A 56,963-nucleotide genomic window follows, 5' to 3' on the forward strand; every position below is an offset into this window, starting at 1 on the left:
CCCTTGCCGAACACGGCGAGCACACCCAGGGCGAAGGCGATGTCGGTCGCGGTCGGGATCGGCCATCCGTTGACGACGTCCGAACCGTTCGCGATCGCGACGTAGAAGATGATCGGGACGATCACCCCGCCCGCGGCGGCGATGGCCGGCTGCAGCGCCTTCTTGGCGGAGTTGAGCTGACCGCTGGTCAGCTCGAACTGCAGCTCGACGGCCACGACGAAGAAGAACAGCGCCAGCAGACCGTCTTTGATCCAGTGCGACACCGACAACTCGAAGAACTCCGGGATGCCGATGTAGACGTGCATGAAGTCGTCGACCGCGGTGCCCGCGGGCGAATTCGCCACCGCGAGGCCCGCCGCCGCCGCAACGAGCAGAACGATCGCGGGGAACCGCTCGGAGCGGAACAGTGACAGAGGGGACTGGGACATACGGTCCTTTCGTCGTCTGGGATGCGCTGAACCACGCCGACCAGACTTCCCGGCACACCAAGCTCCCAGTCTACCGGGCGCGTCCGTCGGCGCCGTCCGCGGGAGCACGGGAGCCGTCCGTGTCAAGAGGCCCCCCGCGGCGACGCTAGCGTGGACGTATGCGCGAACTGACCAACACCGAGGCGATCGACCTCGTCGGCCGCTACGAAGCCGGCCAGGAGATCCCCGACACGATGCGCGCCGACGTGCGGCTGCTCGGCGGACTGCTCGGACGCGTGCTCCGGGAAAGCGGATCCCCGGGCCTGTTCGAAGACGTCGAACGCCTGCGGGCGGCGACCATCCAGGCCTACACGGACGCGACCCCGGAGGCGTTCGCCCGCGCCGAGGCCATTGCCGAGTCGTTCAGCATCGACCGCGCCGAGGAAGTCGCGCGGGCCTTCACGTGCTACTTCCACCTCGTCAACCTCGCCGAGGAGCACCAGCGGGTGCGCGTGCTGCGGCAGCGCGACGGCCGACCCGATCGCGAGGACGCCACCGACTCGGTGGCCGCCGCGTTCGTGCGCCTGGCCGCCGAGATCGGCGATGACTCGGCCCTGGAACGCCTGCAGGGGCTGCGTTTCCACCCGGTCTTCACCGCGCACCCCACGGAGGCGCGACGCCGCGCGATCTCGACCGGGATCCGCCGGCTCGCCGAGCTCCTCGAGGATCGTGATGCCTCGCTGCGCAACGGTGCCGACGAAGCCCGCGCCGAACGTCAGATGCTCGAAGAGATCGACACCCTCTGGCGCACCGGTCCGCTGCGCGCCGAGAAGCCGTCGCCGACCGACGAGGTGCGCGCGGTCATGGCGGTCTTCGACGACACCCTCTTCACCTCGATCCCCGAGGTCTACCGCCGCGTGGACGACGCACTCCAGGGCCCTGCCGCGGGAAGTCGCAGCCCCGTGGTGCGCCCGTTCGTCCGGATCGGCTCGTGGGTCGGGGGCGACCGCGACGGCAACCCCTTCGTGACGGCCTCGGTCACCCGCAAGGCGGCGAAGATCGCCGGAGAGCACGTGCTGCTCGGGCTCGAACGCGCGGCGCAGCGCATCGGTCGCACGCTCACCCTCGACGCGGACACGACCCCGCCCAGCGAGGCCGCGACCGCGCTGTGGCACCGCCTCCGCGCCGCAGACGAAGACGCTGCCCGCGACATCGCCAAGCGCTCGCCCGGCGAGCTGCACCGGGGCATCGTGCTGCTGACGACGCGCAAGATCGCGGCGACGCGCACGCGCGACGCCGACCTCGCCTACGGGACGCCGGACGAGCTGCTCGCCGATCTCCGCGTCGTGCAGGACTCCCTCATCCAGGCCGGTGCGCCACGCCAGGCCTACGGCCAGCTGCAGCAGCTGATCTGGCAGGTCGAGACGTTCGGATTCCATCTCGCCGAGCTCGAGGTCCGCCAGCACTCCGCGGTCCATCGCAAGGTGCTCGACGAGCTCGACGCGGGTGGTGAGCGCTCGGAGCTGACCGAGGAGGTCCTCGAGGTCTTCCGCGTGGTGAAGTTCCTCCAAGACCGCTACGGACCCCGCGCTGCCGGTCGGTACATCGTGTCGTTCACCCAGTCCGCCGAGGATCTTGCGAACGTCCACCGATTGGCCCGCTACGCCGTCGGCGAGGGGGGAACCCCTCCGGTGCTGGATGTCATCCCGCTGTTCGAGACCTTCGCCGACCTGCAGGCTGCGCCGGCGATCCTGCGCGAGATCGTGCAGCATCCCTCGTTCGCGGCGCGACTGGCCGAAACGGGCGACAAGCTCGAGGTGATGCTCGGCTACTCCGACTCGTCGAAGGACGTCGGCCCCGTCGCTGCGACGCTCGCGTTGTACGAAGCCCAGGCGGCGATCGCCGACTGGGCGACGGAGGCGAAGATCGAACTGACCCTCTTCCATGGGCGGGGCGGTGCACTCGGTCGCGGCGGCGGGCCCGCCAACTCCGCCATCCTCGCCCAGCCGCCGCACTCGGTCGACGGTCGCTTCAAGCTGACCGAGCAGGGCGAGGTCATCTTCGCCCGCTACGGCGAGCCGGCCATCGCCAAGCGGCACATCGATCAGGTCGCCGCCGCGATGCTCCTGGCGTCTTCGCCGTCGGTCGAGCGGACCAACCGGCACGCCGCGCAGCAGTTCCGCGGTATCGGCGAGGCCATGGACACCGCCAGCCGCGACCGGTTCGCCGCGCTGGTGAACGCCCCGGGCTTCGCCCCGTGGTTCGCGCAGGTCACGCCCATGGAGGAGATCGGGCTCCTCGCCCTCGGTTCGCGCCCCGCTCGCCGCGGTCTGTCGGTCGAGTCCCTCGCCGACCTCCGCGCCATCCCGTGGGTGTTCGCCTGGTCGCAGGCGCGTATCAACCTCGCCGGCTGGTTCGGCCTCGGTACGGCCCTTCAGGCAGTCGGCGACGAGGCGCAACTTCGCCGTGCGTACGAACAGTGGCCGCTGTTCCGCACGCTGATCGACAATGTGGCGATGAGCCTGGCCAAAACCGACGACCGGATCGCGATGCGGTATCTCGACCTGGGCGACCGTGAGGAGCTCGCGGCGCTCGTGCGCGAGGAGATGGCGCTCACCCGCGAGTGGGTCATCCGGCTGACCGACGGGGACGAGCTGCTGGCCAACAAGCCGGTGCTTCAGCGCGCCGTGAAGCTGCGCAGCCCGTACGTGGACGCCCTGTCGCTCCTGCAGCTGCGTGCCCTGCGGACGCTCCGCGACGACGCCGCCAACGGCCGGGACCTCGACCCCGACCAGCAGCGTCTGCTGCTGCTGTCGGTCAACGGCGTTTCGGCGGGTCTTCAGAACACCGGCTGACTCACGCTCCGTCGGCCTCGCGATCGTCCGCGTGGCGGGCGCGGCCGTCCGTACCTCTTGGTGCGCTGAGGTCGGGTGCACCCCGCCCCACCGACATGACGGTCGTCAGGGGCCGGTCTCGACCTCGCGCTCCGGGTCGCGGCTGTACGCAGACCAGCCGCCGACGAACAGGCGCGCCCGACCGATCCCGAGGTGCTCCATGGTGAGCAGGTTATGGCACGCGGTCACCCCCGACCCGCAGTACGCGATGACACGGTCGACGGTGTCGGCGGTCACGCCGGCGGTCGCGAATCCCTCCCGGATGCCCTCGTCGGCGATCAGGAAGCCGTCGGCGTCGACGTTGTCGCGGCATGGCACGCTCCGGGCCCCGGGGACATGTCCCGGGCGCGGGTCGACGGGGTCCTCTCCCCCGACGAAACGCTCCCGAGCCCGCGCATCCACGGCGATGGCGTCCTCGTGCACGAGGTCGTCGACGCCGGCGAGCATCGCCTCCGGCCACTCCCGGGCGGTGAAGGCCGACCGGGTGCGGATCGGTGTCGTCGTGGAGAGGTCGCCGCTGTGCGTCGCAAGTCCGCCGTCGAGGAGGGCGGCCCGATGCCCGGTCACCCGCAGCATCCACACGAGTCGCGCCGCGATCACCCCGCCCTGATCGTCGTACGCGACCACGATGTCGTCGTCGGCCACCCCGAGGGTGCGCATGCCCTCGGCGAAGACCTCCGGCGACGGCAGCGGATGCCGCCCCGCCGCGGGGGTCGCCGCCGCCGACAGCCAGCGCTCGAGGTCGACGAACACGGCGTCCGGAAGGTGGCCGCGGTCGTACGCCTCGCGCCCCGACCGGCCATCGAGATACCAGCGCACATCCGCGAGGACCACCACGCCGGGGAGCCGGTGGAGCTCGGCGGCGGAGACGAAAGGCGGCACCGTCTCGAGGACATCCATGCCCCGACCCTATCCACCCGCGCTGTTACGGTCGGATGGTGTCTGACTGGTGGAGCGCTTTCGTCCATTCCCTGGCCACTCGACAGTTCGCTCTCGTCGTCATGCAGATGATCGTGTGGGTAGCGATGGCCGTCGTGTGGGTGGCGGCGTTCGCCGTCGACCCCGACGTGTGGCGAGGGTTCCTCGCGACCGCCTCGACGATCCTCGCCGTCTTCTGGAGCGGTGTCTTCGTGCGCGCGCGTCACCTGCGGCGCCGAGAAGGGCACCGCTGACGACCTCGCCGCTCGGGATCACCGGCCGCTGTCGACCAGACTCGCGTCGAGACGATCGACCATCCGGCCGAAACTGGCGTCGGGATCGACCGGGAGGGCGAACGCCCCGGCGGTCTCCAAGGTCACGAACCCGTGCAGCGACGAACGCAGGAAGCGGGTCGCGTCAACCGCGTCCTCTCCCGCGAGACCGTAGGCGGCCAGCACATCGAAGACGACCTGGGCGAGTGCCGCTGACACCGCCTGGTCCTGCGGGTCATCGGGTGCAGGGGCACGCACGGTCAACGCGTATCGCGCGGGATGTTCACGCGCCCACGCGCGATAGGCCGCGGCGATCGCACGCACGGCATCGGCGCCGGACCGGCCGCGGACCGCGCGCCCCAGGACCTCTTCGAACTCCGCTTTCGCGGCGAGGGCGACACCGCGACGCAGGCCGGGGAGACCGTCGACATGCTTGTACAGTGACGGCGCTTTGACACCGAGCCGCGCGGCTACGACCGCCAGACTCAGATCCGCGGCGCCTCCCTCGTCGAGGATCTCGGCGCCGCACGCGATGACCGCATCGGCATCCAGACCGACCCTAGGCACGACGCCGCGCCTCGGCCAGGAAGTTTAGAACGGCGGATGCCGTGGCCTCGGGACTCTGCGCCTGTGGATAGTGGCCGGCGCCGGGGACCATCACCACCGCGCCACCGAGCGCATCGGCGATCCACTCCGCCTCGGCCCGTGGGCTTGCGAAGTCAGGGTCGAGCTCACCCATCACCACGAGGCTCGGCGCCGCGACGTCGTGGATCCGCCGCTCGGCCGGTGCGTGGTCGGTGCGTGCTGTGCGGCTGAAGGCGCGCGCGTACCCGGGTCGACGCATCGCGTCGGCGACCCGTTCGCGGTAGGAGTCGAAGTCAGCGGGCTTGTCACCGGCGTACAGGGTCGGCATGTACGCCTTCCAGACCGGCACGACCCACGGGCGCGCGGTCATGGCATGGAACAGAAGCTTCATCGCGGGATTCGTCGGCGGGTTCCGAACGAACGGTCCCAGCAGCACCAGCGCCTCGACGAGGTCGGGATGCTCGGCCGCGACGATCACGGCGGAGCCGGCGGACATCGAGTTGCCCACGATGGTCGCCGGTCCACCCAGGTGGCGGATGAGGGCGGCCAGGTCACGGGCCGTCGCGGTGTCGCCGTACTCGTCGAATCCGGTGTCACTGTCACCGTGGCCGCGCAGGTCGACGCTCACGACCGTATGACCGGCGTTCTCCAGGAGCGGGACGAGGTGACGGTAGGACGAGCGCAGTTCCCCCATCCCCGGGACGAGCAGGACCGTGGGGCCCGCTCCCCCTACGTCGAAAGCGATGCGCCCTCCGGGCACGGAGAGGTACTGCGTTCCATCTGTCATGCGGCTAATATACATAGCTTTCTAGCTAATGACAATAGCGGAACTAGGCCGAGGACAGCTCGGCCTCCGCCTTCCGTGGCCAGAGCTGGTCCAAGAGCTGACCGACCCAGGCCACCAGGTCCGCATCCGACAGCGCCGCCCCTCCCGCGGTCGGAAGGGGGACCACCAGCGCGTCGCCTCCCGCGACGAGCTTCGCCTTCGGGTACAGCCGCTGCAGGCGCACGCGCATGGAGTCCGGCAGATGCGCGGGGGCGATCCGGAGGTTCGGCCCCATCGCGACGACGTCGGCGAGCCCGGCGTGCGCCGCGCGGCGACGCAGGCGCGCGACCGAGACGAGGCCCGCGACATCCTCCGGCGGCGCACCGTACCGGTCGGTGAGCTCCTCGAGCACGAGATCGATCGCATCGTCCGCGGCGGTGGCCGACGCCGCCGCGGACAGCTTTTGGTACGCCTCCAGACGAAGCCGCTCACTGTCGATGTACACCTCCGGGATGCGGGCCTGCACCGGAAGCTCGAGCCGCAATTCGGTCGGCCCGTCGGTGTCTTCGCCGCGGAACTGCGAGACGGCCTCGCCGATCATGCGCAGATACAGGTCGAACCCGACACCGGCGATGTGGCCCGCCTGTTCCGCCCCCAGCAGGTTCCCCGCGCCGCGCAGCTCGAGGTCTTTCAGCGCGACCTGCATACCCGAGCCGAGGTCGTTGTTGACGGCGATGGTCTCCAGCCGATCGGCCGCGGTCTCCGACAGCGGTTTCGCCTCGTCGTAGAGGAAGTAGGCGTAGGCGCGTTCGCGGCCTCGCCCGACTCGACCGCGCAGCTGGTGCAGCTGACTGAGGCCGTACTTGTCGGCGCGGTCGATGATGATTGTGTTGGCGTTGGAGATGTCCAAGCCGGTCTCGATGATCGTCGTGGACACCAGCACGTCGGCGCGGCGCTCCCAGAAGTCGTCGACGACCTGCTCGAGCTGATGCTCGCCCATTTGGCCGTGAGCCACCGCGATGCGCGCCTCGGGCACGAGCTCGGCGAGGTCGGCCGCGACGCGTTGGATCGACTGCACGCGGTTGTGCACGTAGAAGACCTGCCCTTCACGCAGCAGTTCCCGTCGGATCGCCGCGGCGATCTGCTTGTCGTTGCGCGGGCCCACGAACGACAAGATCGGGTGCCGGTCCTCGGGCGGGGTGGCCAGCGTCGACATCTCGCGGATCCCCGTCACCGCCATTTCGAGGGTGCGTGGGATGGGCGTGGCGCTCATCGCGAGGATGTCGACATTCGTCTTGAGCTTCTTCAGCGCATCCTTGTGCTCGACACCGAACCGCTGCTCCTCGTCGATGATCATGAGGCCGAGGTCTTTGAACACCACGTTCTCCGTGAGGATCCGGTGGGTGCCGATCACCATGTCGACCGACCCGTCGGCCAACCCCGCCACCACGAGTCGGGCCTCCTTGTCGGACTGGAACCGCGACAGCGGGCGCACTTTCACCGGGAACCCCGCGAACCGCTCGGCGAAGGTCTCCAGGTGCTGCTTGACCAGCAGAGTCGTGGGGACGAGCATCGCGACTTGCTTGCCGTCTTGGATGGCCTTGAACGCCGCACGGACCGCGACCTCGGTCTTGCCGAACCCGACATCTCCGGACAGCAGTCGGTCCATCGGGATCGACTTCTCCATGTCGGCCTTGATCTCGTCGATCGTCTGCAGCTGGTCAGGCGTCTCGGCGAACGGGAACGCCTCCTCGAGCTCGCGCTGCCACGGGGTGTCCTGGCCGAAGGCGTGCCCCTTGGCGGCCATGCGCGCCGAGTACAGCTTGACCAGTTCGACGGCGATGTCCCGCACCGCCTTGCGGGCGCGGCCTTTCGCCTGCGCCCAGTCGCTGCCGCCCATCTTCGACAGCGCGGGCGCCTCTCCCCCGACGTAGCGAGAGAGAAGGTCGAGCTGGTCGGTCGGCACGAAGAGCTTGTCGCCGGGGTAGCCCCGCTTGGTCGGCGCGTACTCGAGCACGAGGTATTCGCGCTGGCTCTTGACGGCGTTCCTCCCTCCCGAGGACACCTCACGCTGCACGAGCTCGACGAACCGGCCGATCCCGTGGGTGGCGTGCACGACGAAATCGCCCGACTTCAGCTGGAGCGGGTCAACGACATTGCGACGTCGCGAGGCGAGCTTCTTCACCACCCGGGTGTCGCCGCCGATCGTGCGCCCGTAGAACTCCGACTCGGTGATGACCGCGAAGCGCGCGCCCTCGGATTGGAACCCGCGTTCGAGCACGGCGCAGGTGAGCTGAGCGGTGCCGGCGGGCACGTCGCCGTCGATCGCCTCGACGATCGTCGCCGCGATCCCGCGTTCGCTGAGCACGTCGCGCGCCCGCTCGACCAGGCCCGGTCCCGAGGCGGTGATCACCACGCGCCATCCCGCGGCGAGGAGGTCGCGGACGTGCCCGGTCGCGCCGTCCACGTTCCCCTGGAAACTCGGCACCGACCCGGCGGCGACCTTCGCAGTGGCGGCGGCCTCGAGGGCGGCATCGACGTCGATGAGCCCCTCCGCCGACGCATCGGCGGCTCCCGAATCGAATCCACTGAGGGTCCACCACACACCGCCCCGCTCGGCGATGCGCTCGCGCAGGGTCGGAAGCGCGACGAAGTCGCCCGCCCCGAGGTCGACGGGGGTGTCGGCACCGGCGGTCGCTGCCGACCACGCGGCGTCGAGGAATTCGCGGTTGGTCTCGCTCAGCGTGATCGCGCGCGTGACCGACCTCTCCGGGTCGGCCAGGGCGAGCGAGGCGCCCGCCGGGAGATAGTCGGCGAGCGTCACCAGCTCGTCCACCACCGCGGGCATGAGGGATTCCATGCCCTCCACCGGGATCCCCTCCGACATCTTCTCGAGCATGCCGCGCACGCCCGGCAGCGCATCCATGCGGGAGCGCGCCCGGTCGCGCACATCGGCCGTCAGGAGCAGTTCCCGACTGGGAACCAGGGTCACCCCGTCGACCTCGCCGGGAAGCGAACGCTGGTCGGCGACCGAGAACGCGCGGATCTGATCGACCTCGTCCCCGAAGAACTCCACCCGGTACGGGTGGTCGGCCACGGGCGGGAAGACGTCGAGAATGCCACCGCGAACGGCGAACTCCCCCCGCCGCGACACCATGTCGACGCGGTGGTAGGCGCGCTCGACCAGCGCCATGACGACGTCGTCGAGCTCATGACCGCGGCCGCCCACGGTCAGGGCGATCGGCGGCACCGCGGTCAGCCCGGCCGCCAGCGGCTGGACCGCACCGCGCACCGAAGCGGTCACGACCATCGGGGTGGACCCGTCGTGGTCGGCCAGGCGGCGGAGCACATCCAGCCGGCGTCCGACGGTCTCCGGACTCGGGCTCAGCCTTTCGTGCGGAAGGGTCTCCCACGCGGGAAAGTGGACCATCTCCACACCGGGGACGAGTGCCTCGAGGGCCGCGCCGAGCGCCTCCGCACGGCGACCCGTGGGAGCCACCGCGAGAAGGACCGGCGGATGCCCGGCGTCGGTCCGCCGTCGCAGGAACGCCGCCAGCAGCGGCGCGTCCATCCCGGTCGGGGCGGACACGTCGAGATCCCGAAGGGCCGAGGAGACCGCCTCGGCGAAGGAGTCGTCGTGTTCGAGGGCGCGAACGATCCCGGGAACTGTCACCGCACGAGTCTAATCCGCCCGGCCGACACCGAGTCCGCCCGCCGTGGGGCGCTCCTCCTATGATGAGACGCGTGAGCGAGCCCGCAGCACCACGAGACCCTGCCACGCACGCGACGGAGGCCGAGCAGGCACCTCGACCCGCGCCCCCGCTCCCGCCGGCGGGATCGGGCTTCGCACCCCCCTCGCCCCCCGCGTACGGCGGACCAGCCATCCCGCAGCAGGGTCACCCGCACCCGACGACACCTCCGGCCCCCTACGCTGCGGGACCCGTGCCGTCGGCCTTCGCCGGCACCGTTCCGCCCACCGCCACCGGTCCGGGCTACGGACACCAGCCCTGGCAGCCTCGACCCGCCTCGCGCACGGCCGGCCTCGGTATCGTCGCCTTCGTCGTCGCCGCGATCGCCGGCATCCTCGCGCCCGTCCTCGGCGCCGTCGCCGGCTTCGCGATCGGCGAAGGTCTGGGGGCCGAGCTCGGGGACGTCCCGGCCACCGCCGACTTCGATCTCGCGATCCTGGCACCCGTGCGAGGGCTCGTGCTGGTCGCCGAGATCACCTTCTGGGCGGGGACCGTCTTCGGCATCTGGGGGCTGACCCAGGGGATCATCGCCGCCGTGAAAGGACAGGGACGAGCGTGGGCCATCGCGGCGATCGTTGTCGCGACGCTCGGACCGATCGTCTACGGCACGCTCGTGTACGTGCTGCTGTTCCTCGGCGTCGCCGCCGGGGCCATCTCGACACTGCCGGCATCCTGACATCCCGCTCGCCGCGGACGATGCCACGCGGAGAACCCCACGTCAGGGGCGCGGAGCGTGGTGACGCTGCTGAGCCGCGACCAGCCCTTCATCGACGAGCTGCTCCACCGCATCCGCGGCGTCGCCGATGAGGTGGGGAAGCGTCTGCCGCTCGGCGGCACCGAACGGGTCGAGCACCCAATCGGCCGGGTCCTGGCGGCCGGGCGGGCGCCCGATCCCGACGCGCACGCGCGGGAAATCGGGCGTTCCGAGTGCCTTGGCCACGTCACGGACGCCGTTGTGGCCGCCGTGGCCACCGCCGGATTTGAGCTTGATGGTGTCGTAGGGGATGTCGAGTTCGTCGTGGACGATGACCACACGGTCGGCATCGATCCCGTAGAACCTCGCCAGCGACGACACCGGCCCGCCGGAGACGTTCATGAAAGAGTTCGGTTTGGCGAGGATGAGCTTGTCGGCGCCCGGACGCAGCCATGTCTCGACGACACGCGCACCCGCCTTGTGCGCGCGGAACCCCTCACCACGACGCGCGGCCAGGTCATCGACGACCATCTGCCCGATGTTGTGACGGGTCGCCTCGTAGCGCGGGCCGGGGTTTCCGAGGCCCACGATGAGCCAGGTGCGTGCCATGTGCCTCTCTCCGTCCGGACGGAACAGCACGAGGGGGATGCGGCCGGCGCATCCCCCTCGTGCTGATCGAGATTACTCCGCGGACTCGTCCGACTGCTCGGCGGCGACCTGGGCGTCGGCCTCGGCGATCTCCTCCTCCGCGGCCAGCGCGGCGGTGGGGACGTAGATGGCCACGACGAGCGTCTCGGCCTCCGTGACCAGCGCAGCACCCTTCGGGAGCTTCAGGTCGGCGGCGGTGACGTGCGCGCCGTCCTCCAGACCCTCGACGTCGACCTCGACGTGCTCGGGGATGTGGGTCGCCTCCACCTCGAGGGTCACCGTCGACGCGTCGAGGTTCGCGATGGTCCCGGCGAAGGGCTCACCCACGATCGTGACGGGAACGTCGACGTGGATCTTCTCGCCCTTCTTGACCACGAGCAGGTCGATGTGCTCGATGATCTGCCGGACCGGGTCGCGCTGGACGTCCTTGACCAGGGTCAGCTGGTCCTTGCCGTCGATGTCCAGCTCGAGCAGCGCGTTGGCGCGGCGGACGAGCAGCGAGACCTGGTGTCCCGGAAGGGCGACGTGGACGGGCGTGGTGCCGTGGCCGTAGACCACCGCGGGGATCTGGCCGGCGGCGCGCAGACGGCGGGCGAAGCCCTTTCCGAAGTTCTCGCGCAGTTCGGCGTGGACCTTGGCATCGATTTCGGTCGACATGGTGGATTCTCCTTGCGGGCGTACAGGCCCGTTGCGATGCTCCGTACGGAGCGAGGTATGGGGGTGTTCGACTCGAACGCGAGCGCGTGAGGAAATGCCTGTCCGCCCTCGTCGATCACGGATACCGCCGTATGGCACGCGGATCCCTCGCCGAAGTTCAGGGAAGAGTCTACCAGCGCGACCGGTACGATGAGGAACGCACCCGACCCCACCCCTCGGAGGACTCCTCATGGACTACGGCTTCGCCTCGCACGTCATTCTCTGGGCGGTCGCCGCCGTCGCCGCGGTGGGCGGCGTGGGCGTGGTGCTCGCTTTCTTCAGCATGGGGCGCCAGGGCTACCGCGACTGACCCGCCCGCGCGACGAACGCCCCGCCGGCCGGCGGGGCGTTCGTCGTCCTTGGGCGGTCAGCCCTCCGGCCACACCGCCACCACGACCTTGCCCGACGCGCGCGAGTCCCGCGCCACGGTGAACGCCTCGACGGCCTGGTCGGCCGGGACGACGTGGGTCACGACCTCTTCGATGCCCGGATTCGCATCGAGCAGGGCGATGGCGTGGTCGATCTCATCGTTGAAGCGGAAGGTGCCGAACCATCTCAGCTCCTTCGAGATGAAGGGTGCGATGTTGATGGGCCGCGGGGTGTCGGGCACCATCCCCACCTGCACGACCGTACCGGCGATGACCGCCGCCGTGAGCGCGGTGTCGATCGAGGCGCCGACGCCCGAGCATTCCAGCACGACGTCGTAGGCCCCCGACGGGACCTCCTCGCGCGTGACGTTGACGACGGCGGAGGCTCCGAGCGAGCGAGCACGCTCGAGCGGTTCATCGAAGACGTCGGTCGCCGTCACCTCGGCCGCGCCGGCGGCGACGGCGGCGGCGACGGCGAGCAGCCCGATCGGGCCGACGCCGGTGACGAGCACCTTCTTGCCGGTGACGTCGCCGGCCTTGCCGAGCCCGTGCATCGCGACGGCGAGCGGTTCGGCGAGCACGGCGCGACGCACCGGCAGGGTGGGCGGAAGGGGGCGGACCATGTCCCGATCGACGAGCAGATGCTCCACGAGACCACCCTGGGTGTGCGGCCACGTCGAGGCGGACCCGAGGTACGCGCCGCCGGGCCGCAGATGCGGCGCATCCTCAAGACCTTCGCGAGGTGCGCCGAACGTGGCGGGGTGCACCGTGACGGGAGTGCCGGGCACCCACTCGCCCGTCGGGTCGTGGTCGATACGTCCCGATACCTCGTGGCCGGGGATGAGCGGTTCCCGCACCACGAAGGCGCCGTTCGCGCCCTCGAAGTAGTAGTGCAGGTCGCTGCCGCAGATCCCGACGTAATCGATGCGCACACGCACCTGATCCGGTGTCGGCTGCGGCGTCTCGAGCTCCGCGATGCGGATGGACTCTTTGCCGTCGATGTATGCAGCTCGCATATCGCCCTCCTTCTCAGCGATCAGACGACCGCGGTCATTCCGCCGTCGACGAAGATGTTCTGCCCCGACACGAAACTCGACGCGTCCGAGGCGAGGAAGCGCAGAGCACCGTCGAGCTCGGCGAAGTCCCCCCAGCGCTGGGCGGGCGTGCGCTGTGTGAGCCACCCGCTGAAGGCGGGGTCGTCCACGAGGTCGCGGTTCATCTCGGTCGCGAAGTATCCAGGCGACAGCGCGTTGACCTGGATGCCGTGACGGGCGAGATCGGCGGCCATCCCCTTCGTCAGTTGCGCGACGCCGCCCTTGGACGCGGAGTACGGCGCGATGGTCTGCCGGGCGAGGGAGGACTGCACCGAGGCGATGTTGACGATCTTGCCGGAGCCGCGCTCGATCATGGCGGGCGCGACGAACCTCGAGACGTAGAAGACGCCGTTGAGGTTCGCCGCCATGATGTCGTCCCAGTCCGAGACCGAGAACTCCTGGATCGGCGCGCGGCGCTGCACCCCGGCGTTGTTGACCAGGATGTCGGGCACGCCGTGCTCGTCGATCATCGCGGCGACACCGGTTTCGACCGCCGCCGCGTCGGTCACGTCGAACGCGACCGACGCGGCGGGCGTGCCCGACTCTTCCGCGATCTCTGCGGCCGTTCGCGCGGCCGCCTCGGCGCTGCGGCCGTGCACGATGATCCGCGCGCCGGCGCGGGCCAGCCCTGCCGCCAGGGATCGGCCGAGGCCGCGCGTGGAGCCGGTGACCAGCGCCAGGCGGTGGGAGACGTCGAAGAGGTCGGACATGGGATTCCTCCGGGTTGTCGTTTCGTACGGATCAGGCGATCGACGCGACGCCGAACACGGCGAGCACGAACACGAAGGCGGTGACCGACTCGATGGCCTGCTGCACCGTCCAGGTCTTCAGCGTGGTCTTGACGTCCATGCCCATGAGGCGACCGACGAGCCAGAACCCGGAGTCGTTGACGTGACCGGCGAAGACGGAGCCGGCGGCGGTGGCCAGGACGATCGCGGCGATCTGCAACGGGTTGAAGTCACCCGCGAGCACGGCCGGCGCGGCCAGACCGGCCGCGGTGACCAGTGCCACGGTGGCCGATCCCTGGGCCAGGCGGATGACGACGGCGATCAGGTATGCCGCGACGATGACGGGAAGACCCAGGTCGCTGAGCGTGTCGGCGAGGGCCTCACCGATGCCCGAGGCGCGCAGCACCGCGCCGAACATGCCGCCGGCGCCGGTGATGAGGATGACCGAAGCCACCGGCCCGAGCGCGGAGTCGAGCAGCTTCTCGATCGCCGTGCCCTTCTCGCCGCGACGGGTCCCGAGCACGACCATGGCCACGAGCACCGTGATCAGCAATGCGACCGGGGACGTGCCGAGCAGCACGAGCACCTGCACCCACAGCTCATCCGCCGACACGGCACCGACGCTGGCGAGCGTGGTGAGCCCGGTGTTCATGAAGATGAGGAACATCGGCAGGAGAAGCAGCGCGACGATGGTCCCGGGCTTGGGCGGGTTGACGGGCTGGTCCTCATCGATGTCGCCGAACAGCGCGGGGACGGGCAGCTGGATGCGGGTCGAGACGAACTTCCCCCACAGGTAGCCGGAGAGATACCAGGTCGGGAAGGCGATGACGAGGCCGAGGATCAGCACGATGCCGAGGTTCGCGCCGTACAGCTCGGTCGCGGTCACCGGGCCGGGGTGCGGCGGGAGGAACACGTGCATGACCGAGAAGGCGGCCGCCGTCGGGATTCCGAACAGCAGCACGTTGTTCTTCGAGACGCGCCGCGCCACGGCGAAGACGATGGGGAGCATCATCACGAGACCGGCGTCGAAGAACATCGGGAACCCGAGGATCAGTGAGGCGATGCCGAGGGCGAAGGGAGCGCGCTTTTCTCCGAAGATGTCGACGAAGCGATCGGCGAGCGCTTTGGCGCCTCCCGAGTGCTCGATGAGCCGTCCGAGCATCGCTCCGAGGGCGACCAGGAGGGCGACGGATCCGAGTGTGCCCCCCAACCCTCCGGTCAACGTCGACGCGATGGCGCTGACCGGGATCTGGGCCGCGAAGGCCGTGAGCAGCGAGACGATGATCAGTGTCAGGAAGGCGTGGACCTTGAACACGATGATCAGAAGCAGGATGAGGGCGATCGCGCCGGCTGCGATGAGCAGGAGCGGAGCCGTCCCCAGGGTTTGGGACCAATCTTCCATCGGTGAATCTCCATTGATGTGCCGAGGGCACCGACGACCTCGTCGCGGTGACCGCGTGTACTATGCGAGCGTCCTCCGCGGCGTACCGTGGGGACACCCGATCCTTACATAAAGATCGTACTTTATCTATTAGAAGATCGTATTTATTGGAGTCGCTGTGGCACAGGCCTCGCACACGAACGTGCTCGACGACCTCGGCGTGCGCATCGCCTCCGGAGACCTCTCCCCCGGTCAGGTGCTCACCGCGGCCGGGCTCGAAGAGGAGTACGGCGTGTCACGGACGGTGATCCGGGAAGCCGTGCGCGTCCTCGAGGCGATGGGCATGGTGGCCTCGCGCCGCCGCGTCGGCGTGACGGTGCAGCCCGCCACGGCCTGGAGCGCGCTGGACACGCGCCTCATCGCCTGGCAGTTGGCCGGGCCCCGCCGATCCCAGCAGCTGGTCGTGGTCACCGAACTCCGCGCCGCGATCGAACCGATCGCCGCCCGCTTGGCCGCATCGCGCGCCACCGATCTCCAACGGTCCGAGATCCTGCGCCTGTCGGGCCTCCTGGAGGAGCTCGGCGCGCAGGGACGCGGTGACAGCGAGGACTACCTCGCCGCGGACATCGCCTTCCACGACCTCATCCTCGACGCCAGCGGCAACCTGATGCTCGCAGCGGTGAAGAAGCCGATCGCCGAGGTGATCGCGGGGCGCTCACGCGTCGGACTGACCCCCGCGACACCGGAACACGAGGCGCTGCACAACCACACGCAGACCGCCGCGGCGATCGCCCGCGGTGACGCGGAGGCCGCCGAGCACCACACGCGCCGGTACGTCGACACGGTCCTAGGCGAGGTCAGGGGTGAATCGGGCTGACCGCGTGGGGAGACCCGCTCCCGCGCAGCACCGCCAACAGGTCGGCGATCGATTGATCCGTCATCCGCTGCACGGCCTCGCGCGTGTGACCGCCGCTGTGGGGCGTCGACACCACACGCGGATGCCCGACCAACGGTGATGCCGACGGCGGCTCGGTTTCGTAGGCGTCCACAGCTGCGCCGAACAGCGCCCCCCCATCGAGCGCGTCCCGCACCGCAGCCTCGTCCAGCAATCCCCCTCGGGCGGTGTTGATGACGATCGCTCCGGCAGGGAGGAGATCCAGACGTCGCGCGTCGATCAGGTGCCGTGTGCCTTCGGTGAGGGGAACGTGCAGGCTCACCACATCCGAGCGGCGGCACAGATCGTCGAGGTCGAGGCGCTCCACGCCGATGTCGGCGAACACGGCATCGGGAAGGAAAGGATCGTAGGCGACGGGGGTCATCCCCAGCCCGCGTGCACGCTCGGCCACCAAGCGACCGATCGCCCCGAACCCGACCACCCCGAAGGTCGCCCCGGTCAGTTCGCGGCCGTCGATCCGCGGCCATCCACCCGCCCGTACGCCCGCGTCGGCGACGGCGATCCCCCGCGCGACCGCGAACGCGAGTCCGATCGTCAGCTCGGCGACCGACAGGGAGTTGGCGCCCGGCGTCCGGGTGACGACGATGCCGTGTTCGGCGGCCGCAGCGAGGTCGACACGGTCGACGCCGACCCCGTAGCGCGCGATCACCTTGAGACGGTCTGCCGCGGCGAGCGCCTCGGCCGAGTACTCGTCGAGACCGGCGATCACTCCGTCGACGCCGGGCAGGAGCTCGGCGAGCTCGGCAGCCGTCAGGGGCCGCGCGTAGGGGTTGAGGACCACCTCGTCGACCTCGGCGCGAAGCGCGCGGAGGGCGGGCGCATCCGGCGTGCGGCTGAGAGAGGTGGGCGTGACGAGCACCTTCATCGCACAGCCCTCGATCCCGGTCGCGTCTGCGAGTAATGATCGAGGTACCGCGCGAACTCACCGTCGTAGTGGGCCTTGCGTTCGGCACGGGGCGCGATGCGGCCCGGGGTGGCGTCGTCGAACGCGACGTGCTCGGCCGGCAAGCCGCTGGCGAGCAGCCCCATGCGCACCGCCCCGACGACCGAACTGTGCTGGAGGGCCGAGACCTCCATCTCCGCTCCGAACACGTCCGCCACCAACTGGGTCCAGAACGGCGACGACAGCACACCCCCGGACAGCACGATGCGCCGCGGCATGCCGTTCAGCGCCGTGAGCTCCTTGAAGCAGTGGTAGAGCGAGAAGACGATCCCCTCGAGCACGCCCTGATACATGTCCGCTCGGCTGTGGGTGGGCTTGAGGTCGAGGAATCCCCCCCGACGCTGGTCCTGCCAGCCCGGACTGCGCTCGCCGAACAGGAACGGCAGGAACACCGGCAGGTCCTTCTTCTCGGACGAGAGCAACGGCTCGATCTCGGAGTAGTCCGTGGTCAGCCCGAACAGACGTTCCCGCGCCCAATCGACGCAGTTGCCGCACCCGGATGTGGCGGCACCGCTGAGCGCCCCGAGGGGGGACCGATAGGACCACGTGCTCATCGCGGGCGAGAACGAGGGGTGTCGCGTCGCGAAGCGCAGCGCACCGCTGGTCCCCATCGAGAAGGTCATGTCACCCGGCTCGGTGGCCCGGTCGCCGACCTGACTGAGTCCGCCGTCGGGCCCGGGCGTGAGGACCGGGATGCCCGAACGCAGCCCCAGGAGAACCGCGGCATCGGGCGACAGCGGTGCCGTGTACGAGGCGTCGCGCAGCTCGGGGAGCCGCACATCCGAGATGCCGAGCCGCTGCAGGACCTCGGCGTCCCACCCGAGGGACTCCGCGCCCAGCAGGCCGGAGCCGGAAGCGAGCGAGACGTTGGTGGATGCCTCGCCGGTCATCCGAGCGAAGTTCAGGGTCGCCTGGTCGAGCGCGAGACGTCCGCCCAGCGCCATACCCTGTTCTTGCAGCCAGGCCAGCTTGAAGGCGGGGTAGATGGCATTGACCATGCAGCCGGTGCGTTCGTAGAACCACCAGGTGAAGTCGGCATCTGCGCGCTCGCGGGCGGACAGGTCCTGCGCGCTCGTATCGGGCCACTCCCGGACCCGGGTGACCACGCGGAGATCTTCGTCGACCAGGGTGAGACCGTGCCATGTGCCGCTCAGCACGATCAGATCGACCGGGACACCCGCCGCCGCTTCGCGACCGAGGGCCATGAGCTGGGTGTAGATGGCGTCGGGATCCCGCACGGAGGTGTCCGGGCCCTCGACCTCGAACCGGCGACTGCGGACCGCGAGGCGTCCCGTGTCGGAGTCGAACAGGAGTGTCTTGGCCGAGGTCGTACTTGATTCGAGCGCGAGAATGATCATGATCCAGGTCCGTCGTCTGTGACTTCCGGGGCATCGGTCGCCCCGTACTCAATAGTATGATTTATTCGATCGTGTCACGAATGGACTGGGAAATGAACAACGTCGTCGATCTCCTCCGCCCGCATGGCGTCATCCCCGTGGTGGTCGCCGAGACCGTCGATCACGGCATCGACATCGGTGAGGCGCTCCTCGCCGGCGGCCTGCCGGTGGCCGAGGTCACCTTCCGCACTCCCGTGGCGCCGGAGATCCTGGCGGCCCTCGTCGCCCGCGGCGACCTCCTCGTCGGCGCGGGCACGGTCACGACCCCCGCTCAGGTGGACATCGCCGCGGACATCGGAGCGGCGTTCCTGGTCTCCCCCGGCCTGACCGAGTCCGTCGCGGATCGCGCGCGCGAACGCGGCATCCCCCTCGTGCCGGGCGCCGCGACGGCCACCGAGGTGCAGCGCGCTCGCGAGCTGGGCTTCACCACGCTGAAGTTCTTCCCCGCGGAGGCATCCGGCGGGCTTCCCGCCGTCCGCGCCCTAGCCGCGCCCTTCGGCGACGTGACCTTCATCCCCACCGGTGGGATCGGGCCCGACTCCTTCGCGGACTACCTCGCGGAACCTGCCGTCGCGGCCGTCGGAGGATCGTGGATGCTGCCGCGCGAGGCTGTGCTGGCCCGCGACCGGGACGCGATCACCCGACTGACCGCGGCGACCGTCGCGCGGGTCGCGCGACCCACACCCTAGGCTGTACAACGGCCCGGATGCCGCGCGGCGGCCCGGGCGACCCCGACGAGCGGATCAAGAAGGAGCGCGCGTGAGCGAGAACTCAGCGAACATCGGCGTGGTCGGTCTGGCGGTGATGGGCTCCAACCTGGCCCGCAACCTCGCCAGCCGCGAAGGAAACACGGTAGCGGTGTACAACCGCTCCCGGGCCAAGACCGACGAGTTGGTCGCCGAGCACCCCGAAGCCGGATTCGTTCCCGCCTTCTCCTACGAGGAGTTCGCCGCGTCGCTGCAGAAGCCGCGCACCGCGGTGATCATGGTGAAAGCCGGGCGCGCAACCGACGCGGTCATCGAGTCGCTCATCGAGGTCTTCGAACCCGGCGACATCATCGTCGACGGCGGCAACGCCCTGTTCACCGACACGATCCGGCGCGAGAAGGCTGTCCGCGAGACCGGCATCAACTTCGTCGGCATGGGCGTCTCCGGCGGCGAGGAGGGCGCTCTGCGCGGCCCCTCGATCATGCCGGGCGGCTCGGACGAGTCGTGGGTCACCCTCGGCCCGATCCTCACCTCGATCGCCGCCGTCGCCGAAGGCGAGCCGTGTGTCACCCACGTCGGCCACAACGGTGCGGGCCACTTCGTCAAGATGGTGCACAACGGCATCGAGTACGCCGACATGCAGCTCATCGCGGAGGCATACGACCTCATCCGCCGCGGCACCGGCAAGACCCCGGCCGAGATCGCCGATGTCTTCGCCGAGTGGAACCGCGGCGAGCTGGAGTCCTACCTCATCGAGATCACCGCCGAGGTGCTCCGCCAGGTCGACGCCGACACCCAACAGCCCCTCGTCGACGTGATCCTCGACCAGGCCGGCGCCAAGGGCACGGGCGCCTGGACGGTGCAGACGGCTCTGTCCCTGGGCGTGCCCGTCTCCGGCATCGCCGAGGCCACATTCGCCCGGTCGCTGTCCAGTCACGCCGAGCAGCGGGCCGTTTCACGGGACCTCCCGGGCCCCGCCGACGACGCGCAATCGACGTGGACGGTCGAAGACCCCGATGCGTTCATCGAGAAGATCCGGCTGGCGCTCTACGCGTCCAAGATCGTGGCGTACTCGCAGGGGTTCGACGAGATCCGCGCCGGCGCCGCGGAGTACGAGTGGAATATCGACCTCGGCGCCGTGTCGAAGATCTGGCGCGGCGGCTGCATCATCCGTGCGCAGTTCCTCAACCGCATCGCCGAGGCGTATGACACCGAGGCCGATCTGCCGGTCCTGCTGACCGCGCCCTACTTCGTCGAGGCGCTCGAGCGTGCACAGGCGGCGTGGCGCGAGGTCGTCGCGACCTCGGCGCGCGTCGGCATCCCCGCACCCGCCTTCTCCTCGTCGCTGGCCTACTACGACGGCCTGCGGGCGGACCGCCTGCCGGCCTCGCTCATCCAGGGCCAGCGCGATTTCTTCGGCGCCCACACGTACAAGCGCATCGACAAGGACGGCACCTTCCACACGCTGTGGTCGGGAGACCGCACCGAGATCGAGGCCGAAGACACGCACTGAAGCCCCTCGAGCGCTGACATCCGGAGCCGTCGAGGCTAGGGTCGGGGAGCGTGAGCTCCCTCCGCATCCTCTTCCTCGGCGGCTCCGGCGTCATCAGCACCGCGTGCGTGCGCGCCGCGGTGGCCGTCGGTCACCACGTGACCGTCCTCAATCGCGGTCGCCGCAGCCGCGCCGTCCCCGACGGCGTGCGCGAACTCGTCGCCGATGTGCGCGACGGGGATGCGGTGCGCGCCGCGCTCGGGCGGGAGCGCTTCGACGTCGTCGCCGACTTTCTCTCGTTCACGCCCGAGCACGTCGAGACGGCTCTGACGGCCACGGGCCCGTCGGGACAGTACGTCTTCGTCAGCTCCGCGTCGGCCTATCAGAAGCCCCCACGGCGCGTCCCGGTGACCGAATCCACGCCCCTGCACAATCCCTTCTGGTCGTACTCGCGCGACAAGATCGCCTGTGAAGATCTTCTGGTCCGTCGCTCACGCGACGAGGGTCTGCCGATGACCATCGTGCGCCCGTCCCACACGTACGACCACACGTCCCTGCCCACCCTCGGCGGGTGGACCGACATCGCCCGCCTGCGCGCAGGCAAGCCGGTCGTCGTCCACGGCGACGGCACGAGCCGGTGGACCATCACCCACGCCGACGACTTCGCCGTGGCCTTCACCGGAATCCTCGGTCACCCCGCGGCGATCGGAGACAGCTTCACGATCACCGGATCGCACGCACCGACCTGGAACGACATCTATCAGTGGACCGCCGACGCGGCCGGCGTCGTGAGCCCGCGGTTCGTCCACATCGCGAGCGAGACCATCGCGCGATGGGCGCCGGGCCTGGGCGCCACCCTCGTCGGCGACAAGGCCCACTCGATGGTGTTCGACACGACGAAGGTCGCGACGCTCGTTCCGGAATTCCGGACGACGATCACCTATGACGAGGGGGCGCAGCGGATCATCGACCACTACGACGCCCATCCCGAGTTGCAGCGTGTCGACGACGACCTCGACGCTCTGTTCGATCGCATGGTCGCGCACGCCGATGCGGCCGGAGCGTAACCGTTCCGGCCGCATCGCGGAGGTCCGCCTCACCGTGTGATGTCGGTGACAGTCCCCTTCGCGAGGCGGAGGCGGCGGCGCGCCCGGCGGGCGACGGCGGAGTCGTGCGTGACGGCGATGAGGGTCAGCCCCTCTCCGTTGAGCTGCTGGAGCAGCGCGAGGATCTCGTCCCGCATGCTCTCGTCGAGGTTTCCGGTGGGTTCGTCCGCGAGGAGCACGCGAGGACGCTTGACGATCGCGCGCGCGATCGCCACACGCTGCTGCTGACCACCGGAGAGCTCCGACGGCCGATGGTCGGCCCGCTCGGCGAGCCCCACCTGGGTCAGTGCCTCAGCCACCCGCTCGGCACGCTCGTCCCTCGGTATCGAGAGGGGCTCCAGCGCCATGTCGACGTTCTCCGCCGCCGTGAGCGTGGGGATGAGGTTGAATCCCTGGAACACGAAGCCGATCTCGTTGGCCCGGAGGCTCTCCAGGCGCGCACGCGACGCCGTGGCGATGTCGACGTCCCCCAGCGAGACGCTGCCCGCGGTCGGCTTGTCGAGGGCGCCGAGAAGCTGCAGGAGGGTGGATTTCCCTCCCCCCGTCGGCCCCTGGATGGTGACGAAGTCTCCGGCTTCGATTTCGAGGTCGACGCCGGTGAGCGCCTTCACGATGCGCCCCTTCTGGTGATAGGTGCGCGTCACCCCCTCGAGGCGGTACAGCAGGGCCGGCGTCGGGGTGGCGTCGGGGGCGACGCCGGGTTCGGTATCGGTCAGGGTCATCGGGTTCCTCCTTCGTGGTGGGCGGTGTCGGCGAGCGCAGAGTGGGTCATCCGACCGACCTCAGCGCCTCGGCGGGGCTCAGCCGGGATGCCCGCCATCCGCCGAACGCGCCGGCCAGAAGGCCGCCGAGCATCGACAGGCCGATGGCGGCAGCCACCACCCAGAGGGTGATCGGCGCCTGCAGCACGATGTCCGCTGCGTTCTGCGCGGCGGCCTGTCCGAAGGCCTGGCCGCCGGGACCGCCCGCTCCCTCGGCGCCGCCCGGACCGGATGGCGTCGTCGCGGCGCTGGAGGTCGAGATGGTCGGGGACATGAGGTTGATCGCCCCGATTCCGATCAGGCCGATGACCAACCCCGCGGCACCGCCGATGAGGCTCTGGACGACCGATTCACCGGCGACCTGGCCGACGACCCGCCCGTTGGACCACCCGATGGCCTTGAGCGTGCCGAACTCCCGCGTGCGTCGACTCACGCCGGAGATGGTGAAAAGGACCGCCAGCGCGAGAGCGACGACCAACACGATGGCCGACAGCCAGGTTCCGAGGTTCGTGATGAGTGCGGACGCGCTGGAGAGCGATCCTGAGACGGTCGAGGCGAGGTCGCTCTGTGAGCTGATCGTCGCATCGGGCAGTGATTCCTCCAGCTCGGCCTGTACGGCGGCGATCGCGTCCGATGTCGCCGCCTGCACGTAGACCGTCGACAGCACATCGCCGACACCGGAGAGCTCCTGCGCGACGTCGAGGGGGATGTAGACGTTCGACGCGGTGTCGGCCTCGTCCGACGTGGAGGCCACGATGCCGACGACCTCGAACTCGTCGCCGGCGATCTCCAGCGTGGAGCCGACAGCCAGCTCCGCCGTGGCCGCGTAGGTGGCATCGACGACCGCGACGCGAGCGCCGGCGTCGTCCGCGGCCAGGCCGCGTCCGTCCTCGACGCTGACCGCGGACAGCGGCCCCAGTGCGGCCGCATCCGTTTCGACGCCCATGACGCTGAAGGAGTCGAGGTCGAAGGCGCCGCCGCCGAATCCTCCGCCGCCGTCCGCACCACCCTCCGGTGGGGCCTGGCCTCCCGCGCCGGACTCGGCCTCATCGGGCCGCTCGGGGAGCTCGCCCGAGAAGGTCGTGTTGGTCAGCGCGAGCGTGCCGGTTGCGGCCGAGACGCCGTCGGTTGCCAGGACGGTGTCGAGGACGGACGCATCGAGCGTCGAGCGGAATCTCTCCGTGGTCAGCTGCGACTGCGCCAGCGATGTGGTGCCCTCGTCGTCGGTCGAACCGGCGTCCTCGTCGAAATCGAACTGCTGGCCGCGTCCTCCCTCGCCCGGCTCTGCCTGCGCCCCCGAGACCGTCAGATCGGTTCCCACGCCGTACACCGACTCGAGCGCTTGCGCCTGTGCGTCTCTCACGCCCGCCGCCAGCGACGAGACGATCATCACGAGTGCGATCGCCAGGGCGAGGCCGGAGGCCACGATGACGGTCTGTTTCTTGCGGCCGGCCAGCTCCCGCCGCAGGTACCTTGCGTACATGGATCTCCTCTCGGCGGGCACCATGCCGGCCGTCGGGTCGACGCTAGGGAGCCCGTCGATGACGATCCACAGGATCGGTTATGAACCGCTTTAGCATCCGCACCGGCCCGCCTTCATAGGATTCGCATAGGCCAGACCATAGGAATCGCATAGGTCGACGCGCACAATGGAGGACATGACCACCCCGACCTCCGCGACCTCCCTCACCCGGCCCGACGGCTCGCCGCTGCGCGTGCTCGTCGTGGACGACGAGCAGATGCTCACCGACCTGCTCTCCATGGCGCTGCGCATGGAAGGGTGGGATGTGCGCACGGCCGCCTCCGGGCTGCAGGCGCTGCAAGAGGTGCGCGACTTCGCGCCCGACGCGCTCGTGCTGGACATCATGATGCCCGACCTCGACGGCATGGCCGTCTTGCAGCGCCTGCGGCAGTCCGGCAACGATGTCCCGGTGCTGTTCCTCACCGCGAAGGACGCCGTGACCGACCGGGTCGCCGGCCTCACCGCGGGAGGAGATGACTACGTCACGAAGCCCTTCAGCCTCGAGGAGGTCGTCGCACGCCTGCGCGGTCTCATGCGTCGAGCCGGTTCAGCCCTGTCCGCGGAGGCCGAGCCCATCCTGCGGGTGGGCGATCTGTCGTTGAACGAGGACAGCCACGAGGTGATCCGCGGCGGCGACGAGATCGAACTGACGGCCACGGAATTCGAGCTGCTCCGCTTCCTGATGCGCAATCAACGCCGCGTCGTGTCCAAGGCGCAGATCCTCGACCGTGTCTGGAACTACGACTTCGGCGGGCGATCGAGCGTCGTGGAGCTCTACATCTCCTACCTGCGGAAGAAGCTCGACGCGGGACGCGACCCGCTCATCCACACGGTGCGCGGGGTCGGGTACATGATCAAGGCGCCCCAGTGACATCCACGAGCGCACCGCGGCGTCGCCGCTGGAGCCTGCAGGCGCGTCTGATCACGGCGATCGTCGCCGTCGTCGCGCTGATCCTGGTCATGGTCGCGATCGCGACGAGTGCCGTCCTCGGGCGCGTCCTGCAGGACAACCTGAACGCGCAGGTGCAGTCCGCAGCACAGCAGACGGCCGGCACGCTGCTGGACCTGAAGGTCCCCCGCGACGAGCAGGAGGTCACCGCCTCCGACGTCCTCCAGTCGGGCAATCAGCCGCAGGGCACCGTTCTCGTCCTTCGCGGCGGTGGGGGCGGAGCCACCACCGGCGCCTATGTCGCAGGTCCCGGCGACATCGAGGAGCTCACCGACGACCAGATCGACGACGTCCTGCTCGGGGTGACGACCCCCGAGTACACGACGGTCGACATCGACGGGCTCGGCGACTACCGGATGTTCCCCTACCAGTCACTCGGCTACGTCGCCTACGCGGGGATGCCCGAGTCCGGGGTGCAGCAGACGGTCACCCCGATCATCACCTCCGTCGTGCTGATGACCACGGGTGGCCTGATCCTGCTCGCGGCCATCGTCGCGTGGATCGTCCGCCGCTCGCTCGCCCCCCTGCGTGCCGTCTCCGCAACGGCCACGCGGGTCGCCAACCAGCCGCTGGCCGAGGGTGAGGTGTCCATCACCGAGCGGGTGCCCGCCGATCAGACCGACGAGGACACCGAGATCGGCCGAGTGGGACACGCACTGAACACCCTGCTCGACCATGTCGATTCCTCCCTCGACGCGCGACAGCGCAACGAGGAACGCATGCGGCGCTTCGTCGCCGACGCGAGCCATGAGCTCCGCACCCCGCTCGCCTCGATTCGCGGGTTCTCCGAACTCTCCCTCCGCGCGATCCGGACGCAGCCGGATTCCCCTCACGCCGCCGAGACGACCGAGCAGTCACTCGAACGCATCCAGGCTCAGTCGGTGCGGATGACCGATCTCGTGGAAGACCTCTTGCTGCTGGCCCGCCTGGACGAAGGCCAGGAACTGGTCTACAGCCCGATCGATGTCACTCAGATCGCCGTGGAGGCCGTCGCCGACGCGCGCCCGGCCGGCCCCGACCACGACTGGGTGCTGGATGTGCCCGACGAGTCACTGCACGTCGCCGGCGACGCCGCGCGTCTGCACCAGGTCGTCGCGAACCTTCTCGCCAACGCGCGCACGCACACCCCCGCCGGAACGACCGTGACCGTGCGGGTCACCCGCGACGGCCAAGACGCCGTGCTGAGCGTCCACGACGACGGGCCCGGCGTCGACCCCTCGATCGCGGACGAACTGTTCGAGCGATTCTCCCGCGCCGACCGATCGCGCGCCCGCAAGAGCGGCGGCACGGGCCTCGGCCTCTCGATCGCAAAGGCGATCGTCGGCGCCCACGGCGGTCGCCTGTCGGTGCGAAGCGAGCCGGGCGACACCGTCTTCGAGGTACGTATCCCCGCTCGACCGACCGACCCGGCGGCCCGGGTGACGGAGCCGGAGGCCGCGGCGGACGATACGACCGTGGCGGACGATACGACCGTGGCGGACGATACGGCCGTGATCGAGCGGGACACCGGCCGTGCGGATCCGCGTCAGTAGCCCGAGAACGCGTCGGTGGTGATCGACCGGGCCTTCTCGAGAGCGGGTGCGAGGTCGGCGATCAGTCGCGGCGGACCCGAGATGTAGGCGTGCCGGGAGGCGATGTCGGGCACCACCCGCAGGAGACCGTCCGCGTCCAGGCGCACCCCTCTGGCCCATCGCCAATGCGCGGGCAGCCCGGCGGGCTCGTCCCGGGTGAAGACGACGACGGGCACACCCGATGCTTCGATCTCCTCGCGGAAGACCAGCTCGGAGGCCTCCCCGGCGACGTAGACCAGCACGATGTCGCGATCCTGATCGGTCAGACGCCCCTGACGCAGCTGCGACACGAACGGCGTCACCCCGATACCGGCAGCCACCATGAGGACGGGACTGGCCGTGCTGGTCGGGAGGAGGAAGTCCCCCCAGACGCCCGTGACCGCGAGCGACGACCCCTCGGTCACCTCCGCGAGTGCCCGCTTGTAGCTGCTCTGGGGCGTGCCCGCACCGACGGCGTCACGGAAAGCGACCTTGACCTCCGGCGCATCCGCGGGAGCCGACACGATACTGAACTCGCGCCGGGTTCCCCGCGCATCCGGGTGGCGATGCGGGACATCGAGCTCGAGGAACTGCCCGGGGGCGAAGCGCAGCGGGCGCTTGCTGCGGAAGGTCAACTCCTGCACCGTCGGCGTGAGGTGGCGACGCCCGGTCAGGGTGAGACGCACCGCCGTGCGGAAGGTGAAGGCGAAGGCGAGCAGGTTTCCCACGAGAAGGGCGCGTTCCTGTCCGAGGGAGACGGCCCCGAGATCGATGGGCCACCCGGCGAGCACGCCCACGAGGACGGCGACGGTCAGCTGCTGCCACCGTCGCGGCGGCAGCGTGAGCGGCTCCGAGAGCATGAACGCACCGAGGAAGAGGAACGGCGAGGACCACACCACGGGCCAGAGGATGTCGGCCCCCTCGACGGCGACCCCCGCCTCCTGATACTGCAGCGACGTGCGCACGACGCCGACGCCGACCGCGACGACGAGGAAGAGCGCGACCATGCGCACCTTCTCGGTCCGCCAGAGGACGGCCAGGCCGAACAGCACGACCGGCGCGGCCAGCACCGGGGTCCCCACCCACCACGAGGAGGAACCGAGCGCGGGGACCGCGACCCCGAGCACCGTGAGCACGGTCGCACCGACGGCGGCCGGATTGAAGATGTGCCGGCCCCGCCACGCGAGCAGGTACTTCGAGGCCGAGGCCACCACCGCGGCGAGCGCGATGCCCGCCAGCGCCACGGGCTCGAGCGAGGGACGCAGCACGAACAACAGGATGAACGCCGTGATCATCGCCGACTCCACCCGCAGCGGGAGGCGCAGGATCCGGTGGGCGGCCGCATCGGTCGCCGCGCACCCGACGGACAGCACCGCCAAGCTCGCCAGCAGCTCCCCCGGGTTCGGCGCGACCAGTCCGAACGCCGAGACGGCGAGCGCCACCACGGTCAATCCGGCCAGCGCCAGAAACACCACGCGGTACATCGACATGCGGCCGAGCACCGCGAACACGCGGTTCGAGAGCGAGGTCAACGATGCGATCACTCCTCCACGCTAGCGGTCCGCACACCGCACGACCCGGCGCCGAAGGCGCGGTGCACGGTCAGCGCGTGTAGAGCTGCGCGGTGCAGCCCGGCGAGTAGTCCACGCGCCCGTCCGAGGTCATCCTCACCCACTGAACGCCCCACTCGTGTGCGAGGCGTGGCCCGCCGTCGAAGAACAGGGCCGTCGCCACCGCGTCGGCGTGCATCGCATCCTCGCCGACGGCCCATGTCGCCACCACCGTGTCCACCGGCCGTCCGGTCCGACCGTCGATCACGTGGTGCAGGCCGTCCCCCCACGCTCGACGATTCGTCGCCGACGCGCACAAGGCCGCATCACGGATCTCCCACACGCCGACGACCCGGTGGCGGTCGTACGGATGCTCCAGCCCGATCCGCTCCGTGACTCCGCGGGTGCGAAGATCTCCGCTGCCATCGACCGTGACCGGTCCCCGCAGCCCCGACAGCTCCGCGAAGACGAGGTCGACCAACCGGCCCTTGCCGAGGGACCCCACATCGAGGACGGCGGGTCGCGCGAGCTCGATTCGGTCCTCCGACCAGGAGAGCACCTCCCGCCAGCCGGGTGCGGGGCGCGGTGGCCCCGCACGGAGGGTGAGGGCGGCGTCGTATCCGATCGCCTGGAGGGCGTCGCCGGCCAGTGGGGTCACCGCATCGCCGGTGGCATCCGCAGCCGCGGCGAGCGTGTCGAGCATCGCGAGCGTGTCGCGCGGGGCACGGACCGCTCCCTCGCCTGCAGCGAGCCGGGCGACGCTCGAGTCGTCCCGGAATCGTGACCAATCCCGGTCGAACTCCCGCACCACGGTCAGGATCCGATGCCGGTCGGCCTCGTCGACGGCGGCGGCGGTGTCGACGCGCCAGGGCACCCCGATGGCCTCGAAGTCCCACGAGACGCACGGGGGAAGGGCGCTCACGCCGCGGCGTCCGCCTTGATCTCGTCCAGCGCCTGGGCGAAACCGCCGCTGGTGAGGGAGGAGCCTGCGACCCGCGAGACGGAGACCTCGTCGATGTCCTTCCCGACGACCTCGGCCTCGACACCGCCGATGAATTCGGACTGGTATCGCTCGGACTCGGCGTTGGTGGGCTCCCCCACGACCTCCACCGCGGTGACGACATCGTCTGCCAGGGTCACCGTCACGGTGACGCTCTCGACGGACTCGGGCGTCGCGTACGAGCCCTCCGCCGTGTACGTGCCGTCCGCGTAGGAGACCGCTTCGGACGTGCCCTCGTCGCCGCCGGCGGTGTCTGAGGCCGCCCCGCTGGTTGCGCTGGAGCATCCAGCCAGCACGGCTGCGCCGAGCACTCCGAGGCTCGCGGCGGTCAGGCGGGCGGGTGTGGCGACGCGGACGGACATGGCCTCTCCTCGGTTCGGGCGGTTGCCCCTACCTTGACAGCGCGAGCGCATCGGGGGGCCTGTCGGCGCTATGAATGCGCTGTGGAAGCGCGACTCACGCGGCGCCGTTGAACATGCTCGTGACCGAACCGTCTTCGAACACCTCGTGGATCGCCCGCGCCAGAAGGGGCGCGATCGGCAGCACCGTCAGCGTCGGGAAGCGCTTGTCGTCGGGAATCGGCACCGTGTCGGTGACGACCACCTCGTCGATCGCATCGCTCTGGAGGCGCTGTGAGGCAGGATCGCTGAAGATCGCATGAGTGGCCGCGACGATGACGCGCAGCGCCCCGTTCGCTTTGAGCGCCTCGGCGGCCTTCACGATCGTGCCGCCGGTGTCGATCATGTCGTCGACGAGAAGGCAGACGCGCCCTTCCACATCGCCGACGATCTCGTTGACGGTGACCTGATTGGCGACATTGGGGTCGCGCCGCTTGTGGATGATCGCCAACGGTGCGCCGAGGCTGTCGGACCAGGTGTCGGCGACACGCACACGGCCGGTGTCGGGCGAGACGACCGTGAGCTGCTCACGGTCTGCGGCGGAGAGGTTCTGTTCGAAGTACTCCAGCAGGACCGGTTTGGCGAAGAGGTGGTCGACGGGCCCGTCGAAGAAGCCCTGGATCTGCGCCGCGTGCAGGTCGACGCTCATGACGCGGTCCGCCCCCGCCGTCTTCAGCAGGTCCGCGACCAGACGCCCGCTGATGGGCTCACGACCGCGGCCCTTCTTGTCCTGGCGCGAATACGGATAGTACGGCGCGACGACGGTGATGCGCTTCGCGGATGCCCGCTTGGCGGCGTCGAGCATGATCAGCACCTCCATGATCCACTCGTTCACCGGAGGTCCGAACGACTGGATGAGGAAGACGTCGCATCCGCGGATGGACACCTCGAACCGGGTCAGGATCTCCCCCGAGGCGAAGGTGCGGTACTCGGTGGGCACCAGCTCGGTGCCCAGCGCCGTTGCGACGTCCTCGGCGAGAGCGTGGTGCGAGCGACCCGAGGCCACCACCAGCCGCTTCTTCGTCTTCGCGACCAGCCCGGGGGCGACCTCGTGCTCCCGATCGAGCTCGACCGTCTTCTTCTTACGCGCCATCGTCCGCTTTCTGTGCCGACTGGGCCTTCGCCGCCGCCTCCGCGGCTCCGGTACCCGGCCTGTTCTTCTCGACCCATCCCTCGACGTTGCGCTGGGGGGCCACGCTCAACGCCAGTGCACCCGGGGGGACGTCCTTGCGGATGACCGCTCCCGCGCCTGTCTTCGCGCCGTCACCGATTCTAACGGGGGCCACGAAGACGTTGTGCGAGCCGCTGTGCACCTCGTTCCCGATCACCGTGCGGTGCTTGGCGAGATCGTCGTAGTTGGCGGTGATCGCACCGGCGCCGAGGTTGACACCCGCACCGATGTCGGTGTCGCCGATGTAGGAGAGGTGCGGGACTTTGCTGCGCTCACCGATCACGGAGTTCTTGACTTCCACGAAGGTGCCCACCTTGCCGCGACGGCCGAGCTCCGCGCCCGGTCGCAGATACGCGAAGGGACCCACCGTGGCGCCCTCGCCGATGATCGCGAAGGTCGCATCCGTCCGGGTGACCGTCGCGCCGGCGCCGACCTCGCATCCGACCAGGCTCGTGTCGGGACCGATCGTGGCACCTTCGCCGATCGTCGTCGCCCGCAGCACCTGGGTGCCGGGCAGCAGCGTCACATCGGGTGCGAGGGTCGCCGTGACATCGATCCAGGTCGTCGCCGGGTCGAGGACGGTGACCCCCTCGAGCTGCCAATGGCGGACCGTGCGGGCATTGAGGGCCCGCGCCGCTTCGGACAGCTGCACCCGATCGTTCACGCCGAGCGCGGCCGCGGTGTCGGGGGCGACCGCCGCCGCGACCGGGCGCTGCGCGGCGCGCGCAAGCGCCACGACATCGGTGAGGTACTTCTCGCCCTGGGCGTTGTCGGTGCCGATCTCGGCGAGGTGCATGCGCAGGGCCTCGATCGCGAAGACATACACGCCGGCGTTGATCTCGCCCACGCCGCGCTCGTCGTCGGTCGCATCCTTCTGCTCGACGATGCGCAGGACGTCACCGGAAGCGTCTCGGATCACGCGCCCGTAGCCGGTGGCATCCTCCAGCAGCGCGCTCATCACGGTGACACCCGCCGAGCGGTTCCGATGCGCGTCGACGAGGGCGGCCAGCGTCTCGGCCTGCAGCAGCGGGACGTCGCCGCTGAGCACGACCACGTCGCCGTCGAAGTCGACGAGCGCATCCAACGCGACCTCCACGGCGCGCCCCGTGCCCGGAACGTCGTCCTGGTCGACGACGATCGCCTCGGGCGCCTCGTCGAGGATCTCGGCGGCGACGAGATCGCGCTCATGCCGTACCACCGTGACCACGCGCGACGGCTGGAGAGCACGCGCCGTGGCCAGCACGTGGCCGACCAGCGAGCGTCCCCCGATGCGGTGCAGCACCTTCGGGGTCGCGGACTTCATCCGCGTGCCCTGGCCCGCGGCCAGGACGATGACGGCCAACTGCGTGTCGGTGCTCACCATGCTCCGCCGCCAGGACTCGAACCTAGACCTCACAGCTCCAAAGGCTGTCGTGCTGCCATTACACCACGGCGGACCGCGGCCCCGTGGGGCCGCTCCCCCAGTCTGCCAGCCTTTCCGCTGTGCGTCCGCCGCACGCCGCCATCACAGACTCGCATGGGCCGCGACGCCCCCTGCCCGCGGGACCTCCACGCGCGGGAGCGCCCAGGCCGAGAACGCCGCACCGGCGGATTGCAGCTCGACCGCACCGTCGTCGCCGACCGCCAGTTCCGCGGGGCCGAACACGCGTCGCGCGCCGGCGGGCTCGAGGAGATCGCCCGGCTCGAGGACGACGCGCGCGGCCGCCCGCGAGGCCAGCACGAGCACCGCTTCGTGCGGGTGCTCGCGCACGAAGGCGATCGCGTCATCGCCCCGGTGCAGCCAGCGCAGACCGCCGGTTGCGAGAGCGGGGTGCGTGCGTCGCAGACGGATGAGGTCGCGATACAGATCGAGTCGCAGAGCGGTCTCCGGTTCGCTCTCGGTGCCCCAGGGCATCGGGGTGCGACTGGTCTCCCCGTCTGCGCCGGTCAGTCCGAACTCATCCCCCGCGAACAGAACCGGCAGTCCGGGCAGTGTCATCGACAGTCCGACGGCGACGGGAACCACCTCAGGGCGCGCATGAGTCGCGAAACGCGCGGTGTCATGGCTGTCCAGGGTCTGCATGTTCCCGAGACGCACACGCCAGGGGATCCCGGCGGTGAACCGCTCGACGGCGTCGACGAACTGCCGCCCGGTGTAGCGGGGGATGCCACCGAGGGGTTGACCGAAGAACCACGGCTCGGTGCGCATGGCCCCCTCGGCCGTGAGATACGGCTCCTCGGACGGCGTGCACAGCCAGCCCCAGAGCGGACGGGCGAAGGAGGGGTAGGTCATCGCACCATGCCACGCGTCGCCCGTGAGGTCCTGCGACGCGTCGTTGGTGATCTCGGCGATGAGGAGCGTGTCGGGGTTCACCTCGATCATCGTCCGGCGGAGCGTCTGCCGCACATCCGCGTTGAGGTCCACCTCGCCGAGGCGCCCGGTCATGTTCGCGACATCGATCCGCCACCCGTCCGCGTCGAAGGGCGGTGACAGCCACTTCGCAACGACCGAGTCCGGCCCCTCGATGAAACGCCGCCGTAGCTCGGCGGAGCCCCAGTTGAACTTCGGCAGCGACGGGGTGCCGAGCCACGACTCGTACGTGGTGTTGTCCGGATCGGTGAACAGGTAGAAGTCCGACTCAGGCGCCTCGGGCGAACCGAGGGCGGCCCGGAACCACTCGTGCCGATCGCCGGAGTGGTTGGTGGTGAGGTCGCCGATCACGCGGATGCCGCGTCGATGGGCCGCTTCGATGAGCCGGATGAGCGCCTCGTCGCCGCCGAGCAGGGGATCGACCTCGTCGAACCGTACCGCGTCGTAGCGGTGGTTCGACGCAGCCGGGAAGAAGGGCGTAAGGTACAGCAGGTTCACACCGAGGTTCACCAGGTGGTCCAGCCGCTCGGTGATGCCATCCAGATCGCCGCCGTACCACTGCTGCGAGCGGCCGGGCAGCACCGGGTCGACCGGGTCGCTCCACGACGCCGGGGTCGCCCAGTCGGGGGCCGCGCGGGAGTCTGCGTGCACCGATCGGGCGAATCGGTCGGGGAAGATCTGGTACATGACGGCGTCGGTCATCCACGCCGGCGGGGCCGGATGCGTGACGAGCGCGAAATCGTCGGCATCGCGCGTCTCGATGTCGTGCACACCGCTCTGGTTCACCCACTGCACACCACCGTCCCCCCGCACGATCAGCCATCGATAGCCGTGACGCGGATTGCGCACCGTGATCGACGCTTCCCACCACTCCCATGCGTGATCGACGCCCAGCGACCGAGCGGGAGTCCACTCCGGCTCGTGGTCAGGGTGTGCCAGGACCCGGACGGAGGCGGCGGGGCCGTCATCGTGCGGGACGCGCAGCCGCAGGACGACCGCCTCCCCGAGCGCGGGGCTCTGCGTGGACACGTACAGGGGGGATCCGTCATGGTGCGGCCGTCGAGGCATGGGCTCACCCTTCCTTCTATTTGACGCTGCCCGCGGTCAGCCCGCCGACGATGTACCGCTGCAGCGCGAGGAAGAGGGCCACCGGGATGATCGCCGCGAGAACGGCCCCCGCGGCGAACACGCTCCAGTTCTTGGAGAACTCGTCCGAGATGAACTTGTACAAGCCGACGGCCAGCGTCTGCTTCTCCGGATCGATGAGGATCACGCTGGCCAGCACGAATTCGCTGGAGGTGCCGATGAAGGAGAGCAGCCCGACGACCGCGAGGATCGGCGAGACCAGACGCAGGATGATCGTGAAGAAGATCCGGGCGTGTCCGGCCCCGTCGATCTTCGCCGCCTCGTCGATCGAGGCGGGGATGGTGTTGAAGAAGCCGTACATCAGGTACGTGTTCACCCCGAGCGCCCCGCCGAGATAGACCATGATCAGTCCGATCTGGGAGTTCAGACCGATCGCGGGGAAGATGTCGCCGATCGCCACCATCAGGAGGAAGATCGCGACGACGGCGAGAAGCTGCGGGAACATCTGCACCACGAGCAGAGTGGTCAGCCCGAAGCGGCGCCCGGTGAAGCGCATCCGCGAGAACGAATAGGCCGCGAGCGCCCCCAGCAGGACCGTGGCGGCCGCGGTGACCAGCCCGATCACGAGCGTGTTGACGAACCACGCACCATAGGGTTGCTGGGCGCTGGTGAACAGCTGTGCGTAGCTGTCGAGGCTGATGCGCTGGAACAGGCCGTTCGCGGTCAGCAGCGTTCCGTTCGGGTTGAAGGACGCCGACAGCACGTACAGCAGGGGGAAGATCGCGAAGATCCCGACGCCGATCCCGACGAGGTGGCGCCAGCCCGTCTCGCGGAAGTAGCGACGGAACGGTCGTCGCGTGTGGATGGCCTCCCCGCGCACGCCCGCTCCCGGACGTGTCGGGCCGGTTGCGGCGATCTGCCCGTCATCGTCTCCGACGTTGTCGAGCAGCCCCCGGGCTGCGCGGGCTCCTGGGCGGAAGTCACTCATGTCAGTTCAGCTCCTCGAGGGCCTTGGTCTGCCGGAAGGCGATCACCGAGATCGTGCCCACGATCAGGAAGATCATGATCGAGAAGGCGCTGGCCAGACCGTAGTCGGCCGTGGAGCCCACGAAGGCGACCTTGTAGACCATGGTGATCAGGATGTCGGTGGCACCGACGTTCACTCCCGCCGCGGCATCGCGCGGGCCGCCCCCGGTGAGCATGTAGATCAGGCTGAAGTTGTTGAAGTTGTAGGCGAAGGATGCGATCAGCAACGGCGCGACGGCGACCAGCAGGAGCGGGAACTTGATGCTGCGGAACACCTGCCAGGCACTCGCGCCGTCCACCCGGGCCGCTTCCTGCAGCTCGTCGGGGATCGCCTGGAGCGCGCCCGTGCAGATCAGGAACATATAGGGGAAGCCGAGCCAGAGGTTCACCAGCAGGATGCTGAACTTGGCGAGCCACTCGTTGGTCAGCCACGGGATGTCCGCTCCGCCGAAGAGGACCACGTTCAGGAATCCGAACTCCTGATTCATCATCCCGGCCCACACGAGTGCGGACAGGAAGCCCGGAAACGCATACGGGAGGATCATCAGCACGCGGTAGTACTTCTTGGACTTCATGCGCGGGTCGTTGAAGACGATCGCGATGAACAGCCCGAGCACGAAAGTCGTCGCGACCGACAGAAAGGCGAAGACGAACGTCCAGACCAGGACGGACAGGAACGGTCCACGAATCGAATCCTCGGCGAACGCGCGCTCGAAGTTGTCCGTGCCGACCCAGATCCGCCATCCGGGGAGCAGCTCGGCGCCGTCCTCGGCGGTGAAGGCCCCGGTGCCGATGTCGGCGTAGACGACTCCCGTGCGCGTGTCGGTCATGGTGTCGGCTGTCTCGTCGTAGACGAGCTTGGAGGTGTACACGTACGCGGTGGAGCCGTCAGGAGTGCGCAGAGACCCGTCGTTCGGGTCATCGCTCATCGGCACCGCCATCGCCGCGATCTCGCTCTGATTCGCCACGATGTCCGCGAACCCGAGGCTCGAGTACCCGTCGAGCCCGACGGCTTTTCCGCCGTCCATCTGCGCGTTCTCCACCGGAGCGAGGGGGTCGAGGTCGTTGCCGATCTCCACCGCCCCGGTGGGATCGGTGACGAGGAAGGACAGCTCGCCGAACTGCTCGACGATGGTGAGACCGTAGGCGGGTGAGTCCGGCACGCGTTCCTGCGCCTGGAGCAGAAGCGCGTTGACAGCCGAGTCCTTGTCCGCGTTGTGGCCGGTGCCGTAGTTCGTGAAGGCGACGTACGCGGTGTACCCGGCGGCGAAGATCTGGAAGACGAACAGGAAGATGAGGCCCGGGATGAGGTACTTCGCGGGCAGGTTCCCCCGACTGAAGTACACGTAGTTGGCGAAGCCGGTGACCAGGAGGATCACGACGATCGGCACCCACTGCTCACTCTGCAGGAGCACGACCACCGAGTAGAGAGCCAGCGCGTCGATGACCCCCATGGCGAGGATCTTCACGAGCAGCACCTTCCACCCGACCGACGCGTGATCGGCCATTCTGCGCGCGCGCGACGAGGGTTTCGGGTCGTGGCCCGCAGCGGTGGTCTCGCTGTCGTCAGTGACCGGAGCAGACATCTTCATCCCTTTCGGACAGGCTCCGGTGGGGGCGGCGCACCGCCCCCACCGGAGGGAGATCACTCGATCGCAGCCTGGACGTCGTCCGCCATCTGCGTCCACAGAGCCGGCGCGTCACCACCGTTGATGATGGCTCCTTCCGTCACGCCCCAGAACTGCCAGACCGAACCCATCTCGGGGATGCTCGGCATCGGTACGGCATTGGCGCCGACCTCGCCGAAGCCGGCGACCACCGGGTCGCTGGCGACGACCTCGTCGAACGCGGCCGTCAGGGCGGGCGCTCGCCCGCCGACCTCGTACAGCGCCATCTGCACATCAGGACTTCCGATGTAGTTGACGAGGAACTCGTTGGCGGCGAGAGGGTTCTCGCTCTCGCTGCTGAGGAAGAAGCCCTGCACACCGGCGAACGGCTGCGCGTCCTGCCCCCCGGCCGAGGGGATCGGGTCGACGGCGAAGGACACCCCGGCTTCTTCGATCGCGGGCACGTTCCACGGTCCGGTCAGGAAGTAGGGCGCCGCACCCGACGTGAAGTTCTCCAGCGCGAGATCACCGGTGATGTTCGTGTTGAGGACCCCGCTCGCGCCCTGTTCGCCGAGCCACTCGGCGAAGGCGACGCCGCCGTCGTTGCCGAGCTGGAGGTCGTCGGGGTTGTAGCTTCCGTCCGCGTTCGTGCCGAAGACCGGCGCCCCGAAGGACGTCTGGAACGGATAGAGGTGGTACGGGTCGGCAGCCTCGGGGTCCAACCCCACGAGGAGCTGATACTCGGTGCCCGCGGCGTCGGCCTTAGCGAGCATGTCGTCGTAGTCGGTGGCGACCTCGTCGACGAGGTCGGTGTTGCGCACGAGCGCGATGTTCTCGATCGAGTAGGGGACGGCGTAGGTCTGTCCGTCGTAGGCCCACGCGTCGAGAGCCACGTCTTCGAAGTCGCCTGCGGTGTCGCCGAGTTCGACGGGGGCGACGACGCCATTGGTGACGAGGACGCCCAGCCAGTCGTGGGCGCCGACGGCGATGTCCGGCCCCTCGCCGGTCGGCACCTGCTGCACGAACTGGTCACGGATCTCGCCGAACTCCTTCTGGACCAGCTCGACCTCGACACCGCTGGTCGCGGTGAAGTCCGCGGCGACCTCTTCCATCACGCCCGCGCGGTCCGCGTCCACCCAGACCGTGATCGAGCCGGCCATCGCGGCGTCGTCGGTCGTCGAGTCCTCGTCCGTGGCCCCGGCTGAGCAGCCGGCCAGTGTCAGCGACGAAACGGCCACGATCCCGCCGAGTGCCGCAATGCTCCTCGTACTCACCTTCATCGGTGTCTACCTCTCTTGGTTGCTCGTTCACGCCCCATTGACGCGCCGACCGCCCGGCAGTCGTCGCCGGATTGTGCAATCGCTTACATGTGTATCAGCACCTCCCCGCCCGCTCTAGACCTGAGCACAGCTGATACCTATTCGTGATGTTCGGTGATCATCATGGTGAACCCGGCGACCTCGGGGTGGGCAGTCTCAAGAGGTACGTGTCGATTCGCCCGCCAGCGCGGGGGTGGACCAGGAATGTCCTTGCGTGCGATGTAAGCGCTTGTACTACGCTGTGCGCCATGTCTTCTGCACAGGACCCTCGCTGGTGGCGTTCGGCGGTCATTTATCAGATCTATCCGCGGTCGTTTGCGGATTCGTCGGGTGATGGGGTGGGGGATCTGCGGGGGGTGACCGCGCATCTGGATGATCTGGCCTCGTTGGGGGTGGACGCGTTGTGGTTGAGTCCGTTCCAGGTCTCGCCGCAGAAGGATGCCGGTTACGATGTGGCCGATTACTGCGATGTGGATCCGATCTTCGGCAGCCTCGCGGATTTCGATGAGATGCTCGCCGGTGCGCACGCCCGGGGTATCCGGATCATCGTGGATCTGGTGCCGAACCATTCCTCGGACCAGCATGCGTGGTTCCAGCAGGCGTTGACCGCGGGCCCGGGCAGTGCCGAGCGGGCCCGGTACGTGTTCCGTGACGGGAAGGGCGAGGACGGTGAGGTTCCGCCGAACAACTGGGAGTCCGTGTTCGGTGGGCCCGCGTGGAGCCGGGTCACCGAACCCGACGGGACGCCCGGGCAGTGGTACCTGCACCTCTTCGACGCGTCACAACCCGATTTCGACTGGTCCAACCCCGAGGTTCGGGAGATGTTCCGCGGAGTGCTGCGGTTCTGGCTCGACCGCGGTGTCGATGGATTCCGGGTCGATGTCGCCCACGGCCTGGTGAAGGCCGACGGGCTCCCCGATTACACCCCGCCGGCCGATACCGGCTCCATGGGAGGCGAACAGGCCGACGTGCCCTACTGGGGCCAACCGGGCGTGCACGAAATCTGGCGGGACTGGCGCACCGTGCTCGAGGAATACGACGGCGACCGGGCCCTGTGCGCAGAAGCATGGATGCCCAGCCCCGACATCACCGCACTATGGGTCCGCCCCGACGAGATGCACCAGGCGTTCAACTTCCCCTACCTCGAAACCCCCTGGAACGCCCCCGCACTCCGGAAGGTGATCACCGACTCCCTCCGCGCCTTCGGCGGCGTCGGAGCCCCCGCCACCTGGGTCCTGTCCAACCACGACGTCGTCCGCCACGCCTCCCGACTCGCCCTCACCGCGGAAAACCCCCAAGGCGCCGGCATCGGACCCGACAGCCCCGGCAAACCCGACCCGATCATCGGAATCGCCCGCGCCCGCGCCGCCACAACCCTCATGCTCGCCCTCCCCGGCTCCGCCTACCTCTACCAAGGCGAAGAACTCGGCCTCCCCGAAGTGATCGACCTCCCCGACCACGCACGCCAAGACCCCACCTGGTTCCGCACGAACGGGCAACGCTACGGCCGCGACGGCTGCCGCGTCCCGATCCCCTGGACCTCCACCGCCCCCGCCTACGGCTTCAGCCCCGACGGCGCATCCTGGCTACCGCAACCAGAAGAATTCGCCACCCTCGCCCGCGACATCCAGGAAACCGACCCCGACTCCACACTCTGGCTCTACCGCACCCTCCTCGCCGAACGACGCGAACGCCACCTCGGCACCGGCACCCTGACCTGGCTCAACGAATACCCCGACGACATCATCGCGTTCCGCAACGGCACCCTCACCATCCTCGCCAACACCGGCACCCACCCCGCCCCCCTGCCACCCGGCACCATCATCGCCCAATCCGGCCCCCTCCCCCACGGCACCCTCCCCCCCGACACCACCGCCTGGCTCACCACCCCCTGACCACCCCCACACCACACACCCCCCACGAGCATGGGATAGTCGACGAGATGGTGAGTATCGACGATGTCGCCCGCGAGGCCGGAGTCTCGACCGCGACGGTCTCGCGGACGCTGAGCGGCAAGAACAACGTCTCGGACGCGACACGTGCCCGTGTCGAGTCCGCGGTGAAGACGCTCGGCTACTCGGTGTCGGCGTCCGCGTCGAATCTGGCCTCCGGCCGCACCCGTACGATCGGCGTGATCGTCCCCTTCCTGGACAGATGGTTCTTCACGGTGATCCTCAGCGGGATCGCCGCGGCACTGGCACGCGAGGGCTACGACATCACGCTGCACCACGTCGCCGGTGACGCCGCCCACCGACGCGACATCCTCGACGGATTCCTGCGGCGACGGCGCGTCGATGGGATCATCGCGGTGTCGATCGAGCTCGACGAGCGGGAGACCGACGGCCTACTGTCCTTGGGGATCCCGGTCATCGCCGTCGGTGGGCCGAACCCCCGCATCCCGACCCTCTCGGTCGATGATGTCCAACTGGCGAGACTGGCGACCGAGCACCTCCTCACGCTCGGGCACGAACGTCTCGCCCATATCGGCGCCGACCCGGATTTCGACCTGGACTTCCACATCCCCACCCGGAGATGGCAGGGGTTCCTCCAGGCCCTCGCGGACGCGGGGATCTCCCCCCCGCCGACGCACTATGAACCGGCCGATTTCACCGTCGAGGGCGGCTACCACGCCGCGAAGCAGATCCTCGGCCGACCCGGCGCCCGCCCGACCGCGATCTTCGCCGCCTCGGACGAGATGGCCATCGGTGCGATCCTCGCTGCGAAGGATCTCGGATTCCGGGTGCCGGAGGACATGTCGGTCGTGGGCATCGACGGCCACGAACTCGGTGGGTTCTTCCAGCTCACGACCGTCGACCAGTTCCCGCTGCAGCAAGGCGAACGCGCCGCCGTGGCCATTCTCGATCAGTTGAACACCCCTCGAGCGTTCGTCGAGCACCGTGAGGACTCGCCGTATGAGCTGATCGTCCGCGGGAGTACCGCGCGCCCGTCGACGCTCCGCGATGACTGAGCCGCTGCGTCGATCCTCGTCATCCGGCCGACGACACCCGCGATAATGGACCGATGAGCACCCCCTCCGACGAAGTGGACCGCATCGTCGGCGCGTGGGGATCTCAGCGTCCCGACCTGGATTTCTCCCCCCTCGAGGTCCTCTCGCGCGTCGACCGCCTGTCGCGGCATCTCGACCGGGCCCGTCGGGAGGCCTTCCAGCGCAGCGAGCTCGAGCCATGGGAGTGGGACGTGCTGTCCGCACTGCGGCGGGCCGGTGACCCCTTTCAGCTGAGCCCCAAGCAGTTGTTGACCCAGACCCTCGTCTCGAGCGGGACGATGACCAACCGGATCGATCGGCTCGTGGCGCGCCGACTCGTGCGGCGCGAGGCCGACCCGGTCGATGGACGCAGCATCCTGGTGACACTGACCGACGACGGACGCACGCGGGTGGACGCCGCCATCACCCGCTTGGTGGACGCCGAGGCGCTGCTGCTGCACGCGTTGTCGGCCTCGGACCGGGACCGCCTGGCCGCGCTGTTGCGCAAACTCAGTCTCGGGTTCGACGCAGCATCTGTCAGCCCGCCTGCTCCGTGAGGGCGAACCACGCCTCTTCGACCTCGTCGCGCTCGGTCTCCATGGCGGTGATCTTGGCCATCTCCTCGCCGAGGCCGACGTAGTCAGACTGATCGTGGTCGGCGAGCGCGGAGCGGGCGGAGTCGATGGCTTTCTCCAGCTTCTCCAGCCGGCGCTCCAGCGATGCCATCTCCTTCTGAGCCGCCCGCCGTTCCGCGCCGGACAACCCCGCGCTCGTGCCGCCCGTCGACGACACGGGCGCGCTCCCGCCATCCCGCTCTTCGAGCGCGCGAAGGCGCAGGTACTCGTCGACCCCGCCGGGCAGATGCCGCAGGTGTCCGCCGAGGATCGCGTACTGCTGATCGGTCACACGCTCCAGGAAATAGCGGTCGTGGGAGACGACCAGCAGCGTCCCCGGCCAGGAGTCGAGAAGGTCTTCCATGGCGGCGAGCATGTCGGTGTCGAGGTCGTTGGTCGGCTCGTCCAAGATCAGCACATTCGGCTGCTCGAGTAGGATGAGCAGCAACTGCAATCGACGCTTCTGCCCTCCCGAGAGGTCCTTCACCGGGGTGGACAGCTGCGCACTCGCGAACCCCATCCGTTCGAGCAGCTGCCCCGGGGTGAGCTCCTGCGCCTTTGACCCCGCCCCGAAGGTGTACGTCGTGCGAAGACGCCCGACGACGACCCGCACGGGCTCGTCGAGGTGCTCGTCGAGCTCGTCCAAGCGCTGAGTGAGCGTCGCGACCTGCACGGTCTTGCCTCGCTTGACCCGGCCCGCGGTGGCCTCGACCTCGCCGGAGACGAGCCCCAGCAGGGTCGACTTGCCGGCACCGTTGACCCCGAGGATCCCGGTGCGCTCCCCCGGTGCGATGCGCCACTCCACGGGGTGGAGGATCGTCCGCTCGTCGCCGGTGAGCGGGTCGGGATAGACCACCGACGCGTCCAGCAGGTCCACCACGTCCTTCCCCAGTCGGGAGACGGCCAGCGATTGCAGCGACACGGCGTCGCGGATCTCCGGCACATCCTCGATCAGTTCGTTGGCCGCATCGATGCGGAACTTCGGCTTGGATGTGCGGGCGGGGGCACCGCGCCGGAGCCAGGCGAGCTCCTTGCGCGCGAGGTTGCGCCGGCGCTGTTCGATGGCCGCCGCCTGACGGTCGCGTTCGACGCGTTGCAGGATGTAGGCCGCATACCCGCCCTCGAAGGGCTCGACGATCCGGTCATGGACCTCCCAGGTCTTCGTGCACACCTCGTCGAGGAACCACCGGTCGTGGGTGACGACCAGGAGCGCACCGGAACCCGCGGACCAGCGCCGCTTGATGTGATCGGCCAGCCACGAGATCGCCTCGACGTCGAGGTGGTTGGTCGGCTCGTCCAGGAAGAGCACCTCGTGATCTTCGGAGAGCAGTCGCGCGAGCGCGACGCGCCGCCGCTGGCCCCCGGAGAGATCCCGCACCGGCGCTTCCCAGGGAAGAGCCCCCAGGAGGCCGCCGATCACGTCGCGCACCCGGGCGTCCCCCGCCCACTCGTGCTCGGGCCGGTCGCCGACGACGGCCTGCGCGACCGTCATCGCGTCATCGAGCGTGTCGGCCTGGTCGAGGACGCCCACGCGGACACCGCCGCGGACGGTGACCCGCCCGCCGTCCGGCTCGAGCCGACCGGCGAGCATGGCGAGCAGACTCGACTTGCCATCGCCGTTGCGCCCCACGATGCCGATGCGGTCCCCCTCGTCGACGCCGAGCGAGACGGAGTCGAAGACCACACGGGTCGGGAATTCCAGGTGCAGGGCCTCGGCCCCGAGAAGATGCGCCATAGACCTTCCAGGCTACGCGGTGGCGGGGCCATGCCCGCCAGGACTCCCGCGCGTTGATACCCCCAGGGGTATGTTAGAGTCGACCCCGAAGCATACCCCGGGGGGTATTGAAAGGAGCACCATGCGCATCATCGTCGTCGGAGGCGTCGCCGCGGGCATGAGCGCGGCCGCGCGGGCCCGCCGCCTGGACGAGTCGGCAGAGATCATCGTCCTCGAACGCGGCTCGGAGGTGTCCTTCGCCAATTGCGGCCTCCCCTACCACCTGAGCGGTGAGATCGCCGAGGCGGAAGACCTCCTTCTGCACACGCCCGCCTCGCTCCGCGCCGCTCTCGATCTCGACGTTCGCCTGCGTCACGACGTCATCGGGATCGACCCCGACGCCAAGACGGTCACCGCCACCACGCCCGATGGTGCCGTCGAGATCCCTTACGACGCGCTCATCCTCACGCCGGGAGCGGCGGCACTGCGCCCTCCGCTTCCCGGCCTGGACTCGGCCCGCGTCCGCACTCTGCGGACCGTCGGGGACGCCGTGGCGCTGCGCCAGCAGGTCACCGCCGGCGCACGCCGCGCGGTGGTGCTCGGCGCCGGCTTCATCGGTGTCGAAGCGGCCGAGGCGCTGCGCGCGGCAGGCTTGACGGTGGATGTCGTCGAGCTCGCTCCGCACGCCCTCCCACCGCTCGAACGCGAACTGGCCACCCTCGTCCACGACGAGCTCGGCGCACTCGGCATCACGGTGCACGCGGGGGTGGCCGCCGAGTCGATCGAGTCCGACGACGCCGCGGACCATGTCCGTCTCGCGGATGGCACGGTCCTCGACGCCGACCTCGTCGTCCTGTCCGTGGGCGTCCGCCCCGACACCGCTTTCGCGGCGGACGCGGGCATCGAGACGCTGCGGGAGGCGATGATCGTGGACGACCGCGGGCGCACCTCCGTCGCCGATGTGTGGGCCGCCGGCGACGCCACCGTCAGCATCGACGCCGTCACCGGAGTCGCGCGCCCCGTCGCCTTGGCAGGCCCCGCCAACCGCGCCGGACGCCTCATCGCCGACGACATCCTCGGCGGGGACACCACCGCGCGCCGCATCCCGGCGGCCCTCGGCACCGCGATCGTCCGGGTGGGGTCCCTCACCGTCGCGATGACCGGCGCCAACCGGCAGAGCCTCGACGACGCGCAGATCCCCTACGAGACGATCCATCTGCACCCCAATCAGCACGCGGGGTACTTCCCCGGGGCCGCGCCCGTCCACCTGCTCGCTCACATCGATCCCACCGACGGCCGGATCCTCGGCGCCCAGGCCGCGGGCGTCGAAGGCATCGACAAGAGGATCGACGTCATCGCGACCGCGATGCGGGGCGACCTCCGCGCTCCGGACCTCATCGACCTCGACCTCAGCTACTCGCCGCCCTACGGCTCGGCGAAGGACGCGGTGAACATGCTGGGCATGGTCGCCGAGAACGTCGTCACCGGCCGACTCCGTCTGTGGCACGCGGCAGATGCCGTCGACGGGTCGGATGCGCTGATCCTCGACGTGCGCACGCGCGCGGAGTTCGCCACCGGCCACCTGCCCGGCGCGCTGAACATCCCCCACACCGACCTGCGCGAGCGCATCGACGATGTGCGCGACGCCGCCGATGGCCGCCCGGTCCGCGTTCTGTGCGCCGCCGGTGTCCGATCCCACATCGCCCACCGCGTCCTCGTGGCGCACGGCTTCGATTCGACGTCGCTGTCCGGCGGCACCCGCACCCTCCGGCAGTGGTTCGGGGACGCCGTCGACGACGTCCTGGTCACCGAAGGAGTCCTCGCGTGATGATCACCGGCACCCCCGAAGAGCAAGCCGCCGCCCGCAAGAAGATCGTCCACCGGCTCCGACGTGCGCAGGGGCAGCTGAACGCGGTCATCAACGCCGTGGAATCGGACGCCAGCTGCCGCGAGGTCGTCACGCAGCTGGCCGCCGTCACCAGCGCCCTGGACCGCGCTGGATTCGCCATCGTGTCCACGGCCATGCGCGACTGCGTCATCGACCCCGACGGCGCGGAAGCGACCGAGGGCCTGACCGTCGACGAGCTCGAGAGACTCTTCCTCACGCTCGCCTGACCCCGAACCTCCCGAAAGGAGCACGACATGTGTCGACAGGTCACCTGCAAGACCTGCGGAAAAGCGACCTGGGCCGGCTGCGGCCAGCACGTCGAGCACGCGCTCGCCGGCGTCCCCCGGGCCCAGCGGTGCGCCGGTCATGAGACCCCCGCGAAGAAGGGCTTCTGGAGCGCCTTCCTCCGCTGAACCGCTCTACCGAGCTGCCCCCGTTCGCGCCGAGCGGCCCCTTTCGCGCCGAGCGGCCCCGTTCCACCCGTCAGCAAAGGGCCCGGTCGGCGACAACGGGGCGGCTCGGCGCAGGAGCACACGAACGAAGGGGCCCCACCGTCGTGACGGTGGGGCCCCTTCGTCGTTCGGGTCAGCTGAGGCCGTTCTCCGAGAGCCACTGAGCCGCGATGTCGGAAGCCGACATCTCGTCCTCCGTGCTCTGGACGTTCATGGCGACGAGCGCTTCGGGCGTCAGCGCCGCACTGACGGCGTCGATCGTCTCGGCGATCTCGTCGGCGATGTCGGCGTTGACCACGGGGACGACGTTCGAGGCCAGGAAAAGACCCTCGGGATCCTCGAGCACGACGAGGTCCTGCGTCTGGATCCGCGGGTCGGCCGTGTAGACATTGGCCACGTTCACGGTTCCGGCGACGAGGTCCTGCACAGTCGTGTCACCGGTGGCCGAGAACTCCACCGACACGCCGTACGTCTCCTCGAGGCCGGCGGGACCGTACGGCCGCTCGGCGAGCTCGGGCGGGCCGCCGAGGGTCAGCGTCTCATCGACGTCGGCCAGATCGGCGATGCTGGTCAGCCCGTTCGCGTCCGCGAACTCCGCGGTGACCGTGTACGAGTCCTGGTCGCTCGCGCTGGACTGCTCGAGCACCGTCAGGCTCTCGGGCAGCGCATCGGGCAGGGCCGCGTAGACATCCTCCGCGGTGCGGGCCTCGGTCTCGGGGTCGAAGAACTGCAGCAGGTTCCCCGAGTACTCCGGGAACACATCGACCGACCCGTCCTCGAGGGCGGGGATGTAGGCGTCGCGCTGTCCGATGCTGAACTGCCGCTCCACCTCGAATCCCGCGCCTTCGAGAGCCTGCGCGTAGATCTCGGCGATGATCTCGTTGGAGTAATACGCCTGCGAGCCGACGACGATGGTGCTGTCATCGCCGGAATCCCCCGACGTGTCGCCGCTGTCGTCGAGCGGATCGCTCGACGAGCATCCGGCCAGGACGAGTGCGACCGACGCCGCCAGAGCTGCTCCTGCCGCGACCTTGGACCTGCGTGCTGTGAACATTGCTGTCTCCTTCTGCTGTGTTGAGGACGTACCTGCGGTGGTGGGAACGGATGCGGGGGGCGCGGCTCACGCGGCGGGCGCGGGCCGCCCGCGGCGAGCCGCCCGGTTGCCGGACGCGGCCTTGATGCCACGCGGGACGACCGCGTGCTGGATTAAGGCGAACAATCCGTCGAGGATGAGGGCCAGAGCCGCGACGAGCAACGCGCCACCGAGCACCATCTCGATGCGGCGCAGCGCGATGCCCGTGATGATGTACTGCCCGAGGCCGCCGAGGCCGATGTAGGCGGCGATCGTAACGGTCGCGACGACCTGCAGCGTCCCGGCACGAAGCCCGGCGACCAGCAACGGCAGGCCGAGCGGCGCCTCGATCTTGCCGAGGATCTGCCACTCGGTCATGCCGGTGGCGCGTCCGGCGTCGATCACGCGTCGGTCGATGGCCTCGAGCCCCGCGTAGGCGCCCGCGAGGACGGACGGGATCGCGAGGATCACGAACGACGCGACGGCCGCTTCGGCTTTGTGGAGGACGCCGAAGACCAGGACGAGCAACAGGATCAACCCGAAGGAAGGAATCGCCCGGGCCGCACCGGAGATCGTCACCGCCAGTTCGCGGCCCTTCCCCGTATGTCCGATGAGCCATCCGACGGGGATCGCGACGACCGCTGCGATCGCGACCGAGAAGAAAGTGAACCCCAGGTGTTCGAGGACGGCCAGGCCGATCGGGGACAGGCCGGCTCCGGGCTCCCCGGAGAAGATCCAGGCGACGGCGTCGACGAACAGGTTCATGCCGCCGTCTCCTGTGTGCCCATCCGCAGGATGCGCTTCCGGGACCGGTTGCGACTCCACGGCATGAGCGCCCGCCCGCCCAGCACCAGAAGCCCGTCGATCACGAGGGCGATGACCATGACCGCGACCACTCCCGCGGCGATCTCGGCGATGATCTCGCGCTGGTAGCCGTTGGTGAACAGGTATCCCAGGTTCGTGACGCCGACGAGGATCCCGACCGTCGCGAGCGAGATGGTGCTGACAGCCGCGACGCGAAGTCCCGAGAGGATCACCGGTCCGGCGAGGGGAAGTTCGACGGCGAAGAAGCGACGGAACGCCGCATACCCCATCGCGGTGGACGCCTGACGCACGGAGGGGTCGACCGAGTCCAGCCCGTCGGCCACCGATCGCACGAGCAGGGCGATCGCGTAGATGGTCAGGGCCACGATCAGATTGGTGTCGCTGAACAGGTTGTAGCCGAACACCGACGGCAACAGGATGAGCAGCGCCAGCGAGGGGATCGTGTAGAGAAGCCCCGTGATGGTGATGATGCTGCTGCGCACGAGCTTGTAGCGCCACGCCACCCATCCCAGCGGGACCGACAGGAGGAAGCCGAGAACGATCGGGATGATGCTCTGACGCAGGTGGATGAGCGTCAATTCGCCGATGAGGTCGAGGTTGTCGAGAACCCAGTCCACGTCACGCGCCGTCCTCGACGAGCGCCCCCTGAGCGCGCCCTTCGCCGTCGACGACGACAGTGCCGCGATCGGTCCGCTTCAGGCGGAGTGCGCGCTTTCCCTTGTCCGCGCCGATGAAGCTCTCCACGAACGCGGTCGCCGGAGCCTCGGTGATGTCGTTCGGGGTGCCGATCTGCGCGACCTCGGCGCCCTTCTCGAGGATGACGACCTGGTCGCCGAGGAGGAAGGCCTCGTCGATGTCATGGGTGACGAAAACGATGGTCTTGCCGATCTCGCGCTGCAGCCGCAGAAGCTCTTCCTGAAGCTCGGCGCGGACGATCGGGTCGACGGCGCCGAAAGGCTCGTCCATGAGGAGGATGTTCGGATCGGCGGCCAGGCCCCGCGCGACGCCCACCCGCTGCTGCTGACCGCCGGAGAGCTGACTCGGGTACCGCTTGGCCATGGATCGGTCCAGCCCGACGGTGTCCATCAGCTCGAGCGCACGGGAACGCGCTTCACGGCGCGGCGTGCCGCGCAGCACCGGCACCGTCGTGATGTTGTCGAGGACGGTGAAATGCGGCAGCAGACCCGAGTTCTGCATCACGTAACCGATGCTCCGGCGAAGGCGGACGGGGTCGCGGCCGGCGATGTCCTCCCCGTCGATCGTGATGGTGCCGCTGGAGGGCTCGACCATCCGGTTGATCATGCGCAGCAGGGTGGTCTTGCCCGACCCGGAGGACCCGACCAGCACGGTCGTGCGATGCGGAGGGATGTGGACGGTGAACTCCCCGACGGCTCTCGTGCCGTCCGGGAAGACCTTCGTGACGTCGCGGAAGGCGATCCCGCCGGGGGCGTCGCCGGACGGGTCGGGTGTGGTCTCGGCCATCATCGCTCTCTGTCGTCGTGGGCGTCAATCGCGTCGTTCGCGTCGCAAACCACCGGTCGGCCGCAGCGCAGCCGATGCCGGGTCAGGAGATCTCGACGCTCCGGTCGAACGCGATGAACCCCGCGAAATCCGAGCCGACCCGATCGGCCGCGCCGGGGCGAAGGTCGGGATAGGCCCATGCTCCGTCTTCGAGCGTCTGCCCTCCGGCGGCGACGTGGTAGTACTGCGCGGCGCCTTTCCAGGGACAGGTGTAGGCGGTCGGGCTCGGCGAGAGCGCACTGGAGACCACGCTGACGGGCGGCCAGTACCAGTTGCCCTCGATGCGGACGAGGTCGTTCTCATCGGCTTCGGCGATCACCGTGCCGTTCAGTCGTGCCTTCATGGTTCCTCCCGAGGGACGTCTCCCCCACCGTAGCGGCTGAGAACGACACCTGGGCGGGAAGGCGATGGAGATTGCGCCCGCCGCGCGGATGGGATATGCGTCCGTCACATGATCCGCGCGCCGTGGACCGGCCCGTGCACGTGGAGTGCGTCGTACCCGGAGGCCGACAGCGACATCTGCACGTCCAGGGCCTCCTCGGGACCGTCGGCCAGGAATGCCACGGTGGGGCCGGATCCCGAGACCAGCCCGGTCAGCGCCCCGGCGCGCTCTCCCCGTTCGAGGAGCTCGCGCAGATCGGGTCGCAGGGTCAGCGCCGCCGCCTGCAGGTCGTTGCGCGCGTGGGCGGCGAGCGCGACCGCATCACCGGACCGGAGGGCGTGCAGGACGCCGGGGTCGACCGTTGGCGAGCCGGCTGCCGGACGGATGTCCGGACGGCGTCGCATCTCATCCAACCGCGTGTAGACCTCCGGTGTGGACAGCCCCTCGCGGGAGGTGACGATCACCCAATCGAAGCGCCCTTTCGCGAGAGCGGGGCTGAGTCGATCTCCGCGACCGATTCCCACCGCCGTCCCTCCCATGAGAGCGAACGGCACATCCGCACCCAATCGCGCGGCGAGGCGGTGCAGCTCCGCCGATCCGAGATCGCCGCCCCACAGCGCGTCGCAGGCGATGAGCGCGGCCGCGGCGTCGGCGGACCCTCCGCCCATGCCGCCGGCCACCGGCACCTGCTTGACGATCTCGAGGTGGACGCCTCCATCGTGCCCCAGGCGCTGAGCGAGCAGGCGGGCCGCGCGCAGCGCGAGGTTGCGGTCATCGGAGGGGACGTCCCCGACGAAAACGGACCCGCTCATGCTCACCCGGAAGCCGTCCGCGGGGGTGGCGTACACGTCCTCCCAGAGGGAGACGGCCTGATACGCCGAAGCCACATCGTGATAGCCGTCGTCCTGCACCGCACCGACCTCGAAGAAGAGGTTCAGTTTGCCGGGCGCGCGCGCGTGCACGCGGTCGAAGACGGCCGACGTGCTCACAGCGTCGCCGAGTCCGCCCAGAGATCCACGTCGATGCCGCCGGCGAGCGCGTCGATGCGCTCCAGTTCCTCGCCGGTGAACGGCGGGCCCTCCAGCGCGGCGAGGTTCTCGTCCAGCTGCGCGGTACGGGAGGCGCCGATCAGCGCCGAGGCGACGACACGGTCCCGCAGCACCCACTGCAACGCCATCTGCGCGAGCGATTGCCCCCGTTCCTGCGCCACGGCATTCAACGCGCGCAGGGTCGACACACCCGCCTCGGACAATCCGCCCGACGGCAGCGAAGACCGCTGCTGGGCCCGTTCGGCGCGTCCGTCGCCGAGGTACTTGTCGGTGAGCAGGCCCTGCGCGAGCGGGGTGAAGGCGATCGCCCCCATCCCCTCCTCGGTGAGGGTGCGCGTCAACCCGTCCTCGACCCAACGGTTGAGGATCGAGTAAGCGGGCTGGTGGATGACCAGGGGCGTGCCCAGCGAGCGGGCGACCTCCGACGCCTCGGCGGTGCGCTCCGCGCTGTACGACGAGATGCCGACGTAGAGCGCCTTCCCCTGGCGCACCAGGGTGTCCAGAGCCGCCACCGTCTCGGCGACCGGTGTGACGGGGTCGGCTCGGTGCGAATAGAAGATGTCGACATACTCCAGGCCCATGCGTGTGAGGGACTGTTCGGCACTGGCCAGGAGGTACTTGCGCGAGCCGAAGTCGCCGTACGGGCCCGGCCACATGTCCCACCCCGCCTTGGACGAGATGATGAGCTCGTCGCGGTAGGGGCGGAGGTCCTCGGCGAAGATGCGCCCGAAGTTCTTCTCGGCGGCCCCGTAGGGCGGGCCGTAATTGTTCGCCAGGTCGAAGTGCGTGATCCCCCGGTCGAACGCGTGCCGGAGCAGCTCCCGCTGGGAATCCAGCGGGATGTTGTCGCCGAAGTTCCACCACAGTCCGAGGGAGATCGGAGGCAGGTACAGACCGGATGCGCCAACCTGCCGGTAGCCCCGCCCGTCATAGCGATCCGGGGCCGCGGCGTACGGCCGGTGGAGGTCGGGGACATCGCTTCGGAAGCGGGACGCGTCGCTCATGGTTCGAGGCTAGCGCGCGGAATCGGAAGGCGGCGCCCGGGCCCGACAACTGATTCGGCACCGTCGGCGCAGGTCCGCCGCGATCCCCATGAACACGGGGGAAACAGTGCTGTAATAGTTTCCTCGTAAGGTTGCTTCGTCGGCGCCGATCGCGCCGTGCTCCACCAGAAGGAATCGCCATGACCGTCGTGTCTTCCCTGCCGCTCGAGCGGCATCCCTGGTCCTCGCTCCTCCAGCGCGACGATGTCGTCGTCGACCGTGGCCTGCTGCACCTGTTGCACGACACCGTGACGCCCGACCGCGCCCGCGCGATGGACCTCCTCCTCGTCGCCGATCTGCTCGAATCCGCCGGCGTGCGCGTCCACCTCATCCGGCACGACCGGCACACCCCCGCGCTGGTGGTCGACCTCGACCAACGCGAGGCGGTGCACAACGCCCTCGCCCGCGCGTGCGAGACCGAACCCCTGCACGTGAAACCCAAGGGCGGCACCGCGACTCTGGCCGTCGACGCCGATCCGTTCCCCGATTCCCCCGCGGCGATCCGCGTGTATCGCCCGCGGATCGCGCGCACCGGCGGGCTCCGCTATGGCGCCACCACCGGCGTCCGCCTGCAGTTCTGGCGGTTCGGCGATGAGGTGACCGAGGCCCCGGTCGACAACGTGTTCTCGCGCCGGCGCACGTCGACGCGCGACCTGGTGGCCACGACCGTCGAAGAAGAGGGGCGCACGTGGCGCACCTGGGAGGGGATGTTCGATGTCCAGCCGGACGAATTCACCGGCGACGTCGACATCGTCTTCTCGTGGGTGGACGGCTCTTCGACGGACTTCCAGCGTCAGCGGGCCGCGCGCATGGCCGGGTACGTCGTCGGAGCGGGGGACGACGGACCGGCCCGGTACCGCCACGTCGACGAGCTTCGCTACGCCCTGCGCAGCGTGCACATGTACGCCCCCTGGGTGCGCCGCATCTTCATCGCCACCGACTCCCCCGCCCCGGGGTGGCTCGTCGACCACCCCAAAGTGACCATCGTGCGCAGCGAAGAGTTCTTCGCCGACACATCGACCCTCCCCACCCATAACTCCCACGCCGTCGAAGCGCAGCTGCATCGCATCCCCGGACTGGCCGAGCACTTCCTGTACTCCAACGACGACATGTTCTTCGGTCGACGTGTCCATCCGGAGATGTTCTTCACCCCGGCCGGTGTGACGAAGTTCGTCGAGTGCGACGTGCGGATCGGCGCCGGCGATCCCGCCACCCACCGCAGCGGCCACGACAACGGGCTGCGGGTCAACCGCGCCCTGTTGCGGGAACGGTTCGGCCGCACCATCACCCGCGACCTCGAGCACTGTGCGACGCCGCTGCGCCGAAGCATTCTGGCAGAACTGGAGGCCGCGTTCCCCGACGACTTCGCCCGAACGGCCGGATCGCGGTTCCGCTCCGCATCGGACATCTCCGTCACCAACAGCCTGTACCACTACTACGCCCTCATGACCGGCCGCGCGGTGCCGACCACGCGTCCGCGCACCCGCTACGTCCAGACCACCATGCTCAGCGGGCTGCGTCGCATGGAACGGCTGGCGGACCGTGATCAGGTCGATATGTTCTGCCTGAACGACGGCGGCGAGGTGGAGGTGCCCGAAGACGTCCGCGCGCACACCGTGCGCGCGACGCTGGAAAGCATGTTCCCCGTCCCGGCGCCGTGGGAGAAGGTCGAGGTCAGGACCGGCTCAGGTCGTCGCGACGCTCCGGAGCACGCCCGCGCGACGGCGAGCTGAAAGGACGCACCCCGGCATCGTCAAGCCGACGCTGCGCCTCGAGGGGATCGATGTACTCCAGCACCTGCGGAACGTCGACGGGAACGACCGAGTGGACCACGGTGTCGTCGTAGACGTGCACCAGGTTGTACGACTGTGCGCCGTCTTGCGGACGAGTCCCGCCGACCGGGACGGTCAGATCCTGGGCATAGCAGGTCGACGATGCCACCGAGACCGGGATGCCCGCGAACGTCGCGAAGGTGGAGTAGTGCAGGTGGCCGGCGATGATGGCCCGCACATCGGTGCCCCGCAGCACCGTCGCCAATCGGCGCTGATCGCGCAGCTCCACGCTCGCGGCGAGGTCGAGCACAGCCGGAACCGGTGGATGATGCATGGCCAGTACGGTCCCCAACGGCGCGGGCTCGGCGAGCACCTCGCGCAGCCAGGAGAGCTGCGCCTCGGTCACCTCGCCGTGGTGGCGCCCGGGCACCGTGCTGTCGAGGGTGACGATCCGAAGCCCGTCGATCTCGTCGACCCGGTCGACAGGTTCGATGCCACCGCCGTGGTCGTCGAGAAGGCGAGAACGGAACACCGCGCGATCATCGTGGTTCCCCATGACCCACAGCAGCCGTGCATCGAGGGCCGCCGCCGCGGGCTCGACGAGCTCGCGAAGGCGACGGTACGCCTCGCCCTCGCCCAGGTCGGCGAGGTCGCCGGTGAAGATCAGCGCATCCGGCCTCACACCGGACGCGACGATCTTCTCGAGCGTGCGCTGCATCCGCTCGCCGCCGTCGATCAGGTCGAACAGGCGGTCGCCGGCTGCACGCAGGTGCGTGTCGCTGAGGTGGAGCAGGGTCCGGTCGGGCGCCGGGTATTCCGCGGTGTGCATCGCTTCATCTCCCACCTCGGGGTCGAGCCGAGGTTGCCGAGAATGTTACCGGCATGTTTCGCACTTCGGGTGCGACACGGGTGAACGGATCGCGAACGGTCCGTGCCGCGCGCTCAGCCGGCGGCCACCGCCGCAATCCGCTGGAAGTCGCCGATCGCCAGTTCTTCACCCCGCGCCGTTGCGACAACCCCGGCGTGCTCGAGGATCGCCGAGGCGGACGCCGAGGTGCCTCCGAGCGTCTCCGCGAGCGCCTGACGCAGCATCTTCCGACGCTGTCGGAAGGCAGCATCGACGACGGCGAAGGTGCGCACCCTTTCCTCCTCGGTGCCGCGCGGCGCATCGTCGCGGACGAAGGAGACCAGCACGCTGTCGACGTTCGGAACGGGCCAGAAGACCTGACGAGACACGGTGCCCGCCAGTCGCCACCGCCCGTACCACGCGGCTTTCGCGCTCGGCGCCCCGTACACCTTCGAGCCCGGCGGCGCGGCGAGGCGCTCACCGACCTCCGCCTGCACCATCACGACGCCCCGCTGGAGGTGCGGGAAGGTCTCCAGGAAGTGCAGCAGCACCGGCACCGACACGTTGTACGGGAGGTTGGCCACCAGCACCGTCGGGTCCCCCGGCAGCTCCGTCACCCGCAGCGCGTCGGCATGCACGACGTCAAGCTCCCCGGCTGTCACACCGTGCGCGGACGCCGTCGCGGGAAGCCTCTCGGCCAGGCGCCGGTCGATCTCGACGGCGGTCACACGCGCGCCCGCCTCGAGGATCGCCAGGGTGAGCGAACCCAGCCCGGGGCCGATCTCCACCACGCTCTCACCGGCGCGCACGTCGGCGACGTGGACGATCTTTCGCACCGTGTTGGCGTCGACGACGAAGTTCTGGCCGAGCTTCTTCGTCGGGGTGACGTCGAGCTCGGCGGCGAGGGCGCGGATCTCTCCCGCACCGAGCAGCTGCACGGGCATGGGTCTCACTGTAGTCAAGCCCCCGAGTCCCGCCGTGCGCGAGACCGCCCCGGGGTCTAGGGTGACGCATGTGATGTCATCCGGTTCCACCCCCACGGCGGGTTTCTCCCTCAGTAGCTCGTACGGACGGCGCGCGATCGCCCTCTCCATCGCCGCGGCCGTGGGCGGGTTCCTCTTCGGCTTCGACTCGTCGGTGATCAACGGCGCGGTCGATTCGATCGAGACGGACTTCGCGCTCAACGACGTGGTGACCGGTTTCGTCGTCGCCATCGCGCTGCTCGGATGCGCCTTCGGCGCCATCCTCGCGGGAACCCTCAGCGACCGGTTCGGGCGCCTCAAGGTCATGCTCATCGGCGCGGTGATGTTCCTCACGAGCGCCTTCGGCTCCGGATTGGCCTTCGGCGTCTGGGATCTGACGTTCTGGCGCCTGATCGGCGGCATCGGCATCGGCATCGCCTCGGTGGTCGCCCCGGCGTACATCGCGGAGGTCGCGCCCCGGCAGATCCGCGGCACGCTCGGATCGCTGCAGCAGCTGGCGATCACCCTCGGTATCTTCGCCGCACTCCTCTCCGATGCCCTGCTGGCCAGCATCGCCGGTGGCGCCAACGAGCCGATGTGGTTCGGTCTGGACGCGTGGCGCTGGATGCTCCTGGTCGAGGCGATCCCGGCCCTCGTGTACGGCCTGCTCGCGCTGACGATGCCCGAGTCGCCACGCTTCCTCATCGCACAGGGACGCAAGGACGAGGCACGGGAGATCTTCTCGCGGCTCATGCCCCCGGACGACCTCGAGATCACCGTCAACGAGCTGGAGAAGAAGATCCAGGCGGATCGGAAGAACGCCGGAGTCTCGTTGCGCGGACCGGTCTTCGGACTTCAGGGGATCGTGTGGATCGGCATCATCCTGTCGGTGTTCCAGCAGTTCGTCGGCATCAACGTCATCTTCTACTACTCCACGACGCTGTGGCGCGCGGTCGGTTTCACCGAGCAGAACTCGCTCCTCATCAGCGTGATCACGTCGGTGACCAACGTGCTCGTCACGATCGTGGCGATCGTGCTCGTGGACCGCATCGGACGCAAGCCGATCCTGTTGACCGGCTCGGTCCTCATGACCGTGTCTCTGGCGGCGATGGCCCTCTCCTTCGCCTTTGCCACCGGATCAGGCGACGAGGTGTCGCTTCCCGACCCCTGGGGCCCGATCGCCCTGGTCGCCGCCAACCTGTTCGTGATCGGCTTCGGCGCGTCGTGGGGGCCGCTGGTATGGGTGCTACTCGGAGAGATCTTCCCGAGCCGCATCCGCGGGAAAGCGCTCGGCGTCGCCGCGGGCGCCCAGTGGATCGCCAACTTCCTCATCACCGTGAGCTTCCCGGTGATGTCCGGCTGGTCGCTCCCCCTCACGTACGGGATGTACGCGACGTTCGCCGCTCTGTCGTTCTTCTACGTCGCGTGGAAGATCCCCGAGACCAAGGGCATGGAGCTGGAGCAGACGGAGACGCTCTTCGTCAAGAAGTCCAAGGGCTGACGCCGGCCGGTCAGAATCGGCCGTAGACCTCGAGCGTGTTGGCGGCGAGTTGCGCACACAGCACGTCGAGCTCGACCCCGAGTTCGGCAGCCATGAAGCGAACCGTCACCGGAATCAGGTAGGGCGCGTTGGGCCGCCCGCGGTGCGGCGTCGGCGTGAGGAAGGGCGCGTCGGTCTCCACGAGAAGGCGCTCGAGCGGAGTCACCTTCAGGGCGTCGCGCAGGTTCTGGGCGTTCTTGAACGTGA

Annotated in this window: 51 protein-coding genes and 1 tRNA gene (2 of these 52 cut by a window edge); 17 read left to right on the forward strand and 35 right to left on the reverse strand. The window is 69.4% G+C overall.

Annotated elements, in window-relative coordinates; translation table 11 throughout:
- Positions 1-428, reverse strand: the 5' portion of a protein-coding gene (gene nhaA, locus RZO50_RS11980) for a Na+/H+ antiporter NhaA (protein WP_322599954.1). The gene continues 751 nt to the left of window position 1, outside the view; the window shows 428 of its 1,179 coding nt (coding positions 1-428); it begins with the start codon at positions 426-428; its stop codon lies off the left edge, out of view.
- Positions 429-586: 158 nt separating this feature from the next.
- Between nhaA and RZO50_RS11985 the strand changes: the two genes are divergently transcribed.
- A complete protein-coding gene (locus RZO50_RS11985) occupies positions 587-3,262 on the forward strand; it encodes a phosphoenolpyruvate carboxylase (protein ID WP_322599955.1) in 2,676 nt (891 codons plus the stop codon).
- A 105-nt stretch (positions 3,263-3,367) separates the two neighbouring features.
- Here the strand turns inward: RZO50_RS11985 and RZO50_RS11990 are convergent, their stop codons facing one another.
- On the reverse strand, positions 3,368-4,201 hold the full coding sequence (locus RZO50_RS11990; RefSeq protein WP_322599956.1) for a sulfurtransferase: 834 nt from the start codon (positions 4,199-4,201) through the stop codon (positions 3,368-3,370).
- Positions 4,202-4,239: 38 nt separating this feature from the next.
- On the opposite strand from RZO50_RS11990, the gene RZO50_RS11995 reads away from it, so the two are divergent.
- Positions 4,240-4,473, forward strand: coding sequence for a hypothetical protein (locus RZO50_RS11995; protein ID WP_322599957.1), 234 nt, complete (start codon positions 4,240-4,242; stop codon positions 4,471-4,473).
- An 18-nt stretch (positions 4,474-4,491) separates the two neighbouring features.
- On the opposite strand, the gene RZO50_RS12000 is transcribed toward RZO50_RS11995, so the two are convergent.
- The 3 genes from RZO50_RS12000 to mfd are packed head-to-tail and all read right to left on the reverse strand — an operon-like array spanning position 4,492 to position 9,515.
- Complete coding sequence (locus RZO50_RS12000; RefSeq protein ID WP_322599958.1) at positions 4,492-5,058, reverse strand: TetR/AcrR family transcriptional regulator; 567 nt, start codon at positions 5,056-5,058, stop codon at positions 4,492-4,494.
- Positions 5,051-5,863 carry an alpha/beta fold hydrolase gene (locus RZO50_RS12005; protein WP_322599959.1) on the reverse strand — a complete coding sequence of 271 codons (813 nt, stop codon included), beginning with the start codon at positions 5,861-5,863 and terminating at the stop codon, positions 5,051-5,053. Before RZO50_RS12005 ends, RZO50_RS12000 begins: the two co-directional genes overlap by 8 nt.
- Before the next feature lie 43 nt (positions 5,864-5,906).
- Complete coding sequence (gene mfd / locus RZO50_RS12010; RefSeq protein ID WP_322599960.1) at positions 5,907-9,515, reverse strand: transcription-repair coupling factor; 3,609 nt, start codon at positions 9,513-9,515, stop codon at positions 5,907-5,909.
- Between the two features lie 269 nt (positions 9,516-9,784).
- Between mfd and RZO50_RS12015 the strand changes: the two genes are divergently transcribed.
- A complete protein-coding gene (locus RZO50_RS12015; protein ID WP_322599961.1) occupies positions 9,785-10,267 on the forward strand; it encodes a hypothetical protein in 483 nt (160 codons plus the stop codon).
- 42 nt (positions 10,268-10,309) lie between these two features.
- Here the strand turns inward: RZO50_RS12015 and pth are convergent, their stop codons facing one another.
- The 5 genes from pth to RZO50_RS12040 all read right to left on the reverse strand — a co-directional run bounded on the left by pth (position 10,310) and on the right by RZO50_RS12040 (position 15,221).
- Positions 10,310-10,894, reverse strand: coding sequence for an aminoacyl-tRNA hydrolase (pth, locus tag RZO50_RS12020; protein WP_322599962.1), 585 nt, complete (start codon positions 10,892-10,894; stop codon positions 10,310-10,312).
- 72 nt (positions 10,895-10,966) lie between these two features.
- A complete protein-coding gene (locus RZO50_RS12025) occupies positions 10,967-11,590 on the reverse strand; it encodes a 50S ribosomal protein L25/general stress protein Ctc (RefSeq protein ID WP_322599963.1) in 624 nt (207 codons plus the stop codon).
- A gap of 406 nt (positions 11,591-11,996) precedes the next feature.
- On the reverse strand, positions 11,997-13,013 hold the full coding sequence (locus RZO50_RS12030) for a zinc-binding dehydrogenase (RefSeq protein WP_322599964.1): 1,017 nt from the start codon (positions 13,011-13,013) through the stop codon (positions 11,997-11,999).
- Positions 13,014-13,033: 20 nt separating this feature from the next.
- Complete coding sequence (locus RZO50_RS12035) at positions 13,034-13,801, reverse strand: SDR family oxidoreductase (protein ID WP_322599965.1); 768 nt, start codon at positions 13,799-13,801, stop codon at positions 13,034-13,036.
- A gap of 31 nt (positions 13,802-13,832) precedes the next feature.
- A complete protein-coding gene (locus RZO50_RS12040; protein ID WP_322599966.1) occupies positions 13,833-15,221 on the reverse strand; it encodes a GntP family permease in 1,389 nt (462 codons plus the stop codon).
- A gap of 157 nt (positions 15,222-15,378) precedes the next feature.
- Between RZO50_RS12040 and RZO50_RS12045 the strand changes: the two genes are divergently transcribed.
- Complete coding sequence (locus RZO50_RS12045; protein WP_322599967.1) at positions 15,379-16,077, forward strand: FadR/GntR family transcriptional regulator; 699 nt, start codon at positions 15,379-15,381, stop codon at positions 16,075-16,077.
- On the opposite strand, the gene RZO50_RS12050 is transcribed toward RZO50_RS12045, so the two are convergent.
- Positions 16,058-17,020: a phosphoglycerate dehydrogenase gene (locus RZO50_RS12050; protein WP_322599968.1), complete on the reverse strand. Its 963-nt coding sequence runs from the start codon at positions 17,018-17,020 to the stop codon at positions 16,058-16,060. The two genes, RZO50_RS12045 and RZO50_RS12050, sit on opposite strands and share 20 nt — an antisense overlap.
- Positions 17,017-18,456: a gluconokinase gene (locus RZO50_RS12055; RefSeq protein ID WP_322599969.1), complete on the reverse strand. Its 1,440-nt coding sequence runs from the start codon at positions 18,454-18,456 to the stop codon at positions 17,017-17,019. Before RZO50_RS12055 ends, RZO50_RS12050 begins: the two co-directional genes overlap by 4 nt.
- An 80-nt stretch (positions 18,457-18,536) precedes the next feature.
- On the opposite strand from RZO50_RS12055, the gene RZO50_RS12060 reads away from it, so the two are divergent.
- The 3 genes from RZO50_RS12060 to RZO50_RS12070 all read left to right on the forward strand — a co-directional run bounded on the left by RZO50_RS12060 (position 18,537) and on the right by RZO50_RS12070 (position 21,761).
- Entirely contained in the window at positions 18,537-19,184 is a 648-nt protein-coding gene (locus tag RZO50_RS12060) for a bifunctional 4-hydroxy-2-oxoglutarate aldolase/2-dehydro-3-deoxy-phosphogluconate aldolase (protein ID WP_322599970.1), read from the forward strand.
- A gap of 70 nt (positions 19,185-19,254) precedes the next feature.
- Positions 19,255-20,715: an NADP-dependent phosphogluconate dehydrogenase gene (gene gndA, locus RZO50_RS12065; protein WP_322599971.1), complete on the forward strand. Its 1,461-nt coding sequence runs from the start codon at positions 19,255-19,257 to the stop codon at positions 20,713-20,715.
- Between the two features lie 50 nt (positions 20,716-20,765).
- Entirely contained in the window at positions 20,766-21,761 is a 996-nt protein-coding gene (locus tag RZO50_RS12070) for an NAD-dependent epimerase/dehydratase family protein (protein WP_322599972.1), read from the forward strand.
- A 29-nt stretch (positions 21,762-21,790) separates the two neighbouring features.
- On the opposite strand, the gene RZO50_RS12075 is transcribed toward RZO50_RS12070, so the two are convergent.
- Both RZO50_RS12075 and RZO50_RS12080 read right to left on the reverse strand, forming a co-directional pair.
- On the reverse strand, positions 21,791-22,522 hold the full coding sequence (locus RZO50_RS12075) for an ABC transporter ATP-binding protein (RefSeq protein ID WP_322599973.1): 732 nt from the start codon (positions 22,520-22,522) through the stop codon (positions 21,791-21,793).
- Positions 22,523-22,568: 46 nt separating this feature from the next.
- Complete coding sequence (locus RZO50_RS12080; protein WP_322599974.1) at positions 22,569-24,044, reverse strand: ABC transporter permease; 1,476 nt, start codon at positions 24,042-24,044, stop codon at positions 22,569-22,571.
- Positions 24,045-24,219: 175 nt separating this feature from the next.
- Here RZO50_RS12080 and RZO50_RS12085 point away from each other — a divergent pair, with 175 nt between their 5' ends.
- The gene (locus RZO50_RS12085) at positions 24,220-24,954 is read left to right on the forward strand and encodes a response regulator transcription factor (protein WP_322599975.1); all 735 of its coding nucleotides are present in this window, start codon (positions 24,220-24,222) and stop codon (positions 24,952-24,954) included.
- Positions 24,951-26,564, forward strand: coding sequence for a sensor histidine kinase (locus RZO50_RS12090; RefSeq protein WP_322599976.1), 1,614 nt, complete (start codon positions 24,951-24,953; stop codon positions 26,562-26,564). The genes RZO50_RS12085 and RZO50_RS12090 overlap by 4 nt, the downstream gene beginning before the upstream one ends.
- Here the strand turns inward: RZO50_RS12090 and RZO50_RS12095 are convergent.
- The 10 genes from RZO50_RS12095 to RZO50_RS12140 all read right to left on the reverse strand — a co-directional run bounded on the left by RZO50_RS12095 (position 26,558) and on the right by RZO50_RS12140 (position 38,050).
- Positions 26,558-28,126: an FAD-dependent oxidoreductase gene (locus RZO50_RS12095; RefSeq protein WP_322599977.1), complete on the reverse strand. Its 1,569-nt coding sequence runs from the start codon at positions 28,124-28,126 to the stop codon at positions 26,558-26,560. The two genes, RZO50_RS12090 and RZO50_RS12095, sit on opposite strands and share 7 nt — an antisense overlap.
- A gap of 58 nt (positions 28,127-28,184) precedes the next feature.
- Positions 28,185-29,054: an FAD:protein FMN transferase gene (locus tag RZO50_RS12100; RefSeq protein ID WP_322599978.1), complete on the reverse strand. Its 870-nt coding sequence runs from the start codon at positions 29,052-29,054 to the stop codon at positions 28,185-28,187.
- Positions 29,051-29,494, reverse strand: a complete 444-nt coding sequence (locus tag RZO50_RS12105) for a hypothetical protein (RefSeq protein WP_322599979.1) — start codon at positions 29,492-29,494, stop codon at positions 29,051-29,053. The genes RZO50_RS12100 and RZO50_RS12105 overlap by 4 nt, the downstream gene beginning before the upstream one ends.
- Before the next feature lie 94 nt (positions 29,495-29,588).
- Complete coding sequence (locus RZO50_RS12110) at positions 29,589-30,623, reverse strand: ribose-phosphate diphosphokinase (RefSeq protein WP_322599980.1); 1,035 nt, start codon at positions 30,621-30,623, stop codon at positions 29,589-29,591.
- Positions 30,613-32,061, reverse strand: coding sequence for a bifunctional UDP-N-acetylglucosamine diphosphorylase/glucosamine-1-phosphate N-acetyltransferase GlmU (gene glmU, locus RZO50_RS12115; RefSeq protein WP_416211598.1), 1,449 nt, complete (start codon positions 32,059-32,061; stop codon positions 30,613-30,615). Before glmU ends, RZO50_RS12110 begins: the two co-directional genes overlap by 11 nt.
- A gap of 4 nt (positions 32,062-32,065) precedes the next feature.
- Positions 32,066-32,137, reverse strand: a tRNA-Gln gene (locus RZO50_RS12120).
- Between the two features lie 68 nt (positions 32,138-32,205).
- Entirely contained in the window at positions 32,206-34,119 is a 1,914-nt protein-coding gene (locus RZO50_RS12125) for a glycoside hydrolase family 13 protein (RefSeq protein WP_322599982.1), read from the reverse strand.
- A 16-nt stretch (positions 34,120-34,135) separates the two neighbouring features.
- Positions 34,136-35,125, reverse strand: a complete 990-nt coding sequence (locus RZO50_RS12130; RefSeq protein ID WP_322599983.1) for a sugar ABC transporter permease — start codon at positions 35,123-35,125, stop codon at positions 34,136-34,138.
- Position 35,126: 1 nt separating this feature from the next.
- Entirely contained in the window at positions 35,127-36,749 is a 1,623-nt protein-coding gene (locus RZO50_RS12135; protein WP_322599984.1) for an ABC transporter permease subunit, read from the reverse strand.
- A gap of 59 nt (positions 36,750-36,808) precedes the next feature.
- On the reverse strand, positions 36,809-38,050 hold the full coding sequence (locus tag RZO50_RS12140; protein WP_322599985.1) for a sugar ABC transporter substrate-binding protein: 1,242 nt from the start codon (positions 38,048-38,050) through the stop codon (positions 36,809-36,811).
- Between the two features lie 287 nt (positions 38,051-38,337).
- Between RZO50_RS12140 and RZO50_RS12145 the strand changes: the two genes are divergently transcribed.
- From RZO50_RS12145 to RZO50_RS12155, 3 genes are read left to right on the forward strand one after another with little or no spacing between them, the layout of a single operon-like run.
- The gene (locus RZO50_RS12145; RefSeq protein WP_322599986.1) at positions 38,338-39,984 is read left to right on the forward strand and encodes a glycoside hydrolase family 13 protein; all 1,647 of its coding nucleotides are present in this window, start codon (positions 38,338-38,340) and stop codon (positions 39,982-39,984) included.
- Between the two features lie 47 nt (positions 39,985-40,031).
- A complete protein-coding gene (locus RZO50_RS12150) occupies positions 40,032-41,057 on the forward strand; it encodes a LacI family DNA-binding transcriptional regulator (protein ID WP_322599987.1) in 1,026 nt (341 codons plus the stop codon).
- 53 nt (positions 41,058-41,110) lie between these two features.
- Positions 41,111-41,632, forward strand: a complete 522-nt coding sequence (locus tag RZO50_RS12155; RefSeq protein ID WP_322599988.1) for a MarR family winged helix-turn-helix transcriptional regulator — start codon at positions 41,111-41,113, stop codon at positions 41,630-41,632.
- Here the strand turns inward: RZO50_RS12155 and RZO50_RS12160 are convergent.
- On the reverse strand, positions 41,613-43,424 hold the full coding sequence (locus RZO50_RS12160) for an ABC-F family ATP-binding cassette domain-containing protein (protein ID WP_322599989.1): 1,812 nt from the start codon (positions 43,422-43,424) through the stop codon (positions 41,613-41,615). The two genes, RZO50_RS12155 and RZO50_RS12160, sit on opposite strands and share 20 nt — an antisense overlap.
- Before the next feature lie 121 nt (positions 43,425-43,545).
- On the opposite strand from RZO50_RS12160, the gene RZO50_RS12165 reads away from it, so the two are divergent.
- Genes RZO50_RS12165 through RZO50_RS12175 form a run of 3 tightly spaced genes read left to right on the forward strand, consistent with a single transcriptional unit; the run spans position 43,546 to position 45,704 of the window.
- The gene (locus tag RZO50_RS12165) at positions 43,546-45,231 is read left to right on the forward strand and encodes an FAD-dependent oxidoreductase (RefSeq protein ID WP_322599990.1); all 1,686 of its coding nucleotides are present in this window, start codon (positions 43,546-43,548) and stop codon (positions 45,229-45,231) included.
- On the forward strand, positions 45,231-45,518 hold the full coding sequence (locus RZO50_RS12170) for a metal-sensitive transcriptional regulator (protein WP_322600034.1): 288 nt from the start codon (positions 45,231-45,233) through the stop codon (positions 45,516-45,518). Before RZO50_RS12165 ends, RZO50_RS12170 begins: the two co-directional genes overlap by 1 nt.
- 27 nt (positions 45,519-45,545) lie before the next feature.
- Positions 45,546-45,704: a hypothetical protein gene (locus tag RZO50_RS12175; protein ID WP_322599991.1), complete on the forward strand. Its 159-nt coding sequence runs from the start codon at positions 45,546-45,548 to the stop codon at positions 45,702-45,704.
- Between the two features lie 172 nt (positions 45,705-45,876).
- Here RZO50_RS12175 and RZO50_RS12180 read toward each other — a convergent pair whose 3' ends face one another.
- The 7 genes from RZO50_RS12180 to RZO50_RS12210 all read right to left on the reverse strand — a co-directional run bounded on the left by RZO50_RS12180 (position 45,877) and on the right by RZO50_RS12210 (position 51,596).
- A complete protein-coding gene (locus RZO50_RS12180) occupies positions 45,877-46,797 on the reverse strand; it encodes an ABC transporter substrate-binding protein (protein WP_322599992.1) in 921 nt (306 codons plus the stop codon).
- Positions 46,798-46,863: 66 nt separating this feature from the next.
- Positions 46,864-47,580, reverse strand: a complete 717-nt coding sequence (locus tag RZO50_RS12185) for an ABC transporter permease (RefSeq protein ID WP_322599993.1) — start codon at positions 47,578-47,580, stop codon at positions 46,864-46,866.
- Positions 47,577-48,257, reverse strand: a complete 681-nt coding sequence (locus RZO50_RS12190) for an ABC transporter permease (protein ID WP_322599994.1) — start codon at positions 48,255-48,257, stop codon at positions 47,577-47,579. The genes RZO50_RS12185 and RZO50_RS12190 overlap by 4 nt, the downstream gene beginning before the upstream one ends.
- 1 nt (position 48,258) lies before the next feature.
- Positions 48,259-49,122 (reverse strand): ABC transporter ATP-binding protein, encoded by an 864-nt coding sequence (locus RZO50_RS12195; protein WP_322599995.1) that lies wholly within the window; start codon positions 49,120-49,122, stop codon positions 48,259-48,261.
- Between the two features lie 82 nt (positions 49,123-49,204).
- Entirely contained in the window at positions 49,205-49,504 is a 300-nt protein-coding gene (locus RZO50_RS12200) for a DUF427 domain-containing protein (RefSeq protein ID WP_322599996.1), read from the reverse strand.
- Between the two features lie 104 nt (positions 49,505-49,608).
- Positions 49,609-50,532, reverse strand: a complete 924-nt coding sequence (locus RZO50_RS12205) for a 4-(cytidine 5'-diphospho)-2-C-methyl-D-erythritol kinase (RefSeq protein WP_322599997.1) — start codon at positions 50,530-50,532, stop codon at positions 49,609-49,611.
- Positions 50,529-51,596, reverse strand: coding sequence for an aldo/keto reductase (locus RZO50_RS12210; protein WP_322599998.1), 1,068 nt, complete (start codon positions 51,594-51,596; stop codon positions 50,529-50,531). Before RZO50_RS12210 ends, RZO50_RS12205 begins: the two co-directional genes overlap by 4 nt.
- Positions 51,597-51,775: 179 nt before the next feature.
- Here RZO50_RS12210 and RZO50_RS12215 point away from each other — a divergent pair, with 179 nt between their 5' ends.
- Positions 51,776-53,368, forward strand: coding sequence for a stealth family protein (locus RZO50_RS12215; RefSeq protein ID WP_322599999.1), 1,593 nt, complete (start codon positions 51,776-51,778; stop codon positions 53,366-53,368).
- Here RZO50_RS12215 and RZO50_RS12220 read toward each other — a convergent pair.
- Both RZO50_RS12220 and rsmA read right to left on the reverse strand, forming a co-directional pair.
- Positions 53,310-54,236, reverse strand: a complete 927-nt coding sequence (locus RZO50_RS12220) for a phosphodiesterase (protein WP_322600000.1) — start codon at positions 54,234-54,236, stop codon at positions 53,310-53,312. The genes RZO50_RS12215 and RZO50_RS12220 overlap by 59 nt on opposite strands.
- Positions 54,237-54,349: 113 nt before the next feature.
- Positions 54,350-55,198 (reverse strand): 16S rRNA (adenine(1518)-N(6)/adenine(1519)-N(6))-dimethyltransferase RsmA, encoded by an 849-nt coding sequence (rsmA, locus tag RZO50_RS12225; RefSeq protein ID WP_322600001.1) that lies wholly within the window; start codon positions 55,196-55,198, stop codon positions 54,350-54,352.
- Positions 55,199-55,271: 73 nt separating this feature from the next.
- Here rsmA and RZO50_RS12230 point away from each other — a divergent pair, with 73 nt between their 5' ends.
- Positions 55,272-56,717 carry a sugar porter family MFS transporter gene (locus tag RZO50_RS12230; RefSeq protein ID WP_322600002.1) on the forward strand — a complete coding sequence of 482 codons (1,446 nt, stop codon included), beginning with the start codon at positions 55,272-55,274 and terminating at the stop codon, positions 56,715-56,717.
- Positions 56,718-56,727: 10 nt separating this feature from the next.
- Here the strand turns inward: RZO50_RS12230 and RZO50_RS12235 are convergent, their stop codons facing one another.
- On the reverse strand, positions 56,728-56,963 hold the end of the coding sequence (locus RZO50_RS12235) for a TatD family hydrolase (protein WP_322600003.1). It continues 640 nt past the right edge of the window; 236 of the gene's 876 nt are visible here — the last part of the coding sequence; the start codon falls outside the window, past its right edge; it ends in the stop codon at positions 56,728-56,730.

The sequence above is a fragment of the Microbacterium xanthum genome, assembly GCF_034531355.1.
Classification (GTDB): domain Bacteria; phylum Actinomycetota; class Actinomycetes; order Actinomycetales; family Microbacteriaceae; genus Microbacterium; species Microbacterium xanthum.

What these genes read in the sequence shown, in the direction of transcription:
- RZO50_RS11985 (WP_322599955.1), top strand. Translation starts at nt 587, where the DNA reads ATGCGCGAACTGACCAACACCGAGGCGATCGACCTCGTCGGCCGCTAC.
- RZO50_RS11990 (WP_322599956.1), bottom strand. Translation starts at nt 4,201, where the DNA reads ATGGATGTCCTCGAGACGGTGCCGCCTTTCGTCTCCGCCGCCGAGCTC.
- RZO50_RS12005 (WP_322599959.1), bottom strand. Translation starts at nt 5,863, where the DNA reads ATGACAGATGGAACGCAGTACCTCTCCGTGCCCGGAGGGCGCATCGCT.
- pth (WP_322599962.1), bottom strand. Translation starts at nt 10,894, where the DNA reads ATGGCACGCACCTGGCTCATCGTGGGCCTCGGAAACCCCGGCCCGCGC.
- RZO50_RS12025 (WP_322599963.1), bottom strand. Translation starts at nt 11,590, where the DNA reads ATGTCGACCGAAATCGATGCCAAGGTCCACGCCGAACTGCGCGAGAAC.
- RZO50_RS12030 (WP_322599964.1), bottom strand. Translation starts at nt 13,013, where the DNA reads ATGCGAGCTGCATACATCGACGGCAAAGAGTCCATCCGCATCGCGGAG.
- RZO50_RS12035 (WP_322599965.1), bottom strand. Translation starts at nt 13,801, where the DNA reads ATGTCCGACCTCTTCGACGTCTCCCACCGCCTGGCGCTGGTCACCGGC.
- RZO50_RS12040 (WP_322599966.1), bottom strand. Translation starts at nt 15,221, where the DNA reads ATGGAAGATTGGTCCCAAACCCTGGGGACGGCTCCGCTCCTGCTCATC.
- RZO50_RS12050 (WP_322599968.1), bottom strand. Translation starts at nt 17,020, where the DNA reads ATGAAGGTGCTCGTCACGCCCACCTCTCTCAGCCGCACGCCGGATGCG.
- RZO50_RS12055 (WP_322599969.1), bottom strand. Translation starts at nt 18,456, where the DNA reads ATGATCATTCTCGCGCTCGAATCAAGTACGACCTCGGCCAAGACACTC.
- RZO50_RS12060 (WP_322599970.1), top strand. Translation starts at nt 18,537, where the DNA reads ATGGACTGGGAAATGAACAACGTCGTCGATCTCCTCCGCCCGCATGGC.
- RZO50_RS12075 (WP_322599973.1), bottom strand. Translation starts at nt 22,522, where the DNA reads ATGACCCTGACCGATACCGAACCCGGCGTCGCCCCCGACGCCACCCCG.
- RZO50_RS12080 (WP_322599974.1), bottom strand. Translation starts at nt 24,044, where the DNA reads ATGTACGCAAGGTACCTGCGGCGGGAGCTGGCCGGCCGCAAGAAACAG.
- RZO50_RS12085 (WP_322599975.1), top strand. Translation starts at nt 24,220, where the DNA reads ATGACCACCCCGACCTCCGCGACCTCCCTCACCCGGCCCGACGGCTCG.
- RZO50_RS12105 (WP_322599979.1), bottom strand. Translation starts at nt 29,494, where the DNA reads ATGTCCGTCCGCGTCGCCACACCCGCCCGCCTGACCGCCGCGAGCCTC.
- RZO50_RS12110 (WP_322599980.1), bottom strand. Translation starts at nt 30,623, where the DNA reads ATGGCGCGTAAGAAGAAGACGGTCGAGCTCGATCGGGAGCACGAGGTC.
- RZO50_RS12125 (WP_322599982.1), bottom strand. Translation starts at nt 34,119, where the DNA reads ATGCCTCGACGGCCGCACCATGACGGATCCCCCCTGTACGTGTCCACG.
- RZO50_RS12130 (WP_322599983.1), bottom strand. Translation starts at nt 35,125, where the DNA reads ATGAGTGACTTCCGCCCAGGAGCCCGCGCAGCCCGGGGGCTGCTCGAC.
- RZO50_RS12135 (WP_322599984.1), bottom strand. Translation starts at nt 36,749, where the DNA reads ATGTCTGCTCCGGTCACTGACGACAGCGAGACCACCGCTGCGGGCCAC.
- RZO50_RS12140 (WP_322599985.1), bottom strand. Translation starts at nt 38,050, where the DNA reads ATGAAGGTGAGTACGAGGAGCATTGCGGCACTCGGCGGGATCGTGGCC.
- RZO50_RS12145 (WP_322599986.1), top strand. Translation starts at nt 38,338, where the DNA reads ATGTCTTCTGCACAGGACCCTCGCTGGTGGCGTTCGGCGGTCATTTAT.
- RZO50_RS12150 (WP_322599987.1), top strand. Translation starts at nt 40,032, where the DNA reads ATGGTGAGTATCGACGATGTCGCCCGCGAGGCCGGAGTCTCGACCGCG.
- RZO50_RS12155 (WP_322599988.1), top strand. Translation starts at nt 41,111, where the DNA reads ATGAGCACCCCCTCCGACGAAGTGGACCGCATCGTCGGCGCGTGGGGA.
- RZO50_RS12160 (WP_322599989.1), bottom strand. Translation starts at nt 43,424, where the DNA reads ATGGCGCATCTTCTCGGGGCCGAGGCCCTGCACCTGGAATTCCCGACC.
- RZO50_RS12165 (WP_322599990.1), top strand. Translation starts at nt 43,546, where the DNA reads ATGCGCATCATCGTCGTCGGAGGCGTCGCCGCGGGCATGAGCGCGGCC.
- RZO50_RS12170 (WP_322600034.1), top strand. Translation starts at nt 45,231, where the DNA reads ATGATCACCGGCACCCCCGAAGAGCAAGCCGCCGCCCGCAAGAAGATC.
- RZO50_RS12175 (WP_322599991.1), top strand. Translation starts at nt 45,546, where the DNA reads ATGTGTCGACAGGTCACCTGCAAGACCTGCGGAAAAGCGACCTGGGCC.
- RZO50_RS12180 (WP_322599992.1), bottom strand. Translation starts at nt 46,797, where the DNA reads ATGTTCACAGCACGCAGGTCCAAGGTCGCGGCAGGAGCAGCTCTGGCG.
- RZO50_RS12185 (WP_322599993.1), bottom strand. Translation starts at nt 47,580, where the DNA reads ATGAACCTGTTCGTCGACGCCGTCGCCTGGATCTTCTCCGGGGAGCCC.
- RZO50_RS12195 (WP_322599995.1), bottom strand. Translation starts at nt 49,122, where the DNA reads ATGGCCGAGACCACACCCGACCCGTCCGGCGACGCCCCCGGCGGGATC.
- RZO50_RS12200 (WP_322599996.1), bottom strand. Translation starts at nt 49,504, where the DNA reads ATGAAGGCACGACTGAACGGCACGGTGATCGCCGAAGCCGATGAGAAC.
- RZO50_RS12210 (WP_322599998.1), bottom strand. Translation starts at nt 51,596, where the DNA reads ATGAGCGACGCGTCCCGCTTCCGAAGCGATGTCCCCGACCTCCACCGG.
- RZO50_RS12215 (WP_322599999.1), top strand. Translation starts at nt 51,776, where the DNA reads ATGACCGTCGTGTCTTCCCTGCCGCTCGAGCGGCATCCCTGGTCCTCG.
- RZO50_RS12220 (WP_322600000.1), bottom strand. Translation starts at nt 54,236, where the DNA reads ATGCACACCGCGGAATACCCGGCGCCCGACCGGACCCTGCTCCACCTC.
- rsmA (WP_322600001.1), bottom strand. Translation starts at nt 55,198, where the DNA reads ATGCCCGTGCAGCTGCTCGGTGCGGGAGAGATCCGCGCCCTCGCCGCC.
- RZO50_RS12230 (WP_322600002.1), top strand. Translation starts at nt 55,272, where the DNA reads ATGTCATCCGGTTCCACCCCCACGGCGGGTTTCTCCCTCAGTAGCTCG.